Origin of the sequence: Pseudomonas sp. B2021, assembly GCF_018135665.1 — a bacterium.
Classification (GTDB): Bacteria; Pseudomonadota; Gammaproteobacteria; order Pseudomonadales; family Pseudomonadaceae; genus Aquipseudomonas; species Aquipseudomonas lactis.
In genome coordinates this window covers 147,283-204,953 of sequence record NZ_SMOF01000001.1, presented here as the reverse complement: position 1 = coordinate 204,953, position 57,671 = coordinate 147,283, and the positions used below count along the sequence as shown (strand labels likewise).

Genomic DNA, 57,671 nt, shown 5'->3' with positions numbered 1-57,671 from the left:
TGCTGGCCATGCGTTCGACCCACGTGTCCGGGAAATCCTCAAACAGAAAGTCGAACTGACGAATATTGTCCGCCACCAGGATCAGGCCTTTGTCGACCGAGCGGTTCTTGATCGCCAACAGCCGATCCACTGCTTCTTCGTTCCACGGGTCGCAGCCCAGGCCCCAGACCGCTTCGGTCGGATAGGCGATCACTGCGCCTGCGCGAATTTCCCGTGCGGCTTCCAGCACACGCCACCTGTTGACCATTGTTAACTCTCCGGACTAAAGCTCTGGGCAGTTTACCGATCTTCGTTACAAAACCTAGCGCCAAAAACGGGCCACTACCAAAGCGGACACCGCGCCAGCCAGCGCCCGCTTTCGCAAATCACCTGGCCCTCCAACTCCAGCTCCGTCAGGGTGGCCAGTACTTGTGACAACGGCCGACCGCTGGCAATCGCCAAGGCTTCGCTGCTATGCGGTGCCGCGTGCAGTAGCGCCACCAGCGGATGGGTTACGGGCACCGGTGCCGCATGGGACAACCGCTGCCAACCACGCAAGCCTTCAAGTATGTGCTCGATGGTTTCCACCAACACCGCGCCATCACGGATCAGTTGATGACAGCCTTTGGCGGCGGGGTGGTGAATGGAACCCGGAATCGCGTACACCTCGCGCCCTTGCTCCGCCGCCAGGCGTGCGGTGATCAGCGAGCCGCTGGCGATACTGGCCTCCACCACCAGTACGCCTAACGACAACCCGCTGATGATCCGGTTGCGCCGTGGGAAATTACCGGCCTGGGGCGCGGTATCCAGCGGAAACTCGGAAACCACGGCGCTGCCTTGGGCGATCATCGCCGCAGCAAGCTTGCGATGGCGCTGTGGATAAAAATTTTCCAGGCCAGTGCCAAGCACGCCGATGGTATGGCCGCCCACGTCCAATGCCGCCTGGTGCGCCGCGCCATCAATGCCCACCGCCAGCCCACTGGTGATGACAAAACCGGCGCTCGCCAGGCTGCGGGAAAAGGCCGCTGCCGTGTCCATGCCCGGGCGCGAGGCACGCCGGCTACCGACCATGGCCAACTGTGGTTTTTCCAGAATATCGGGGTCGCCCGCAACGAATAACAACGGCGGCGCATCGTCGATCTGCGCGAGCAACGCCGGGTAATCCGGGTGGTCCCACATCAGCAAATGCTGGGCCGGGCGCGCCAGCCAGGCCAACGCCTCACTGGCACCGTCACGGACTTTGGGGCTACGTCGGGCCTCTGCGCTGATGGCGGGCAAACCGAGGGAACGCCAGGCACTGGCGGGAGCACTCAGGGCCTTGGAAGCGCAACCAAAGGCATCGATCAACACGTGAAAACGCTTGGGCCCCAGTTCTGGCAGCCTGTGCAAGCGTAGCCGGGCTTCCAGCTCTGCCGGGGAAATATCGCTACTGTTTATCGGATTCATATGATCATCCTTGACCGGAACAAGCTGTGGATAACTCTGTTGGTAACTTATTTAGCAGGCTATTTATTGCGCTTGATCAGCCGTCTCGAAACGGTCTTGCACGGCCAACGACCGTGAAGCACTGAGCACCAGGGCATAGCTGAGCTTTTCATAGGTGCGAAACACCAGCAGGGTGCCGGCTCGCTCATCCGGGAGGGGAGTGGGCGTACCGGTGAGGGCGTCTCGCACGATGGCGCCAGCCTTGATCACTGTGAGCAGTTGGCCTTCCACCAAGCCATCGCGGCGGCCCTTGTTGAGGGTCACAGCGTCGAGCACGCCAATCTGCGTGACGCCCTTGGGGATGTCGATGATATGCCCTGTAATCAAGGGTGCAGGTTTGCAGGGTTCCAGGCTGGCCAAAGCAACGGGAGGCTCGGCGCGCAACAAACGGTCGCCTGGGCGAATTTCCTGGGTCACCCGTTGCACTGCCAGGGTGGTGAGGCTGTCGGCAAGCACAAAGCGCGCAGTGCCGATGTCGTCGGCATTGATGCCCAACAGCTCTTGGGTATGGGGGTCGGTGTAGGCCTTGCCCCGCCGAAATATCCCGTAGCTTGGCTGGGCCGGGTCCAGATGCCCGCGCGCATGCACACGCTCGTCGTTGGCACCCAGAACGCGCCCGCCTTGCGCCGCAATAATGTAAGGCGCGTTGTCCAGGTCGTGGGGGGAGTCAAAAATACGGTTGTGCAGTAAAAAATGCTGGATGGCCTGTTGCGCGGCCTGATCCAGACGCTCAGTGGGTTGCACAATCAATGCCGTGGCGAACGGAGCCCACAGCAGCAAGACGAGTAGCGATTTCCTCATGGGGTGAATCTCCTTTATTATATGCGTTCGCGTGAAATGCCATGGCCTTCGCGGCTTCCGAGCGTTTCACACCGGCCGTATGGGTCCATCCCACCGCCGATTTGTCTCTTCCTCACATGTGCAGCAATTACGCTTATGGCTATTTTGAACATCCTCGAATTTCCCGACTCGCGCCTGCGCACGATCGCCAAGCCGGTGGCCGTAGTGGACGACAAGGTTCGTCAGTTGGTCGATGACATGTTTGAAACAATGTATGAAGCCCCGGGCATCGGCCTCGCCGCGACCCAGGTCAACGTGCATCTGCGCGTCGTGGTCATGGACCTGTCGGAAGACCGCAGCGAACCTCGGGTGTACATCAACCCTGAGTTCGAACCGCTGACCGAAGAGATGGGCGAATACCAGGAAGGCTGCCTGTCGGTGCCGGAGTTCTACGAGAATGTGGAACGCCCGCTACGCGTGAAGATCAAGGCGCTGGACCGTGACGGCAAGCCTTTCGAGCTGATTGCCGAAGGCCTGCTGGCGGTGTGCATCCAGCATGAATGCGACCACCTCAACGGCAAGCTGTTCGTCGATTACCTGTCCACGCTCAAGCGTGACCGCATCAAGAAGAAGCTGGAAAAAAAGCATCGCCAGCAAGCCTGATGCCCTTCTTCCAAAGGCTTGCTGCGGCAAGCCTTTTTCTTTTGTGACTGTTTTTAACCGAGAACTCCCATGACCGAGCCATTGCGCATTGTTTTTGCCGGCACTCCTGAATTTGCCGCCGAACACCTCAAGGCGCTGCTTGCCAGCCCTTATGACCTCGTCGCGGTGTACACCCAGCCGGATCGCCCGGCCGGTCGCGGGCAAAAACTGATGCCGAGTGCGGTCAAGCAGTTGGCGCTGGAGCACAACATTCCTGTGCTGCAGCCGCCGACCCTGCGTAACGCCGAGGCCCAGGCCGAACTGGCCGCGCTGAAGCCGGACCTGTTGGTGGTGGTGGCCTACGGCTTGATCCTGCCCCAGGCTGTGCTGGATATCCCGCGCCTGGGTTGCATCAACAGCCATGCTTCACTGCTGCCACGCTGGCGCGGTGCGGCGCCGATTCAACGCGCCGTTGAAGCAGGCGACAGCGAGAGCGGCGTGACCGTGATGCGCATGGAAGCCGGCCTGGATACTGGGCCGATGCTGCTCAAGGTCACCACGCCGATCACCGCCCAAGACACCGGCGGCAGCCTGCACGACCGCCTCGCTGAGCTAGGCCCGCCCGCTGTGATCCAGGCCATCGCCGGCCTCGCTGCCGGCACCCTGCAAGGCGAAATCCAAGACGACAGCCTGGCCACCTACGCCCACAAGCTGAACAAGGACGAAGCGCGCATTGACTGGAGCCGCCCGGCCGTGGAGCTGGAGCGCCTGGTACGCGCCTTCAACCCGTGGCCGATCTGCCACAGCACCCTGAACGGCGAGGCTTTGAAAGTGTTGACCGCGACCCTGGCCGATGGCGCAGGCGCTCCCGGCGAGATCATCAACGCCAGCAAAGACGGCCTGTTGGTGGCTTGCGGTGAACAAGCGCTGTGCCTGACGCGTCTGCAATTGCCCGGCGGCAAGGCGCTGAACTTCAGCGATTTGTTCAATAGCCGTCGTGAGAAATTCGCCTTGGGCACCACGCTTGGGGTGGTCACTCAATGAACCCACGTCTGGCCGCCGCCAAGGCTCTTGCCGCCGTCCTCAACGGCAAGGCTTCGCTGAACAGTTCGCTGCCGACGCAGTTGGATAAAGTTGAAGACCGCGACCGGGGGTTTACCCAGGACCTGGCCTTTGGCACCGCCCGTTGGCAGCCACGGTTGTCTGCGCTGGCCGCCAAGCTGCTGCAAAAACCGTTCAAAGCGGCGGACGCGGATGTCGAGGCGCTGTTGCTAGTGGGTCTCTACCAATTGCTCTACACCCGCGTGCCCGCCCACGCGGCCATCGGTGAAACCGTCGGTTGCGCCGACAAGTTGAAAAAGCCCTGGGCCAAGGCCCTGCTCAATGCCGTGCTGCGCCGCGCCCAGCGCGAAAGCGAAGCCCTGCTGGCCGAGCTGGAACATGATCCGGTGGTGCGCACCGCCCACCCGCGTTGGCTGCAAAAATCCCTGAAGGCCTTTTGGCCTGAGCAATGGGAAGCCATCTGCGCAGCCAACAACGCGCACCCGCCGATGATCCTACGGGTCAACCGTGGTCACCACAGCCGTGACGCGTATTTGCAGTTACTGGCGGACGCTGGCATCAACGCCACGCCCTGTGTGTACAGCACGGACGGCATCGTGCTCGAAGCGGCTGCCGATGTGCGTAGCCTGCCGGGCTTTGCCGAAGGTTGGATCAGTGTGCAGGACGAAGCCGCGCAGTTGGCCGCCGACTTGCTCGACCTCGCCCCCGGCCAGCGCGTACTCGATGCCTGCTGCGCGCCCGGCGGTAAGACCTGCCATATCCTTGAAGTGGAAAAAGGCCTGGCCGGTGTAGTCGCGGTGGACCTTGAAGCCAAGCGCCTGGTGCGCGTGCGGGAAAACCTCGCACGCCTGGGCTTGAGCGCTGAACTGATCGCCGCGGATGGCCGCGACACCGCCACTTGGTGGGACGGCAAGCCCTTCCAGCGCATCCTGCTGGACGCCCCTTGCTCGGCCACCGGCGTGATCCGCCGTCATCCGGACATCAAGCTGACCCGCCAGCCCGACGACATCGCCGCCTTGGCGGTGCTGCAAGGCGAACTGCTCGACGCGCTGTGGCCCACCTTGGAAGTCGGCGGCATCCTGCTTTACGCCACCTGCTCCACCTTGCCCACCGAAAATACCGAGGTCATCCAAGCCTTCCTCGCCCGCACCAGCGGCGCGCGTGAGCTGGACCTCGCTACCACGGCCGGCATCAAGCAGCCCCACGGTCGCCAACTGCTTGCCCAAGAAGGCGGGCACGATGGCTTCTACTACGCCAAACTGATCAAGATCGCCGCCGCGCGCGGCTGAATGGTTTTAAGGGAGTGACCGGATGAAAATCATCATCCTTGGAGCAGGGCAGGTCGGTGGCACGCTGGCCGAACATTTGGCCGGTGAAGCCAACGACATCACCGTGGTCGACACCGATTCCGAGCGTTTGCGTGACCTGGGCGACCGTCTGGACATCCGTACGGTGCAAGGCCGCGCGTCGTTTCCGACGGTGCTGCGCCAGGCCGGTGCCGACGATGCCGACATGCTGGTGGCCGTGACCAACAGCGACGAGACCAACATGGTCGCCTGCCAAGTCGCCCACACCCTGTTCCACACCCCGACCAAGATCGCTCGGGTACGCGAAGCGGCGTACCTGACCCGCGCCGGTCTGTTCGATAACGACGCCATTCCGGTGGACGTACTGATCAGTCCGGAACAGGTGGTGACCCACTACATCAAACGCCTGATCGAAATTCCAGGTGCGCTTCAGGTGATCGACTTCGCCGAAGGCAAAGCACAACTGGTGGCCGTGAAGGCTTATTACGGCGGGCCGCTGGTGGGCCAGCAACTGCGCCAGCTGCGCGAGCACATGCCGAACGTGGAAACCCGCGTGGCCGCGATTTTCCGCCGTGACCGGCCGATCCTGCCCCAGGGCGATACGGTGATCGAGGCTGACGATGAAGTGTTTTTTATCGCCGCCAAGGCGAACATTCGCGCGGTCATGAGCGAAATGCGCAGGCTCGACGAAAGCTACAAACGTATCGTCATCGCCGGCGGTGGGCAGATCGGCGAGCGTTTGGCCGAAGCCATCGAAAGCCGCTACCAGGTGAAGATCATCGAGATGAGCCCGACGCGTTGCCGGCATTTGTCCGACACCCTCGACAGCACTGTTGTACTGCAAGGCAGCGCCTCGGACCGTGACCTGCTGATGGAAGAGAACATCGCCGACGCCGACATCTTCCTGGCCCTGACCAACGATGATGAAGCCAATATCATGTCGTCCTTGCTGGCCAAGCGGTTGGGAGCGAAGAAGGTGATGACCATCATCAACAACCCGGCCTATGTGGACCTGATCCAGGGCGGCGATATCGACATTGCCATCAGCCCGCAGTTGGCGACCATTGGCACCTTGCTTGCCCACGTACGCCGTGGCGACATTGTCAGTGTGCACTCGTTGCGCCGGGGTGCTGCGGAGGCCATAGAGGCGATTGCCCACGGTGACTCGAAGTCCAGCAAAGTGATTGGCAAGGCCATCCGCGATATCGGCCTGCCGCCGGGCACCACCATTGGCGCGATCATTCGCGATGAAGAAGTGATCATTGCCCACGACGACACGGTGATCGCCACCGGAGACCATGTGATTTTGTTCCTTGTGGATAAAAAACATATCCGCGATGTGGAGAAGCTGTTCCACGTGGGGTTGAGCTTTTTCTGATCAAGGAGTGAACCGATGCTGGAGTCCCTGGAAAAAATGCTCGCCAAGGGCGTGGACAATTCGCTGCTGCGCTTTGGCCTGGGCAAGGGTTATCTGGACCTGAAGGACAACGCCAAGGCGGCCGAGCATTTGCAGCGATGCGTCGAGTTCGATCCTAAGTATTCGGCGGCGTGGAAGTTGTTGGGCAAGGCGCATCAGGCGCAGGGTGACAGTGCCTCAGCACGACAGGCGTGGGAAAAAGGCATAGAGGCGGCCTTGGCACACGGCGACAAACAGGCCGAAAAAGAGATGGCAGTGTTCCTGAAAAAACTCGACCGCCAGGCTTGAAACAATCCCCTGTGGGAGCTGGCTTGCCTGCGATGGCAGCACCTCGGTCTATCAGTTAAACCGAGGTGATGCCATCGCAGGCAAGCCAGCTCCCACATTTGATCTCCATTGGCTAGGAGATCAGCGGTGAATCAATACCACCGCGCCTCACCCAGTGGGCGTTTCTTGAAGCGTTTCATGCTCCACATGTACTGGCTTGGGTAAGCGCCGACATAACGCTCTACTACCTTGCTCATCGCCGCACAGGACGTCGCGGTGTCGGTGCTGTACATGTCCTCCGGCGCCGCTTCCAGGATCACCTTGTAGCCCGAGCCGTCCGGCAGCCGCAGGGCATGCAGGAACACACCCACCGCCTTGTGGCCCGCCAGCATGTTCGGCACGAACTTGCTGGTAAGCGCCTGGGTGGCAAAAAACGGTACGAAGATCCCGGCAGACTCAGCCGGCTCCGGGTCGGCAGGAATGCCCACCTGGCCGCCTTTGCGCACTTCCTTGATCACACTGAGAATGCCTTCCTTGGTGGAGGCCGCCACGCGGTTGCCCAACTGCACGCGCTGTTTGCGCAGCAATTCGTCCACGGCCTTGAGCTTGGGCGGGCGATAGAAAATGATCGGTTTGCACTGGCTGCAATAGAAATGGTTCAACACTTCCCAGTTGCCTAAGTGGCTGGTGATGCCTACCACGCCTTTGCCAGAAGCCAGGGCCTCGTGCAGCACTTCCAGGCCTTCGACTTCGCGGACCAGGTCGATAGAGCGCTGCGCCGGCCAGATCCACGCGCAGGCGCTTTCGGTGAGGGACTTGCCGATGTCCATCAGGCTGCGGCCCACCAGGCGCTCGCGCTCTGCCGGGTCCATGTCCGGGAAGCATTTGGAGAGGTTGATCCGCACCGTATCGCGGGAACGGTTGGGGGTTTTCCACATGATCCAGCCGATCCCCGTGCCGACGGCTTGTACGGCGCGCCAGGGCAGCAGGGCAAACAACCGAAGAGCACCTACCAGCAAGGCGCCTTTAAACTTTTCCACAGGTCACTCCTGATCGTGTGTGGTGCGCAAAGCCGGCATTCTAACCGGCGTTGACCAAGTCCGCGTAACGGTCGCAGTCCTTGGTGTGGTCCATGACCATGCCCGAGGCCTGCATGAAGGCGTAGCAAATGGTCGGCCCGACGAAGGTGAAGCCGGCCTTTTTCAAGGCTTTGCTCATGGCTTCGGCTTCGGGCGTAATCGCCGGGACGTCGCTGCGATCCTTGAAGTGATTGACCTTGGGTTTGCCGCCGACAAACGACCACAGCAACCCCACCGGATCCTCCAGCGCCAGCCAGGCCGCGGCGTTGCGCCGAGTAGCGTTGAGCTTCAAGCGATTGCGCACGATGCCCGGGTCCTGCATCAGCACCTCGATTTCTTCATCGCTCAATTGCGCCAGGCGCTGCGCGTCAAAGCCGAACAACACCTTTCGATAATGCTCGCGTTTGCGTAAAACGGTGATCCAGGACAGGCCTGCCTGGAACCCTTCGAGCAAAAGCAACTCGAACAAACCCTGCGCATCGCGCAGCGGCGTTCCCCACTCTTGATCGTGATAAGCCATGTACAGCGGATCTTCAGAACACCAAAAGCAGCGTGGCATAAGGCTCCAGGGAGTGGTGGCGGGGCCGAATCGGGTATACTCCCGCTCTTTAAATCGCAGCCCAAGTAACAGGTGAATTTCGTGAGCCAGCCTACGCCAGCCGTGCGTACCTTCCAAGACTTGATCCTCGCCCTCCAGCAATACTGGGCCGAGCAAGGTTGTGTGGTACTTCAGCCCTACGATATGGAAGTAGGCGCCGGCACTTTCCACACCGCTACATTCCTGCGGGCCATCGGCCCGGAAACCTGGAACGCCGCTTATGTGCAGCCCAGTCGCCGCCCGACTGACGGCCGCTACGGCGAAAACCCGAACCGTCTGCAGCACTATTACCAGTTCCAGGTGGTATTGAAGCCCAACCCGGACAACTTCCAGGAGCTGTACCTGGGCTCGCTGAAACATGTGGGCCTGGACCCACTGGTGCACGACATCCGTTTCGTCGAAGACAACTGGGAATCGCCAACCCTGGGCGCCTGGGGCCTGGGCTGGGAAGTCTGGCTCAATGGCATGGAAGTGACGCAGTTCACTTACTTCCAGCAAGCCGGCGGCATCGAGTGCTACCCGGTCACCGGCGAAATCACCTATGGCCTGGAGCGCCTGGCCATGTACCTGCAAGGCGTGGACTCGGTCTACGACCTGGTGTGGGCTGACGGCCCGTTCGGCAAGGTGACCTACGGCGATGTGTTCCACCAGAACGAGGTGGAGCAGTCCACCTACAACTTCGAACACGCCAACGTCGACAAACTGTTCGAACTGTTCGACTTCTATGAAAGCGAAGCCAAACGCCTGATCGAGCTCGACCAGCCGCTGCCGTTGCCAAGCTATGAAATGGTGTTGAAGGCCTCCCATACCTTCAACCTGCTGGATGCCCGCCGTGCCATTTCGGTTACTGCGCGCCAGCAATACATCCTGCGTGTGCGCACCCTGGCGCGTTCCGTCGCCCAAGCCTACCTGCTGGCCCGCGCCAAGCTGGGCTTCCCGATGGCAACCCCGGACCTGCGTGATGAAGTGTTGGCTAAGCTGGAGGCTGCACAATGAGTGCTCAAGATTTCCTGGTTGAACTGGGCACCGAAGAGCTGCCACCCAAGGCCCTCAATACCCTGGCCGATGCATTCCTGGCCGGTATCGAAAAAGGCCTGCAGACCGCTGGCCTGAAGTTTGAAGCCAAAAAAGTCTACGCCGCGCCGCGCCGCCTGGCTGTGCTGCTGACCGCGCTGGAAACCCAGCAGCCGGACCGCAGCATCAACCTGGACGGCCCACCGCGCCAGGCAGCTTTCGATGCCGACGGCAACCCGACACAAGCCGCCCTTGGCTTTGCCAAAAAATGTGGCGTAGAGCTGAGCGAGATCGACCAGAGCGGCCCGAAACTGCGTTTCAGCCAGGTCATCACCGGCAAGCCGACCGCCAGCCTGTTGCCGACCATCGTTGAAGATTCCCTGAACGACCTGCCTATCCCCAAGCGCATGCGCTGGGGTGCGCGCAAGGAAGAGTTCGTGCGCCCAACCCAATGGCTGGTGATGCTGCTCGGTGACCAGGTCATCGATTGCACCATCCTCGCCCAGAAGGCTGGACGTGATTCCCGTGGTCACCGCTTCCATCATCCAGAAAGCGTGCGCATCACTTCGCCGGCCAATTACCTCAACGACCTGCGCGCCGCTTATGTGCTGGCCGACGCCAATGAGCGTCGCGAGCTGATCAGCAAGCGCACCGAAGAACTGGCCCGCCTGCAGGAAGGCACCGCCATCGTGCCGCCAAGCCTGCTCGACGAAGTGACCGCCCTGGTGGAATGGCCGGTGCCGCTGGTGTGCTCGTTCGAAGAGCGTTTCCTCGACGTGCCGCAAGAAGCCTTGATCACCACCATGCAGGACAACCAGAAGTACTTCTGCCTGCTGGACGTGGACGGTAAGTTGTTGCCGCGTTTTATCACCGTGGCCAACATCGAAAGCAAAGACCCACAGCAGATCATCGCCGGTAACGAAAAAGTCGTGCGCCCGCGCCTGACCGACGCCGAGTTCTTCTTCAAGCAAGACAAGAAGCAGAAGCTGGAAGACTTCAACCTGCGCCTTCAGAACGTAGTGTTCCAGGAAAAACTCGGCAGCGTCTATGACAAGGCCGTGCGTGTTTCCAAGCTGGCGGCCTACATTGCCCCACGTATTGGCGGCGACGCAGCCTGGGCCGCCCGTGCCGGCTTGCTGTCCAAGTGCGACCTGGCCACCGAAATGGTCGGCGAGTTCCCAGAGATGCAAGGCGTGGCGGGTTACTACTACGCCCTCAACGACGGCGAGCCGGATGATGTCGCCCTGGCCCTGAACGAGCAGTACATGCCGCGCGGTGCCGGTGCAGAACTGCCGAGCACCCTGACCGGTGCGGCCGTGGCCATTGCCGACAAGCTGGACACCCTCGTGGGTATCTTCGGTATCGGCATGCTGCCCACCGGCAGCAAAGACCCGTATGCCCTGCGCCGTGCTGCCTTGGGCGTGCTACGCATCCTGATCGACAAGAAGCTGGACCTCGACCTGACCCAGGCCGTGGTATTCGCCGTCGGCCAGTTCGGCACCAAGGTCAAGCAAGCCGGCCTGGCCGAGCAAGTGCTGGAGTTCGTGTTCGACCGCCTGCGTGCGCGTTATGAAGACGAAGGCGTGGACGTTTCCGTCTACCTGTCGGTACGTGCGCTGCAACCGGGCTCGGCGTTGGACTTCGACCAGCGTGTACAAGCCGTGCAAGCGTTCCGCAAGCTGCCGGAAGCCGATGCCCTGGCCGCCGTGAACAAGCGCGTGTCGAACCTGCTGAGCAAGGCCGACAACCTTGGCACTGCTGAAGTCGACCCGGGCCTGTTTGCCGATGCCAAGGAGTTCTCGCTGAACTCGGCCATTGCCAAGGCCGAGAACGCCGTGAAGCCGCTGATCGCTGAGCGTGACTACGCGCAAGCGTTGGCGCGCCTGGCGTCTTTGCGTGAGCCGGTGGATGCGTTCTTCGAAGCGGTGATGATCAATGCCGACGATGCTGGCGTGCGCAAAAACCGCTACGCCATGCTCGCGCGCCTGCGTGGCTTGTTCATCAATATCGCCGACATCTCCGTACTGGGCTGACCATGTTGAAACTGCTGATTCTCGATCGGGACGGGGTGATCAACTACGACTCCGACGCTTACATCAAGTCGGTGGAGGAGTGGATTCCGCTGCCCGGTTCGATCGAGGCCATCGCGCAGTTGAGCAAAGCCGGCTGGACGGTAGCCATCGCCACCAACCAGTCCGGCATCGCCCGCGGTTACTACGACATCGCGACCCTGGAGGCCATGCACGCGCGTTTGCGCGCGTTAGTGGCCGAACAGGGCGGTGAGGTGGGGCTGGTGGTTTACTGCCCCCACGGGCCGGATGAGGGCTGCGATTGCCGCAAGCCCAAGCCTGGCATGTTGAAAATTATTGCAGAACATTACAAGGTGCCCTTGGCTGGGATATGGTTCGTCGGGGACAGCCTCGGTGACCTGGAGGCGGCCAAAGCCGTCGACTCTCAGCCAGTTTTGGTTAAAACCGGGAAAGGCGAAAAGACCCAGGCTAAAAACCTGCCGGTAGGCACCTTGATTTTTGACGATCTGGCGGCCGTTGCCGCAGAACTTATCAACAACTAGCCGCCCTCGACTTCCTGACCAAGGACTGTTCGGGAGTGCGCTTTTAACAGGCGGGCCGTGTCCCGCAACGGTAAATGCCGCCATGTCGATCTTGCAGGCCATCAGAACCTTTTTCTTTTACCTGCTGCTGGGCACCAGTTCGTTTCTCTGGTGCACCCTGAGCTTTTTTATTGCACCGTTCCTGCCCTTCAAGGCGCGCTATCGCTTTATCAACGTCTACTGGTGCCGCTGCGCGTTGTGGCTGAGCAAGGTGTTCCTGAACATTCGTTTCGAGGTCAAGGGCGCTGAAAACGTCCCTGATCAACCGTGCGTGATTCTCTCCAACCACCAGAGCACCTGGGAGACGTTCTTCCTCTCGGCGTACTTCTCGCCGTTGAGCCAGGTGCTCAAGCGCGAGTTGCTGTATGTGCCGTTCTTCGGCTGGGCCATGGCCATGTTGCGACCGATCGCCATCGACCGTGACAACCCCAAGGCTGCGCTCAAGCATGTCGCCAAGAAGGGCGATGAGTTGCTCAAGGACGGCGTCTGGGTGCTGATCTTCCCTGAGGGCACGCGGGTGCCCTACGGCACGGTGGGCAAGTTCTCACGCGGTGGTACCGCCTTGGCGGTCAACGCCAACCTGCCTGTGCTGCCAATTGCGCATAACGCCGGCAAGTTCTGGCCCAAGACTGGCTGGGCCAAACGCCCGGGCACTATCACCGTGGTGATCGGCGAACCGATGTACGCAGAGGGCGAAGGGCCACGTGCCATCGCCGCCCTGAACGACCGCGCTGCGGCGTGGAATGAAGCGCAGCAAAGGGCCATGGGCTCCCTGCCTCCGGAACCGGTGGTGGTGGAGACGCCGGCAGTTTGAGCATCTGTGGATAACCTGTGTACGCTTTGTTGGCGAATTGGCTTTTTTGCATCATAACAAGCTGATTTACTTACATATTTCTGAAGCTCATAAAATTCGGAAAAACGTGCATAAGTTTTTTCTTCATAAAAAAACCGGTCCTTGTGACCGGTTTTTTTATGCACAGCAGAAAAGCCGCTTTTTCAGTCCTCCAATAACGGCAGCAGCAGGATAAACGTCGAGCCCTTGCCCAGCTCACTTTCACACACGATGCGCCCACCGTGCCGCTCCAACACTGCTTTAACCATGGTGAGCCCCAGTCCAAGACCCTCACTGCCTTGAGCCGAATCGAAACGTCGGTATTGGTTAAACAACTCCGGCAGATCCTCAGGCGCAATCCCCGGTCCCTGGTCGCTTATCCTGCATTCCAACCAACCTTGCGCACTGCCATGCTTCAACCTGACGGTGGTACCGGATGGGGAGTATTTGATCGCGTTCTCCAGCACATTGAACAACGCCCGGGTGAGCAGCGATTGGTCGGCGTAGACCATGGCCTCGTCCGCCTCATCCAAGTCGTGAACCAAATGGATGCCCTTCAACTGCGCAATCACCGCCACTTGATCAAAGGCGTCCATCACCAGCATGGCAAACAGGGTGGGCTGGAACTGGTAACCGTCCGCTTCAGCCTTGGCCAATTGCACAAAGGATTCGGTCAGGCTCAAGGCCCGCCGTACTTGCTGTTCGATTTGGGTAAACACCGCAGACTCCCCGTTGTGCACGTCCAGTAGGGCGAGGATCGCTGAATGCGGTGCACGCAGGTCATGGGATAGGAAACGCAGCATCGTCTCGCGGTGCTGCTGGGCTTCACGCTCCTTGCTCAGGTCCGTGAGGCTCAACAACCAGCCGAGGGCAAAATCACCTTCGGCAGGCAGCAAAGGAGCCAGTTCCATGCGTAAACTGCGTTGGTGGATATCGCGAAACTCGACCAGTTCCAGCGCCGACAGGGCAGGGCGTACACCATTGTGCAGCGGGGGATAACCCAGATCAGCAAGCTGTTCGACGAGGTTTTCACCGACCAGGTCATTGCCGAATACTTCACGGGCCACGCGGTTGGCCAACAGGATGCTGCCCTGGGGATCGGTGATCAGGGTCGCTACCGGCAGGCACTCCAAGCCGTCCGCCATAAAGCGCCGCGTATCGCGGGTACGGCTGACGGCTTGTTCAAGGGCAAAAATCCGCCCTTGCAACACATCGCCCTTGCTGGCCGGCGCGCGACGCCGTTCCGGAAGCACCTTGGGTTCGTTATCCAGGCGTGCCAGTTCCCAGCCAAAGTAGGCGAGGATTACGCTCAGGCGTCGCCAATTCCAGATCAGGTAACTCAGCAACAAACCGATCAGGCACGCTGCGGGGCTCCACCAGTGGCCCAGGCGCAATAAGGCCCATGAACCCAGCAAAGCCACGGCCATACCCGCCAAGGTCATCCACAGGGCGTAGCGGGGGCGCACCAGCAGAAGGCCCAACAGCAGGGCCACCAGGGACGTTGCCAGCAACGCCGCCAACCAGCCGGGCAGATCGACGATGCTGCGACCCTGCAATAAACCATTCAGTACTTCAGCCTGGATCTCAACCCCCGCAGTGGTGCCCACGGTGGAAGAGAGCGGCGTCACGAAACGATCGGCCATGCCATAGGCTGATGCACCGATTAGAATCAGGCGACCCCGCAACGACTCGGGAGGTACCTCGCCGCGTAATACGCTGACGTAGGACACACTGGGAAAATGGTCTGGTTCCGAAGTGAACGGCACACGAATCTCATGTTCCTGGTGCCAGTGCCCTCCAGTAGGCTCTTGCGGCAGGCCCGGCATCGTCTCGGCATGCTCGCTCATGGCGAATGCCAGCCACGCCAACTGAGGGAGTGTGCTTCCCGCAGGGCCCTCACGTAGATACACGCTACGCACCACACCGTCTTTATCCGCTTCGACGTTGATGTGCCCAACGCCCTTGGCGCACTTGAGCAGTGGCGACAACGGCGTTACCTGGGCCTTGGGGCTGACGCTGCTATCCCCGGCGATGGGCAGCAATACATTGCCGGCTTTGCATACGGCATCGGCCAGGCGCTGGTCGTCATTACTGTTGCCGCTCTCACTGAAGATCACATCAAACAAAATACCCGCCGGCTGGGCGGCGTTCAGGCGTTCAATCAGGTCGGCATGTACGCTACGCGGCCAAGGCCACGGGCCGAGTGCTTCCAGGCTCGGCGCATCGATGGTCACCAGAACGATGCGTGGGTCTACCGGTAAGGGCGTGAGGCGGCGCAGGCTGTCATAGAGCGGATTGTTAAGCGCCAGGCCAGCGCTCAGGGATAAGTAGGCGGTAAAGGGCAGGAGTACCAGACCGATCAGCAGCCATTCACGAACCAACCCATGGAACAAAAGCTGGGCCTGGGTAGGTTGGCGTTTCTCGGCTTTGCGCCATAGGTTCACAGGGCTACCGCCACGAGCGTGCCGAGGCATTGATGGTCATTAAGTAAAAGTGTCATAAGCCCAGGATCCCTCTCCATGGGGTTGCGATGAAGTGCATGCAGTGTTCTGAAACCAGTGAAGCTTATTTCGGTCTCATTGGAGGACTTCCCACGACCGCGCAATGAACGATACCGCACATTGGAGCAGGCATGAGGCGCCGGCGAGGCGATCGGCACAGAGCCTTTTCCACACCAACAGGAGCCGGTATCTTCTTCGAAGATCGTAATGAATTGAGTTTACGGCGCTTTCAGCGTATCGAGAGATCCAAGCACTGTAGAATCCGTCCATAATTATTCAGATTCAGAGGCCGGCATTTGTACAACATGTGCCCCCCATTCAAGCCCTCGTATTTTTGTAGGAAGGACCCCGCCTATGCGTGTCGCAATACTGGATGACGAACCCGCGGAGTTGCGACGGGTGGAACAGACACTGCGACAGATTCCCGGCCCGGCTGACCAGCCTTGGTCTCTGCATTTCTTTGAGCGCGGTGAAGACCTGCTGCGCCAGCTACGTCGGGAAACCTTTGACCTGCTGATCCTCGACTGGCAACTGCCGGACATCTCCGGGATAGCGTTATTGCGCTGGACTCGCGAGCACATGGAATCGCCCCCTGCCGTCATCATGCTCACCAGTCGCGATGCCGAGAGCGACATCGTGACGGCGTTGAATAGCGGGGCGGATGATTATGTCAGCAAGCCGTTTAGGCCCAACGAACTCAAAGCTCGAGTCAGCGCCGTCCTGCGGCGCCACGGTTTGCAGAAGTCGGCTAGCCAGGAAGTGCAGAGCTTTAACGACCTGACATTCGACGATGCCGAACTGACCGTCACACGCGCAGGCAAACCCATCAACCTGACAGAACGGGAATACCGCCTGGCAAGTTGTCTATTTGCCAACCTGGCCCGGCCGTTGTCTCGCGAGTACCTGTATGAGCGGTTCTGGAGCCACGAAGAAATGGTCTCGTCGCGGCCGTTGGACACGCATATCTACCGCCTGCGTAACAAGCTAGGGCTGACGGCGGATCGCGGCTGGCAGTTGTTGACGATCTACGGGTACGGGTATCGATTGGAGAGTGTGACACCCGCTGTGGAAAGTTAAATACGTCGATGTTCCACGTGGAGCATTTAAAAATGCGCGACTGCGAACCAACAAAAAAGGCCAACGCTAAGCGTTGGCCTTTTGTTTTTAGCAGATGTACCTGATCAGAAGTCCAGGTTAGACACCGCCAAAGCATTGCTCTCGATGAAGTCACGACGAGGCTCGACCGCATCACCCATCAGGGTGTTGAAGATCTGGTCTGCGCCAATGGCGTCTTCGATGGTCACGCGCAGCATGCGGCGCTGAGCAGGGTCCATGGTAGTTTCCCACAGCTGATCCGGGTTCATCTCGCCCAGACCTTTATAGCGCTGGATGGTATGACGCTTGGTGCTTTCCGCCATCAACCAGTCCAAGGCTTCTTTGAACTCCTTGACCTGCTTCTTGCGTTCGCCACGCTGGATGTAAGCACCGTCGTCCAGCAGGGTGCTCAGTTGCGCGCCGAGGGTGACTACGGTCTTGTAGTCGTTGCTGCCGAAGAAGTCGCGGTTGAAGGTGACGTAGTTCGACAGGCCATGGGAGATCAGTTCGACCTCTGGCAGCCATACGTTACGTTCGCGGTCTTCACGCAGGCTAGCTTTGTACACCAGGCCAGACTTCTCCACAGTACGCAGGCGCACTTCGTATTGGGCCAGCCAATCCTGCATGGCGGCGTGGTCGCCCAACTGCTCCAGGCTTACGGCCGGCAGGTAGATGAAGTGCTCGGTCAGCTCCTGAGGGTACAGGCGCGACAAACGCTTGAGCGTCTTCATGACCATGCGGAAGTCGTTGACCAGTCGCTCCAGCGACTCACCGGAGATACCCGGCGCTTCGTCATTCAAGTGTAGGCTGGCATCTTCCAGAGCCGACTGCGTCATGTACTCTTCCATGGCGTCGTCGTCTTTGATGTATTGCTCTTGCTTGCCCTTTTTCACTTTGTACAACGGCGGCTGAGCGATGTAGATGTAGCCACGCTCGATCAGCTCCGGCAACTGACGGAAGAAGAAGGTCAGCAGCAGGGTACGGATGTGCGAACCGTCGACGTCAGCATCGGTCATGATGATGATGTTGTGGTAGCGCAGCTTGTCGATGTTGTACTCGTCGCGGCCAATACCGCAGCCCAACGCTGTGATCAAGGTGCCGACTTCCTGGGAGGAAATCATCTTGTCGAAGCGGGCCTTCTCGACGTTGAGGATCTTACCTTTCAACGGCAGGATGGCCTGGGTGCGACGGTTACGACCCTGCTTGGCGGAACCGCCAGCAGAGTCACCTTCCACCAGGTACAGTTCGGAGAGGGCAGGGTCCTTCTCTTGGCAGTCAGCGAGTTTGCCTGGCAGGCCGGCGATATCCAGCGCGCCTTTACGGCGGGTCATCTCACGGGCCTTACGCGCGGCTTCACGGGCGCGGGCAGCATCGATCATCTTGCCGACGACCAGCTTGGCTTCGTTCGGGTTTTCCAACAGGAAGTCGGAGAAGTACTTACCCATTTCCTGTTCAACCGCAGTCTTCACTTCGGAAGACACCAGCTTGTCTTTGGTCTGGGAGCTGAACTTCGGATCCGGTACCTTGACCGAGATGATCGCCGTCAGGCCTTCACGGGCATCGTCACCGGTGGTGGCGACTTTATGTTTCTTCGCCAAACCTTCCGCTTCGATGTAGGTGTTCAGGTTACGCGTCAGCGCGGAACGGAAACCCACCAAGTGGGTACCGCCATCGCGTTGTGGAATATTGTTGGTGAAGCACAACAGGTTCTCGTTGAAGCTGTCGTTCCACTGCAGTGCGATTTCCACGCCGATGCCGTCTTCACGCTGGATGTTGAAGTGGAACACCTGGTTGACCGCAGTCTTGTTGGTGTTCAGATATTCAACGAACGCACGCAGGCCACCTTCGTACTTGAACAGCTCTTCCTTGCCGCTGCGCTCATCCTTGAGGACGATGCCGACACCGGAGTTAAGGAAAGACAGTTCACGAATCCGCTTGGCCAGGATGTCCCAGCTGAAGTGGATGTTCTTGAAAGTTTCTTCCGATGGCTTGAAGTGGATCTGGGTACCGGTGGTCTCACTGTCGCCGACGATTTTCATCGGTTCCTGTGGTACGCCGTGGACGTAGGTCTGCTCCCAAATCTTGCCGCTACGGCGGACAGTCAGGATCAGTTCTTCGGACAGGGCGTTCACTACCGACACACCTACACCGTGCAAACCACCGGATACTTTATAGGAGTTGTCATCGAACTTACCGCCGGCGTGGAGCACGGTCATGATGACCTCTGCCGCCGAAACGCCTTCTTCTTTGTGCACGTCTACCGGGATGCCACGACCGTTGTCACGCACGGTAATGGACTCATCCGGGTGGATAATAATGCTGATGTCGTCGCAGTGACCGGCCAGAGCTTCGTCGATGGAGTTATCGACCACCTCGAACACCATGTGGTGCAGACCGCTACCATCATCGGTGTCGCCAATGTACATACCGGGACGTTTGCGTACGGCATCCAAACCTTTCAGCACTTTAATGCTGGTCGAGTCGTACGTGTTTTCTTCGCTCATGCCTTCACTCCCGATGGTCGTGGGTCTGGGTGATACGGCCTTGTTCCACGTGGAACAAAGCGACTGGCGTTTCCGTCTGCCAGCCTTCCCTCAATAATTCGTGGTCTACACAGGTAATAAACACCTGGCAGCGTAAGTCTTCCAACAAGCGGCATAGCGAGCGGCGGTGCTGCTCGTCGAGCTCCGACGGCAAGTCATCCACCAAATAAATACACTGACCGCGTCGAGCCTGGCTAACCAAATGGCCCTGCGCGATACGCAACGCACAGACCACCAACTTCTGCTGGCCGCGGGACAAGATGTCCGCCGCATTGTGTGCACCTAATCTAAGGCGCAAATCAGCGCGTTGGGGTCCGGCCTGGGTGTGGCCGATTTGCTGATCCCGTTGCAAGGACGTTGCGAGCACTGCACTCAGCTCACGTTCTTTGTCCCAACCCCGGTAATAACTCAGCGTCAGCCCCTCGAGGTCCAACAACTCGCTCAAGGTCTGCTCAAAGACTGGTTTCAAGGCTTTGATATAGGCACGGCGGTATTCATCTATTTCGTCGCTGGCCAGGCACAGTTCACGGTCCCAGGCTGCTTGCGAAGCGGCGTCAAGTGTACCATGCCGCAGCCATGAGTTCCGCTGCCGCAGGGCCTTCTGCAGGCGCTGCCAAGTGGCCATGAAGCGTGGTTCCACGTGGAACACGCCCCAGTCGAGGAATTGCCGACGGATTTTCGGGGCACCCTCCAATAATCGAAAGCTGTCGGGGTTGATCAGCTGCAACGGCAGGATCTCAGCCAGCTGCGCTGCGCTGCGCGCATTTTGCCCGTCGATTCGGATCTGAAATTCCCCACCGCGATCACGCGATATCCCCAGGCTGCTATGACCGCCCTCAGCCAATTCCACTTGGCCAAATACGGTGCAGGCCAAATGTTCGTACTGAATCACGGGTAGCAGGCGCGCACTGCGGAAAGAACGCGCAAGCCCCAGCAGGTGGATGGCTTCCAGCACGCTGGTTTTGCCACTGCCGTTGGCGCCATGGAGGATGTTGATGCGGGGGGAAGGGGAGAAGGTCACCGGGTGCAGATTGCGCACCGCGGTGACCGAGACGCGACTAAGGGACATCTAGCTTCTGCTGAGCATGATTACAGGCGCATCGGCATGACAACGTAAGCCGAGTCGTCGTTGTCGGATTCTTGTACCAGGGCGCTGCTGTTGGAGTCCGAAAGAATCAGACGAACCTGTTCGGTGGTCATCACCCCCAGCACGTCCAACAGGTAGCTCACGTTAAAACCGATTTCCAGCGAAGCGCCGTTGTAGTCGACACCCACTTCTTCTTCTGCCTCTTCCTGTTCCGGGTTGTTGGCCTGGATTTTCAGTTGGCCGTTGGCCAGCTGCAGGCGAATACCGCGGTACTTTTCGTTGGACAGAATCGCCGTACGGCTGAAGGCTTCACGCAGAGCCTGACGATCACCGACCACCAACTTGTCGCCACCTTTAGGCAACACACGCTCGTAGTCCGGGAACTTGCCGTCTACCAACTTGGAGGTGAAGGTGAACTCACCGGTGGTGGCGCGAATGTGGTGCTGGCCCAACACGATGCTGACGTTACCGTCCGGCTCGGTGAGCAAGCGCGCCAGTTCAAGGATACCTTTGCGTGGAACGATCACCTGGTGACGATCCGGCTGACCGATATCGGCACGCATCGAGCACATCGCCAGGCGGTGACCGTCGGTGGCCACGGCGCGGATGATGCCTTCCGAGACTTCCAGCAGCATACCGTTGAGGTAGTAACGCACATCCTGCTGGGCCATGGCGAAGCTGGTGCGCTCGATCAGGCGACGCAGCTTGCTTTGCTCCAGGCTGCACGTCAGCGAGCCCGGGCCTTCTTCCACGGTAGGGAAATCATTGGCCGGCAAGGTCGACAGGGTGAAACGGCTGCGACCGGCCTTGACCACCAACTTCTGCTCATCCACCTTGATGTCGATCAGCGCATCGTTGGGCAGGCTTTTGCAGATATCCATCAGTTTGCGCGCCGGCACGGTGATCTCGCCCGGTTCGGCGGGCTCTTCGAGCTGGACGCGACCCACCAGTTCGACTTCCAGGTCGGTACCGGTCAAGGACAACTGTTGCCCCTCGACCACCAGTAATACGTTGGAAAGCACCGGCAAGGTCTGTCGGCGCTCGACGACGCCTGCGACCAGTTGCAGGGGTTTCAACAGGGCTTCGCGTTGAATGGTGAAATGCATGGTCTAGTCCCTTGCCTTAATAAGCTGCGCTGGTGTCATCACGTAGTCAGTGTACGCAGCAGGTTCTTGTAGTCCTCGCGAATATCCGCGTCGGATTCCTTAAGTTCATTGATCTTGCGGCATGCGTGCAAGACCGTGGTGTGGTCGCGTCCGCCAAACACATCACCGATTTCGGGCAGGCTGTGGTTGGTCAACTCCTTGGAGAGGGCCATGGCAACCTGGCGTGGACGTGCAACCGAGCGCGAACGGCGCTTGGACAGCAGGTCGGAAATCTTGATCTTGTAGTACTCGGCCACGGTGCGCTGGATGTTATCCACACTCACCAGCTTGTCCTGCAAGGCCAGCAAGTCTTTCAAGGACTCGCGAATCAGCTCGATGGTGATATCGCGGCCCATGAAGTGCGAGTGAGCGATGACCCGCTTGAGCGCGCCTTCCAGCTCACGCACGTTGGAACGGATGCGTTGGGCGATGAAGAACGCAGCATCGTGCGGCAGATCGACTTTAGCCTGATCGGCCTTCTTCATCAGGATCGCAACGCGGGTTTCCAGCTCCGGTGGCTCGACTGCAACGGTCAGGCCCCAGCCGAAACGCGACTTCAGACGTTCTTCCAGGCCTTCGATTTCCTTCGGGTAACGGTCACTGGTCAAGATGACCTGCTGGCCACCTTCGAGCAGCGCGTTGAAGGTGTGGAAGAACTCTTCCTGGGAACGTTCCTTGCGTGCGAAAAACTGAATGTCATCGATCAGCAAGGCATCAACGGAGCGGTAGAAACGCTTGAACTCGTTGATTGCGTTGAGCTGCAAGGCCTTGACCATGTCGGCCACAAAGCGCTCCGAATGCAGGTAAACCACCTTGGCATTCGGGTTCTTCTTTAATAAGTGATTACCGACGGCGTGCATCAAGTGCGTCTTACCCAAACCTACGCCGCCATAAAGGAAGAGCGGGTTGTAACCATGCTTGGGGTTATCGGCGACCTGCCAGGCGGCCGCTCGGGCCAGCTGGTTGGACTTGCCTTCGACGAAGTTTTCGAAGGTAAACGTGCGGTTCAGGTAACTGGTGTGCTTGAGCGCGCCTTCTACCTGCACAGTGCGTTGCTCGGAGCGCACAGGCGCCTGCTGGGAGCTGGCACCGGCCATCGGGTCGAAGCTGTCGCGGGACGGCTCCTCATTCTCCGGCGCATTTTTGCGCGACGAAGGTTTGGACGGCGCAGATGTCGGTGCAGGTGCAGCGGCGACAGGCGCCACTGCAGCTTGGGCTTGCGACGCGGCGGCGGCCAATGGCGCATTCGGCGCGGCGCGGGGAGCTGAGCTGCGCTTGCTGCCTATTAATAAGGAGAGAGCAGGCGCCAGACCGTTGCCATGTTCGTCGAGCAATTCGAGAACGCGGCCCAGGTACTTCTCGTTGACCCAGTCGAGGACAAAACGATTGGGCGCATAGACACGCAACTCGTCGCCTTCGGCTTCGACCTGTAGCGGACGGATCCAGGTGTTGAATTGCTGGGCAGGCAGCTCATCGCGCAAAAGCTCCACGCACTGCTGCCAAAGTTCCACTGACACGGATATCCCCTAAGTTGAAAGCCGGTGAGGCAAAAACAGCCGCCATTGTAGCGGCCAGCCGTCCACTTATCCACATGTAGGTTGCTCACAGGACACCCAAAATCAATGCCTTAACCGTAAAAAATGCGACCAGTGGTCTGTGCATAAGCTCTGTGGATAAACCCACCTAAGCTCATTGTACAAGTGGGGTCGAAAGTCTGTGGGTAACCGACCTGTGGATAACTAGCTGTTCCACACACAGCTTATCCGATAGCGCAGCACAGGCAGAGCACCGCTTCTCCCCCGTGTTGTCATTCTCTGTACAACCCGTAGAACAAGGGCTAAAGGCAGTTATCCACAGATAATGACGCCTCTAGCTTTTATAAGCTTTACAGAAAAGCTTTAAATAACTTCCTTCTTTATTTTTATATCTATGGCATGTCAGATGGAAGCCAAACGGGGAGAAGGGCGTCAGGACCCCGTGGACATCTAATTAAAGGAAAAGCTGGTTGGAAATTGACCTAGAGGCTTGCTTTCTCTAGAATCGCCGGTCTCTTAAAACGGGGGCCATTCCGGCCCGTTGTGGACGAACCAGGTAACAACGCCATGAAACGTACTTTCCAACCAAGCACCATCAAACGCGCCCGTACTCACGGCTTCCGTGCTCGCATGGCTACCAAGAACGGCCGTGCTGTCCTGTCGCGTCGCCGCGCCAAAGGTCGTGCGCGTCTGGCAGTTTGATAATCCGGTACTGGTGGTGAGTCAGGACTTCAGTCGGGAAAAGCGTCTGCTAACCCCCCGGCATTTCAAGGCAGTCTTTGACTCCCCCACCGGCAAGGTTCCGGGGAAAAATCTCCTGCTCCTTGCGCGTAACAACGATCTTGATCACCCCCGTCTCGGGTTGGTGATCGGCAAGAAGAGCGTAAAGCTCTCCGTTGAGCGCAATCGCCTCAAGCGTCTGATGCGCGAATCGTTTCGCCTCCACCAGGACACTCTGGTTGGTTGGGATATTGTTATCGTCGCGCGCAAAGGCTTGGGTGATGTAGAAAACCCCGAATTGATTCAGCATTTCGGCAAGCTCTGGAAACGTTTGGCGCGTACCCACAAGCCAGCACCAGCAGTCAGCACCGAAACTGTAGGGGTAGACAGCCTTGATGCGTAAACTGGCAATCGTTCCGATCCAGTTTTATCGCTATGCCATTAGTCCTCTGATGGCCAGCCACTGTCGTTTCTACCCCAGTTGTTCCTGCTACGCGTTAGAGGCCATAGAAAATCATGGTCTTCTGCGCGGTGGCTGGCTGACCTTTCGTCGTTTAGGTCGCTGTCATCCGTGGAATCCCGGTGGTTATGACCCGGTTCCACCTATCCCTACCTCCCGTTCTTCTTCGATGGCCGAGTAATCATGGATATTAAACGCACAATCCTGATCGTCGCCCTGGCAATCGTGTCCTATGTCATGGTCCTTAAATGGAACCAGGACTACGGTCAGGCTGCCCTGCCGACTCAGAATGTTGCTACCAATCAGGCTGCGCCGGCTATTCCGGACACCCCGCTGGGTAACAATGCGTCCGCGAGTGCCGATGTTCCCAGCGCGAATGGCGAGACAAGTGCCCCGTTAGAAACGCCAGTGGTCACCAACAAAGACCTCATCCACGTAAAAACGGATGTGCTCGACCTGGCTATCGACCCACAGGGTGGTGATATCGCACAGCTGAAGCTGCCGCTTTATCCACGTCGCCAAGACCATCCGGATGTGCCGTTCCAACTGTTCGATAACGGCGGTGAACGTACTTATCTGGCGCAAAGCGGCCTGACCGGCACCAATGGTCCGGATGCACGTGCTACCGGTCGTCCGGTTTATTCGACCGAACAGAAGACTTATCAACTGGCAGACGGCCAGAACCAGTTGAACGTCGACCTGAAATTCAGCCTCGACGGCGTCAACTACATCAAGCGTTTCAGCTTTACCCGCGGTTTGTACGACTTGAAGGTCACTTACCTGATCGACAACACCAGCGACAAAGCCTGGAGCGGCAACCTGTTTGCCCAGCTCAAGCGTGACGCCAGCTCCGATCCGTCTTCCAGCACCGCCACCGGTACCGCGACTTACCTGGGCGCTGCCCTGTGGACAAGTAACGAGCCGTACAAAAAAGTGTCGATGAAAGATATCGACAAGGGCACGCTGAAAGAAACCGTCCAAGGTGGCTGGGTAGCGTGGCTGCAGCACTATTTCGTGACCGCCTGGATCCCGAACAAGGGGGATGCGAACCTGGTTCAAACCCGCAAGGACAGCCAGGGCAACTACATCATTGGCTTCACTGGCCCGGCGTTGACCGTCGCTCCAGGTGCCAAGGCTGAAACCAGCGCTACCCTGTACGCCGGCCCTAAAAGCCAGGCCGTATTGAAAGAGTTGTCCCCAGGTCTGGAACTGACTGTGGATTACGGCTTCCTGTGGTTCATTGCCCAGCCGATCTTCTGGCTGTTGCAACATATCCACAGCATCGTCGGTAACTGGGGCTGGTCGATCATCTTCCTGACCATGCTGATCAAAGGGCTTTTCTTCCCTCTGTCGGCAGCCAGCTACAAATCGATGGCGCGTATGCGTGCCGTGGCCCCGAAACTGGCCGCGCTGAAAGAACAACATGGTGATGACCGGCAGAAAATGTCGCAGGCCATGATGGAGCTGTACAAGAAAGAGAAGATCAACCCGCTGGGTGGATGCTTGCCGATTCTGGTACAGATGCCGGTGTTCCTGTCGCTGTACTGGGTACTCCTGGAAAGCGTGGAAATGCGCCAAGCTCCGTTCATGCTGTGGATAACTGACCTGTCGATCAAAGACCCGTTCTTTATCCTGCCGATCATCATGGGCGCGACCATGTTCATCCAGCAGCGTCTGAACCCAACCCCGCCGGATCCGATGCAGGCCAAGGTAATGAAAATGATGCCAATCATCTTCACCTTCTTCTTCCTGTGGTTCCCTGCTGGCTTGGTACTGTACTGGGTGGTCAACAACGTGTTGTCGATCTCTCAACAGTGGTACATCACACGTAAAATCGAAGCGGCTACCCAAAAAGCCGAGGCGTAATTTACTCTGTGGATAACCACTCAAGACGCCCCCTAGTGGGGCGTTTTGCTTTCCGTCACTTTTGTTCTGGAACCTGCTGATGAGCGCTCCTCGTGAAACCATCGCTGCTGTCGCTACCGCTCAAGGTCGGGGCGGCGTCGGCATCGTTCGAATTTCCGGGCCATTGGCGGGCGTGGCAGCCAAGGCTATCAGCGGCCGGGAGCTGAAACCCCGTTATGCCCATTACGGCCAGTTCCTGGATGCCGACCACAGCGTATTGGACGAGGGGCTGGCCATCTATTTTCCAGGGCCAAACTCGTTCACCGGTGAAGATGTCCTTGAATTACAAGGGCACGGTGGGCCTGTGGTGTTGGATATGCTGCTGCAGCGCTGCTTGCAATTGGGTTGCCGCCTGGCCAGACCAGGGGAATTCAGCGAACGCGCATTCTTGAACGATAAGCTCGACCTGGCCCAGGCCGAAGCCATCGCCGATTTGATCGAAGCCAGTTCTGCACAGGCTGCACGTAACGCATTGCGTTCATTGCAGGGGGCTTTTTCCCTGCGTGTGCATAACTTGACCGAGCAACTGATCAGCCTGCGCATCTACGTCGAAGCCGCGATTGATTTTCCGGAAGAAGAAATCGACTTCCTGGCGGATGGCCACGTATTGGCGATGCTGGATAAAGTCCGCGATGAGTTATCCACAGTGCTGCGCGAAGCCGGGCAGGGCGCCTTGCTGCGCGATGGAATGACGGTGGTGATTGCCGGCCGACCAAATGCCGGCAAATCAAGCCTGCTCAATGCTCTGGCAGGGCGCGAGGCGGCCATCGTCACCGAGATCGCCGGCACTACCCGGGATATCTTGCGCGAGCATATCCACATCGACGGTATGCCGCTGCACGTGGTGGACACCGCTGGTTTACGCGATACCGACGACCAGGTGGAAAAGATCGGCGTGGAACGTGCGCTCAAGGCGATCAGCGAAGCCGATCGTGTGTTGCTGGTGGTGGATGCCACTGCGCCGGAAGCTGTGGATCCTTTTGCCTTGTGGCCCGAATTCCTTGAACAACGGCCAGACCCAGCCAAAGTCACCTTGATCCGTAACAAGGCCGACCTTACGGGGGAAGCCATCGCCCTGGAAACCAGTGAAGATGGCCACGTCACGATCAGCTTGAGCGCGAAATCGGCCGGTGAGGGTCTGGAGTTGCTGCGCGAGCACCTTAAAGCCTGCATGGGCTACGAACAGACGTCGGAAAGCAGCTTCAGTGCACGGCGTAGGCACCTGGAAGCGCTGCGTCATGCCAGCGCGGCCTTGGAGCACGGGCGCGCCCAGCTGACCTTGGCGGGGGCTGGGGAGCTGCTGGCTGAAGATCTGCGCCAGGCGCAGCAGCTGTTGGGTGAAATCACCGGGGCTTTCAGTTCAGATGATTTGCTCGGGCGGATTTTCTCCAGCTTCTGCATCGGCAAATAGTCGAGTTATCCACAACGACTACCAGTTATAGGACACCGTACCGAGCAAGGTACGGCTGTCGCCCCAATAGCAACGCCCTGCATCGTTGCAACCAGATACATATTCCTTGTCAAACAGGTTCTTGGCGTTCAGGTCCACCGACCAGTGTGGATTGATCTGATAACCCAGTGCCGCATCCACCAAGGTGACGCTTCCTGCATCCAGCTTGCCGTAGAGCGTCGGCGCCGTGTAGGCAAAGGTACTGTCGAAATAACGTACACCGCCGCCCAGGGAGAAACCCTTGAGTTGGCCATCCAGGAAGCGATATTTACCCCACACCGAAGCCTGGTTACGCGGCACGCCCGTCATTTGACGGCCTTCAACCAGCGACGTGGCCGAATCCTTGGTTATCCGGGCGTCGGTGTAGGTATAGGCCGCCGTCACGTTGAAGTTGGCGCTGATGTTGCTGTTGACCTCTACTTCCACGCCCTTTGCGCGACTTTCACCGACTTGGCGATAGCTGTTGGTGGTGGCATCCAGGTAGGTATCGTCCTGCTTGCGCAGGTCATACACCGACACGGTCATCGCCGTATCCCAGCCGATCGGTTCGTACTTAATGCCCAATTCGTATTGGCTGCTGGTGATCGGTTTCAACGGCGAGCCGGCGTTGGAGATCTGCTGCACGGGGACAAAGGCGGTGGAATAGCTGACATACGGCGTCAGGCCGTTGTCGAACTGGTACATCACCCCGCCCTGGTAAGTGAATTTACGATCCTGTGAGTTGATATTGCTCGATGGCTGGACCTTGTCGCGGTAGTCGCTGTCGACCCAGTCCTGGCGGCCGCCGAGCAGAAAGAGCCAATGGTCGTATTTGCTCTGGACCTGTGCATAAACGCCTTTCATCTGCTGTTCAAGCAAGGTGTTTTGCACTGCCAGTGGAGTGAGCGGGTCGCGCAGGTACACCGGGTTATACACATCGATGGTGCCGGCGAAACCCGCATCCCAGTCTTGATTGAACGAGGTTCGGTCATAGCTGGCGCCCAATAGCACCGTGTTTTCCAGGCCGCCCACCTGGAACTTGCCTTCGAGCTGGTTATCCAGGGAATAGACCATCGATTTGTTGTAGCGGTCGTAGGCGTTCATGTTCAGCCGGGTGCCGAAGCCGCCGTTATTGAGTGTGCCTGGCCAGGTTTCATGCCGGTTGATGCGTGACTGCATATAGCGAGAGTTCTGACGGAACTGCCAATCATCATTGAAGCTGTGGCTGAACTCATAGCCGGCGCTCCACGCTTGGCGTTCAAAGGTGTTCCAGTCCGGGTTGCCCAGCAGGGTGTGTTTGGACAGCTTGCCGTTGGGATTGGTAAGCAGCGTGCCGGCTGCAGGTAGGCCGAGTTCCAGGTTGGTATGGTCTTTCTGGTAGTTGGCCAGCAGCGTCAGGGTGTTGTAGTCGTCGAAGTTCAGGGTCAGGGATGGCGCGATATACAGACGATCGTCGGGGACGTGATCGGTCTGGGTGTCGGATTTACGCCCCAGCATCACCACTCGGCCCAGGATATTGTCACTGTCGTTGAGCGGGCCCGAGATATCCACACCCAGCTGGCGTCGATCATTCGAACCATAACTCACCTGCACCTCGCCTTGCGGGGTTGCAGTCGGATGTTTACTCACCAGGTTAACCAGGCCGCCGGGTGCGTTTTCACCATAGAGCAAGGAAGAAGGGCCACGGAAAATCTCGACCCGTTCCAGGCCGTAGGGTTCGCTGGTGGTGTCGTATCGATTGCCTTGCACCCGCAGGCCATCTCGCAGCAGGCCGTAGCCGTAATCCGTAGCGTTGAAACCGCGAATGAAAAACAGATCGCCTGCCAAGCCGTCGCCGGCCGCGAACGGTGGGGCGAAGATCCCCGGTACGTAGCCCAACACTTCTGTCAGGGTTTGGGACTTCTGGTCCTTGATACGCTGGCCAGTGACAACGGACACCGAACGCGGAGTCTCGGACAGCGGTGTGCTGGTCTTAGTGCCGATGCGGCTGTTCTGCGCCTTGTAGCCTACATCCCCGCCGATCTCTTGATTGAAACCGCCCTGTTGATAAGCGCTCACGGTGGTAGGGGCCAAGGTCAGTTGGCCAGCAGGTGCCGGCTGTAATACATAGCTGTCGGGAGCCTGTACGACCGCCTGCAGGTCCGAGTTCTGCAGCAGCAGCGCAAAGCCCTGGTCCACCGAGTAATCACCTTGCAGCCCTGGCGAATTCAAACGCGCGGTTTGCTGGGGGGAGAAGGACAGAATCACATTGGCCCTGGCGGCAAACTGGCTCAAGGCCTTGTCCAGCGGGCCAGCGGCAATTGCAAAGTGTTGCGTTGCGCTGGCGGCCATGACGGCGGTGGATAACAACACACCGGTCGTCGCGGTGATGAGCTGCAGACCGTAGGTCATGCCATGGCAGGAAAGTCGTTTGCGGAGCGGGGCGGGAAGGCGCATAGGTGAGTAAGCCCTGAAGGTAGCGTCGTGATTACCTGTAGGGCCGCGCCAGGTCAAAAAAAGATAACCCCTCTGTGGATTATTTTTTCGGTCAGCCGATTCGGGTGACCGACACCCAATAGCGCGTAAAGTATTTCACTTGAATCGGCAGGCTCGCTTGCAGGTTGGCCAGGACGGCATCGGTTGAGTCCAGACGGAAGGTACCGGAAACACGCAGGCCCGCAGACGCTTGGTCACAGTGCAACACACCCGGCCTATAGCGCGCCAACTCATCGATAACCTCTCCCAGCCGAGCATCGAGTACGATCAGTTGGCCATCTACCCAGGCTGCCTGTACACCGCCATACCCCTGGGTAAGGCGCACATCGTGCCGATCAAACTCTGCGCTCTCACCCGCGCCAATAATTCGGTGAAGTTCGGGTTGGTCGCCGGGAGATACCTCCACCCGTTCTTCCAAGACGCCTACCCGCGTGGCGTCCGGCAGTTGGCGCACAGTAAAACGGGTGCCCAGCGCCTGGACCCGGCCTTGGCGAGTCTCTACATAAAACGGTAAGTGCCCACCCCCTTTGCCGGTGTGGATAAGTACTTCACCCTCGCGCAGACGAATCAACCGTTGGCGCCCGTCAAATGCCACATCGATAGCGGTATGAGTATTGAGATTGATCTGCGTGCCATCCGCCAGCTCGATGCGTCGCCTCTGGCCCACCGACGTGCGGTAATCAGCCCATGCGTTACCCAGCGACGTATGTTGCTGGACGTTCCAGCCCAGATAGCCACTGCCGCCGAGCACCAGCATCCACTTGAGTACCTGGCGCCGCTGTTGCGTGGCGGATAACGCGCGGCGCGTGAGGTCAGGGGGCAGGCCACCGAGGCTGCGTTGCAGCTGCTCCATCTGGTTCCAGGCCGCCTGGTGGGACGGGTCACGATTAAGCCATTGCTGCCAGGCTTGATGTTGTGCCAGCGTCGGTGGTTGCGACTGGAATTGCACATACCAACTGGCAGCGGCCTCGAACGTCTTGCGGTCGGGGTTGGTCATTACCGGCTGGCCATGATCAGGGAGCACTCGGTAAGGGCACGGATCATGTGTTTCTTCACCGTGGTCAGTGATACCTGCAGTTGATCGGCGATCTGTTGATAAGTCAGCCCTTCAATCTGTGCCAGCATGAAAATTCGGCGGGCCCGCTCACCCAGCCCAGACAGCGCTTTATCCACAGCCACCAGCGTTTCGATGATGATTGCCTTGTCTTCCTCACTGATAGCCGTGGCTTCAGGACGCTCTGCCAGGGTTTGCCTGTAGGCCTGTTCGACGGCATGCCGGCGATAGCGGTCGATCACCAGGCCCCTGGCGATGGTCGCCAGATAGTCCCGTGGTTCAAGGATCTGCGCTGCGTGACGTCCACCGAGCATGCGCACGAACGTATCGTGGGCCACATCGGCTGCATCGCTGGCGTTATGCAATTTTCCCTTGAGCCACCCGCGCAGCCACGAATGATGTTGCTCATAGATGTGCTGGACCGCTGCGGTATGGGAAGAGGGAGGCATAGGCGCGACAAGGTGGGTTAATGATAATCGCTATTATTAACTGGCCCAGTGTTTTCCCACAATAGATCTCTTTTTGTCCTACTCAGGATTAATTCCTAGCTTGCCGTGGACGAAATCTGGCGTTTCTGTGGATTAAGCCCTGTGAATAACCGCTCCTGTGCCCAGTTGATAACAGGGTCTGAAACCTGAGTAAAAACCCGTCTGTGGATAACCACCGGTTTAATCCACAGGCTTAAAGCACTTATCCAAGGGCCTCATTGGCAGATGATCACAACGTTTTGAATCGCTGTACACATTGTAAATAAAGGGCTGTAGAGATCTATCCACAGAAATGGTGCTCAGTATAAATAAACATAAAAACAAAGATTTAATAAATTTCTCTCTTTTAATTTCTATTGTCTGTGACTCATCCACAGCTGGTTAAATTTTGTGCAAAGGGTTCTTTAGGAAGGGCTAAGTCCCTATACTTGCCCGCAAAGCTCTAAAACCCTTTCAACAAACAATTCCTGATTACCTACATAAGCAGGCACGAGGTGCGTGGTGGATTTCCCTTCCCGTTTTGAAGTGATCGTCATCGGCGGCGGTCATGCCGGTACCGAGGCAGCACTGGCGTCAGCACGCATGGGTGTAAAAACCCTGTTGCTGACGCATAACGTGGAAACCCTCGGTGCCATGAGTTGCAACCCCGCGATTGGCGGGATTGGCAAAAGCCATCTGGTCAAGGAAATCGATGCCCTTGGCGGCGTGATGGCCATGGCCACCGACAAAGGTGGTATTCAGTTTCGTGTGCTCAACAGCCGCAAAGGCCCGGCCGTGCGTGCAACGCGTGCCCAGGCCGACCGTATTCTGTACAAGGCTGCGGTACGTGAAACCCTGGAAAACCAGCCGAACCTGTGGATATTTCAGCAGGCAGCCGATGACCTGATCGTCGAACAGGACCAGGTACGCGGTGTTGTCACTCAAATGGGCCTGCGTTTCTTCGCAGAATCCGTAGTGCTGACCACCGGCACCTTCCTGGGTGGGCTTATCCACATCGGTATGCAGAACTATTCCGGTGGTCGCGCTGGCGATCCGCCGTCGATTGCTCTGGCAAAACGCCTGCGGGAATTGCCGCTGCGGGTCGGTCGCCTGAAAACCGGGACCCCGCCACGTATTGACGGGCGTTCTGTGGATTTTTCGGTGATGACCGAACAAGCCGGCGATACGCCGATTCCGGTCATGTCGTTCATGGGCTCCAAGGAACAGCATCCGAAACAGGTCAGTTGCTGGATCACCCACACCAACGCCCGTACCCACGAAATCATTGCTGCGAACCTTGATCGTTCGCCGATGTATTCCGGGGTGATCGAAGGCATTGGGCCGCGTTATTGCCCGTCGATCGAAGACAAGATCCACCGCTTTGCCGACAAAGAAAGCCACCAGGTCTTTATCGAGCCGGAAGGGTTGACCACCCACGAGCTGTATCCGAACGGAATTTCCACTTCGCTGCCGTTCGACGTGCAAATCCAGATCGTGCAGTCGATTCGCGGTATGGAAAATGCGCACATCGTGCGTCCGGGCTACGCCATCGAGTACGACTACTTCGACCCGCGCGACCTGAAATACAGCCTGGAAACCAAAGTGATCGGCGGCCTGTTCTTCGCCGGCCAAATCAACGGCACCACCGGTTATGAAGAAGCCGGCGCCCAAGGTTTGCTGGCCGGGACCAACGCAGCATTGCGTGCACAGGGCAAAGACAGCTGGTGCCCGCGTCGCGATGAGGCCTACATCGGCGTATTGGTCGACGACCTGATTACCCTGGGTACCCAGGAACCGTACCGGATGTTCACATCTCGGGCGGAATACCGTCTGATTCTGCGCGAAGACAACGCCGACCTGCGCTTGACCGAAAAAGGTCGCGAGCTGGGCCTGGTCGATGACGCCCGCTGGGCGGCCTTCTGCAAAAAACGCGAAAGCATTGCGCTCGAAGAACAGCGTCTGAAGAGTACCTGGGTTCGCCCGGGCACGGAGCAGGGCGACGCCATTGCGGAAAAATTCGGCACGCCGTTGACCCATGAGTACAACTTGCTCAACCTGCTTTCCCGTCCGGAAATCGACTACGCTGGTCTGGTCGAAGTGACTGGCCACGGCGCAGAAGACCCACAGGTTGCCGAACAGGTTGAAATCAAGACCAAATACGCAGGCTACATTGATCGCCAGCAGGACGAGATCGCCCGGCTGCGCGCCAGTGAAGACACCAAGCTGCCTGTGGATATCGACTACACCGGGATTTCCGGGTTGTCGAAAGAAATTCAAAGCAAGCTGGGGATAACTCGGCCGGAAACCCTCGGGCAGGCTTCACGTATCCCAGGCGTCACCCCGGCAGCCATCTCGCTGTTGATGATTCATTTGAAAAAACGCGGCGCGGGCCGTCAGTTGGAGCAAAGCGCTTGAGTTCGTTGGTCACCTCGCAACACGCCGAAGAGTTATCCACAGGAGCGCGCCAGTTGGGCGTGGCCCTGACCGAAGCCCAGCATGAGTTACTGCTGGGCTATCTGGCCCTGTTGATCAAATGGAACAAGGCTTACAACCTGACCGCGGTACGTGATCTGGACGAGATGGTGTCGCGGCATTTGCTCGACAGCCTCAGCGTGATGCCGTTTATCGAAAATGGCCGTTGGCTCGACGTCGGCAGTGGCGGCGGCATGCCTGGCATTCCGTTGGCGATCCTGTTTCCCGAGTCCCACGTGACCTGCCTGGACAGCAACGGCAAGAAAACCCGCTTCCTGACCCAGGTCAAACTCGAGCTCAAGCTGGATAACCTGCAAGTTATCCACAGTCGTGTCGAAGCCTTCACACCTGAACTGCCTTTCAACGGGATCGTGTCCCGAGCGTTCAGCAGCATGGAGAACTTCAGCAACTGGACGCGCCACCTGGGCGACCGTGATACCCGCTGGCTGGCAATGAAGGGCGTTCATCCAAGCGACGAGCTGTTAGCATTGCCGGCAGACTTCCACCTCGATAGCGAACACGCCTTGGCCGTACCTGGTTGCCAAGGCCAACGCCATCTGCTGATACTGCGCCGCACGGCATGATTGGGAACACAAGCAAGAATGGCTAAGGTATTCGCGATAGCGAACCAGAAAGGTGGTGTGGGTAAAACCACCACCTGTATCAACCTCGCAGCATCCCTGGTCGCAACCAAGCGTCGGGTGCTGTTGATCGATCTCGATCCACAGGGCAACGCCACCATGGGTAGCGGTGTGGATAAACACGGCCTGGAAAACTCGGTCTACGATTTGCTGATTGGCGAATGCGACCTGGCCCAGGCCATGCACTATTCCGAGCACGGCGGTTACCAACTGCTGCCGGCCAACCGCGATCTGACCGCGGCGGAAGTGGTGCTGCTGGAAATGCAGATGAAAGAAAGCCGTCTGCGCAGCGCCCTGGCGCCCATTCGCGACAACTACGATTACATTTTGATCGACTGCCCACCGTCGCTGTCGATGCTCACGCTTAACGCCTTGGTAGCCGCCGATGGGGTGATTATCCCCATGCAGTGCGAGTACTACGCGTTGGAAGGCCTGAGCGACCTTGTGGATAACATCAAGCGCATTGCCGAGTTGCTCAACCCGAAACTGCAGATCGAAGGCTTGTTGCGCACGATGTTCGACCCGCGCCTGAGCCTGATGAACGATGTGTCGGCGCAGCTCAAGGAACACTTCGGTGACCAGTTGTACGACACCGTGATTCCACGCAACATCCGCCTGGCCGAAGCGCCAAGCTATGGCATGCCCGCGCTGGCGTACGACAAATCCTCGCGCGGTGCCATTGCCTACCTGGCATTGGCTGGCGAGATGGTTCGCCGTCAACGCCGCAATTCACGCACCGCTGCAGCCCAGCCAACTTAAGGAACCCCCATGGCCGTCAAGAAACGAGGTCTCGGACGTGGACTGGATGCACTGTTGAGTGGTCCGACCGTCACATCGCTTGAAGAACAAGCGGTGCAGGCCGACGAGCGCGAGCTGCAGCACTTGCCGCTGGACCTGATCCAGCGCGGCAAATACCAGCCACGTCGGGACATGGACCCCCAGGCCCTGGAAGAACTGTCCAACTCGATCAAGGCCCAGGGCGTGATGCAGCCTATCGTGGTGCGCCCCATTGGCGGTGGCCGCTTTGAGATCATCGCCGGTGAGCGCCGCTGGCGCGCCAGCCAGCAGGCCGGCAAGGAAACCATCCCGGCCATGGTGCGCGATGTGCCGGATGAAACCGCGATCGCCATGGCGTTGATCGAGAATATCCAGCGTGAAGACCTCAACCCGATCGAAGAGGCGATTGCGTTGCAGCGTTTGCAGCAGGAATTCCAGCTCACCCAGCAGCAAGTGGCCGAGGCGGTGGGCAAGTCCCGCGTCACCGTGTCCAATTTGTTGCGTTTGATCGCGCTGCCGGAAGTGATCAAGACCATGTTGTCCCACGGCGACCTGGAAATGGGCCATGCCCGTGCGTTGCTCGGTTTGCCCGAAAATCAACAGGTTGAAGGGGCGCGACACGTTGTCGCACGAGGCCTGACCGTACGTCAGACCGAAGCGCTGGTGCGCCAGTGGCTCAGCGGCAAACCTGCACCGGTCGAAACCGCCAAACCTGATCCGGATATCGCGCGACTCGAGCAGCGCCTGGCCGAGCGCCTGGGCTCTGCGGTGCAAATTCGTCACGGCAAGAAGGGCAAAGGGCAATTGGTCATCGGATATAACTCCCTTGACGAGCTTCAAGGCGTCCTTGCCCACATCCGCTGAAACATTTGCTTATGTAGCGCGTGATCGGAAATCACTACCCGACAGTTGAATAGGGGCTGAACCGCCCCTATACTCTGCGCGCATTTTGTCGGCACAAATTATGCCAAGTTATTGATTTCCGGCAGCCGACCATTGAGGAGCAAGAGTGATGGAAACCCGCACGCCAAACACGTTGCCGTTCCATCGCTTGGCTGTTTTTCCGGTTCTACTGGCTCAATTTGTCATTTTGCTGATCGCCGCATTGGCGCTTTGGTATTGGCATGGAGTCGTAGCCGGGTATTCAGGACTCTGCGGAGGCCTGATAGCCTTGCTGCCCAATATGTATTTTGCTCACAGGGCCTTTCGGTTTTCCGGCGCCCGAGCAGCCCAGGCTATCGTCCGGTCTTTTTATGCCGGCGAGGCGGGGAAACTGATTTTGACGGCAGTGCTGTTTGCACTGACCTTTGCAGGTGTGAAGCCATTGGCGCCGCTGGCTGTATTCGGCGTCTTCGTGTTGACCCAACTGGTCAGCTGGTTCGCTCCCCTGCTAATGAAAACAAGACTTTCGAAACCTTAGGGCGTTTGAGGCAACCATGGCAGAAACAACCGCTTCGGGCTATATCCAGCACCACTTGCAGAACCTGACCTTCGGTCAGCTTCCTAATGGCGGCTGGGGCTTTGCCCACACCGCAGCAGAAGCCAAAGAAATGGGTTTCTGGGCTTTCCACCTGGACACTCTGGGTTGGTCGGTCGCATTGGGTCTGATCTTCGTCCTGATTTTCCGCATGGCGGCAAAGAAGGCGACTTCGGGTCAGCCAGGTGCTTTGCAGAACTTCGTTGAAGTATTGGTCGAATTCGTCGATGGCAGCGTGAAAGACAGCTTCCATGGCCGTAGCCCGGTGATTGCACCGCTGGCACTGACCATCTTCGTGTGGGTGTTCCTGATGAACGCCGTCGACCTGATCCCGGTGGACTGGATTCCTCAGTTGGCCATGGCGATCTCCGGCGACCCGCACATTCCATTCCGCGCAGTATCCACCACTGACCCGAACGCCACACTGGGCATGGCTCTGTCGGTATTCGCGCTGATCATTTTCTACAGCATCAAGGTCAAGGGCATCGGCGGCTTCATCGGCGAACTGACCCTGCACCCGTTCGGCAGCAAGAACATCTTCGTTCAAGCCCTGCTGATCCCGGTGAACTTCCTGCTGGAATTCGTCACCCTGATCGCCAAGCCGATTTCCCTGGCTCTGCGACTGTTCGGCAACATGTATGCCGGCGAGCTGGTGTTCATTCTGATCGCTGTGATGTTCGGCAGCGGTCTGCTCTGGCTTAGCGGCCTGGGCGTAGTTCTGCAGTGGGCGTGGGCTGTGTTCCACATCCTGATCATTACCCTGCAGGCCTTCATCTTCATGATGCTGACCATCGTCTACCTGTCGATGGCGCACGAAGAGAACCATTAAGACCAGTCTCGACTAGTCTGATGTCCTTCCCGGTCAAACGGGAAGGTGGCCCAACAGGGCTATGAAACGATTTGTTTTACCGCTTTAAAATCTAAAAAACCTAAACCATACGACGTAAAAGTCGGGAGGAAAGATGGAAACTGTAGTTGGTCTAACCGCTATCGCTGTTGCACTGTTGATCGGCCTGGGCGCCCTGGGTACTGCCATTGGTTTCGGCCTGCTGGGCGGCAAATTCCTGGAAGGCGCAGCGCGTCAGCCAGAAATGGTCCCAATGCTGCAAGTTAAAATGTTCATCGTCGCCGGCCTGCTCGACGCCGTGACCATGATCGGCGTTGGTATCGCACTGTTCTTCACCTTCGCGAACCCCTTCGTTGGTCAACTCGCTGGCTAATCACTCGACTTTTCGAGTGATTGGGGTGATGGACAACGAATGAGCGAGGTGTTGGCGTGAACATTAATGCAACCCTGATTGGCCAATCCGTTGCGTTCTTCATTTTTGTAGTGTTTTGCATGAAGTTCGTGTGGCCTCCGGTCATCGCGGCTTTGCACGAACGTCAGAAGAAGATCGCGGATGGTTTGGACGCTGCCAGCCGTGCAGCTCGCGACCTGGAGTTGGCCCACGAGAAAGTGGGTCAGCAACTGCGCGAAGCTAAAGCACAGGCAGCCGAGATCATTGAGCAAGCCAAGAAACGCGGTAACCAGATCGTCGAAGAGGCTGTTGAAAAAGCCCGCGTCGAAGCTGACCGTGTGAAGGCTTCGGCTCATGCCGAGATCGAACAGGAACTGAACGGTGTCAAAGACGCGCTGCGTGCCCAACTGGGTGCTCTGGCCGTTGGCGGTGCTGAGAAGATCCTCGGTGCCACAATCGATCAAAACGCGCACGCGGAGCTGGTTAACAAACTGGCTGCTGAAATTTAAGCGAGGGCGATCATGGCAGAACTGACCACGTTGGCCCGACCTTACGCTAAGGCAGCCTTCGAGCACGCCCAGGCCCACCAGCAGCTGGCCTCTTGGTCAGCCATGCTCGGCCTGGCTGCAGCAGTGTCGCAAGACGACACCATGCAGCGCGTGCTCAAGGCCCCGCGCCTGACGAGCGCAGACAAGGCCGCCACTTTTATTGAAGTGTGCGGCGACAAGTTTGATGTGAAGGTGCAGAACTTCATCCACGTCATTGCCGAAAACGACCGTCTCCCGCTGTTGCCGGAGATCGCCGCTCTGTTCGACCTGTACAAGGCCGAAGCAGAGAAATCGGTAGACGTTGAAGTGACCAGTGCTTTCGCATTGAACCAAGAACAGCAAGACAAACTCGCCAAGGTTCTCAGTGCACGACTCAATCGGGAAGTGCGCCTGCAAGCTTCGGAGGACGCATCGCTTATTGGTGGTGTTGTTATCCGTGCCGGCGACCTGGTTATCGATGGCTCGATTCGCGGCAAAATCGCGAAACTTGCCGAAGCATTGAAATCTTGAGTTTGAAGGGGCAGCAGAGCAATGCAGCAACTCAATCCTTCCGAAATAAGTGAAATTATCAAGGGCCGCATCGACAAGCTCGATGTGACCTCCCAAGCCCGTAACGAAGGCACTGTCGTCAGCGTATCTGACGGCATCGTGCGGATTCACGGTCTGGCCGACGTCATGTACGGCGAGATGATCGAGTTTCCGGGCGGCGTCTACGGTATGGCCCTCAACCTGGAGCAAGACTCCGTAGGTGCCGTTGTATTGGGCGCGTACACCAGTCTGGCTGAAGGCATGAGCGCCAAGTGCACAGGCCGCATCCTGGAAGTTCCGGTTGGTAAGGAACTGCTGGGTCGCGTAGTCGACGCACTGGGTAACCCTGTTGACGGTAAAGGTCCACTGGGCAACACCGAGACCGACGCGGTCGAGAAAGTTGCTCCAGGCGTGATCTGGCGTAAGTCGGTAGACCAGCCTGTACAGACTGGCTACAAGGCTGTCGATGCCATGATCCCAGTCGGCCGTGGCCAGCGTGAGCTGATCATCGGTGACCGTCAGATCGGTAAGACCGCTCTGGCGATCGACGCGATCATCAACCAGAAAGACAGCGGCATTTTCTGCGTCTACGTAGCCATCGGTCAGAAGCAATCGACCATCGCCAACGTGGTTCGCAAGCTGGAAGAAAACGGCGCCCTGGCCAACACGATCATCGTGGCTGCCAGTGCTTCGGAATCTCCTGCGCTGCAATTCCTGGCACCGTACTCCGGTTGCACCATGGGTGAATTCTTCCGCGACCGCGGTGAAGACGCGCTGATCGTTTATGACGATCTGTCCAAGCAAGCAGTGGCTTACCGCCAGATTTCCCTGCTGCTGCGCCGTCCACCAGGCCGTGAAGCCTACCCAGGCGACGTGTTCTATCTCCACTCCCGTCTGCTGGAGCGCGCATCCCGCGTTTCGGAAGAGTACGTAGAGAAGTTCACCAACGGCGCAGTGACCGGCAAAACCGGTTCCCTGACCGCACTGCCGATCATCGAAACCCAGGCTGGCGACGTTTCCGCGTTCGTTCCGACCAACGTGATTTCCATCACTGACGGTCAGATCTTCCTGGAATCGGCCATGTTCAACTCCGGGATCCGTCCTGCAGTGAACGCCGGTGTTTCGGTATCCCGTGTGGGTGGTGCCGCTCAGACCAAGATCATCAAGAAGCTCTCCGGTGGTATCCGTACCGCTCTGGCTCAGTACCGTGAACTGGCGGCATTCGCCCAGTTCGCTTCTGACCTGGACGAAGCGACCCGTAAGCAACTTGAGCATGGTCAGCGCGTTACCGAGCTGATGAAGCAGAAGCAATACGCCCCAATGTCGATCGCTGACATGGCGTTGTCGCTGTATGCCGCTGAGCGTGGGTTCCTGACCGACGTTGAAATCGCCAAGGTCGGCAGCTTTGAACAAGCGCTGATTGCTTACTTCAACCGCGATCACGCCGAATTGATGGCGAAGATCAACGTGAAGGGTGACTTCAATGACGATATCGACGCTGGCATGAAAGCCGGTATCGAGAAGTTCAAGGCCACCCAAACCTGGTAAGCCGCAGCGGGAGCCGCAAGGCTCCCGCTTGCTAACCTGATAGGTGTTACATGGCAGGCGCAAAAGAGATTCGCAGTAAGATTGCGAGCATCAAAAGCACGCAAAAAATTACCAGCGCCATGGAAAAAGTGGCGGTCAGCAAAATGCGCAAGGCACAAATGCGCATGGCTGCTAGCCGTCCTTATGCGGAGCGTATCCGCCAGGTAATTGGGCATCTGGCCAACGCCAACCCGGAATACCGCCACCCGTTCATGATCGAGCGCGCCGTCAAGCGTGTGGGTTATGTGGTAGTGAGCAGTGACCGTGGTTTGTGTGGTGGTCTGAATACCAACCTGTTCAAGGCCCTGGTCAAGGACATGGCGGTAAACCGCGAAAACGGCGTCGAGATTGATCTGTGTGTTGTTGGTAGCAAGGGTGCGGCCTTTTTCCGCAACTTCGGCGGTAACGTCGTTGCAGCTATCAGCCACCTGGGTGAAGAGCCGTCGATCAATGATTTGATCGGCAGTGTGAAGGTGATGCTGGATGCGTACCTGGAAGGCCGTATTGACCGCCTCTCCGTGGTATCCAACAAGTTCATCAACACCATGACCCAGCAGCCAACCGTGGAGCAATTGATTCCACTGGTGGCGACCCCGGATCAGGAACTCAAGCACCACTGGGACTACCTCTACGAACCAGACGCCAAAGAGCTGCTTGACGGCTTGATGGTGCGCTACGTGGAGTCGCAGGTGTACCAGGCGGTGGTCGAGAACAACGCAGCTGAACAAGCGGCGCGGATGATCGCGATGAAAAACGCTACCGATAACGCCGGTGATCTGATCAGCGATTTGCAGCTGATCTACAACAAGGCGCGTCAGGCTGCGATCACCCAAGAGATCTCGGAAATCGTCGGCGGCGCTGCCGCGGTTTAACGGTTCAAATATTCAGAGGATCCAGCTATGAGTAGCGGACGTATCGTTCAAATCATCGGCGCCGTTATCGACGTGGAATTTCCACGCGACAGCGTACCGAGCATCTACAACGCGCTGAAAGTACAAGGCGCGGAAACTACCCTGGAAGTTCAGCAGCAGCTGGGCGACGGCGTAGTTCGTACCATTGCGATGGGTTCCACCGAAGGCTTGAAGCGCGGTCTGGACGTTGTCGACACTGGCGCTGCCATCTCCGTACCGGTCGGTAAAGCGACCCTGGGCCGGATCATGGACGTACTGGGCAACCCGATTGACGAAGCTGGCCCGATTGCCACCGAAGAGCGCTGGGGCATTCACCGCGCAGCACCTTCGTTCGCAGAACAAGCAGGCGGCAATGACCTGCTGGAAACCGGCATCAAGGTTATCGACCTGGTTTGCCCGTTCGCCAAGGGCGGTAAAGTCGGTCTGTTCGGTGGTGCCGGTGTAGGCAAGACCGTAAACATGATGGAACTGATCCGTAACATCGCCATCGAGCACAGCGGTTATTCCGTGTTCGCAGGTGTGGGTGAGCGTACTCGTGAGGGTAACGACTTCTACCACGAGATGAAGGACTCCAACGTTCTGGACAAAGTGGCACTGGTTTACGGTCAGATGAACGAGCCGCCGGGAAACCGTCTGCGCGTAGCCCTGACTGGCCTGACCATGGCCGAGAAGTTCCGTGACGAAGGTAACGACGTTCTGCTGTTCGTCGACAACATCTATCGTTACACCCTGGCCGGTACTGAAGTATCTGCACTGCTGGGCCGTATGCCTTCGGCAGTAGGTTACCAGCCGACCCTGGCTGAAGAGATGGGCGTTCTGCAAGAACGTATCACTTCGACCAAGGAAGGTTCGATCACCTCGATCCAAGCGGTATACGTACCTGCGGATGACTTGACCGACCCGTCGCCAGCCACCACCTTCGCCCACTTGGACGCCACCGTCGTTCTGTCCCGTGACATCGCTTCCCTGGGTATCTACCCAGCGGTCGATCCACTCGACTCGACGTCGCGCCAGCTGGACCCGAACGTGATCGGCCAGGAGCACTACGACACCGCTCGCGGCGTTCAGTACGTGCTGCAGCGTTACAAAGAACTGAAGGACATCATTGCGATCCTGGGTATGGACGAGCTGTCGGAAGCCGACAAGCAGTTGGTAAACCGTGCTCGTAAGATCCAGCGTTTCTTGTCGCAGCCGTTCTTCGTGGCTGAAGTCTTCACCGGTGCCTCGGGTAAATACGTTTCCCTGAAAGACACCATTGCTGGCTTCAAAGGCATCCTCAACGGTGACTACGACCACCTGCCAGAACAAGCGTTCTACATGGTCGGCGGCATCGAAGAAGCGATCGAGAAAGCCAAGAAACTGTAATCCAGGCGCCCGGAAACGGGCGCTCATCAGGTTGAGGCAATCAGATGGCTATGACAGTCCATTGCGATATCGTCAGCGCGGAAGGGGAAATTTTCTCCGGTCTGGTCGAGTTTGTAACAGCGCACGGTGACCTGGGTGATCTTGGTATCGCCATGGGTCACGCCCCGCTGATCACAAGCTTGAAGCCAGGTCCGATCACTCTGACCAAGCAAGGCGGGGAACGTGAGGTGTTTTACATCTCCGGTGGTTTCCTCGAGGTTCAGCCGAACATGGTCAAGGTACTTGCCGACACCGTGCAACGTGCTGGCGACCTGGATGAAGCCTCCGCTCAGGAAGCCGTCAAGGCTGCCGAGAAGGCGCTGAACGAAAAAGGCGCAGACTTCGACTACAGCGCTGCTGCAGTCCGTCTGGCCGAGGCCGCAGCCCAGCTGCGTACTCTCCAGCAGATCCGCAAGAAGTAAGCGGCCACGCCGTTTTGCTTGATGCGTGATTGATTAAAAAGGGTAGCCTCGGCTACCCTTTTTCTTTTTTGCAAAACACTTCTTTGGTCTGAACCCGGACCGCCCAGGATTGGTAGCCATTCATGTCTCTTGAAATCGTTATTCTCGCCGCAGGCCAGGGCACCCGCATGCGTTCAGCCCTGCCCAAGGTACTGCACCCGGTCGCGGGCAACTCCATGCTGGGTCATGTTATCCACAGCGCCCGCCAGTTGGACCCACAACGTATTCATGTGGTGATTGGCCACGGTGCAGACCTGGTTCGCGAGCGTCTGGCCGCGGACGATCTGAATTTCGTATTGCAAGACAAGCAACTGGGCACCGGCCACGCGACCGCGCAGGCTGTGCCTTTCATCACCGCGGACACGGTATTGATCCTCTACGGCGATGTACCGCTGATTGAAGTGGAAACCTTGCAACGCCTGCTCAAGCACGTGGTGCCTGGCCAGATGGGCCTGCTGACCGTTGAGCTGGATGACCCTACGGGCTACGGCCGCATTGTGCGCAACGCCGACGGCAAGGTGGCTGCCATCGTTGAACACAAAGATGCCAGCGAAGCCCAGCGCGCGATTACTGAAGGCAACACCGGCATTCTCGCGGTGCCTGCCAACAAGCTCGCCGACTGGATGAGCCGCCTGTCCAACAACAATGCCCAGGGCGAGTATTACCTCACCGACGTCATCGAGATGGCCGTCAGCGATGGCCTGCTGGTCGCCACCGAGCAGCCCCACCATCCGATGGAAGTGCAGGGCGCCAACGACCGCAAACAGCTGGCAGAGCTGGAACGTCATTATCAACTGCGCGAAGGCCTGCGCCTGATGGCCCAGGGCGTGACCCTGCGAGACCCGGCGCGTTTCGATGTGCGTGGCGAAGTCACGGTGGGCCGCGACATCCTGATCGATATCAACGTGATCCTCGAAGGCCGCGTGATCATTGAAGACGGTGTAGTCATCGGCCCGAACTGCGTGATCAAGGACAGCACCTTGCGCAAAGGCGTGGTGGTCAAGGCCAATAGCCATATCGACGGTGCGGTGATGGGCGAGGGCAGCGATGCCGGGCCGTTTGCGCGCTTGCGCCCGGGTAGCGAGCTGGGGGCCAAGGCCCATGTGGGTAACTTTGTCGAACTGAAAAACGCTCAACTGGGCGAAGGCGCCAAAGTCGGCCACCTGACTTACCTGGGCGATGCCGTCATCGGCGCCCGCACCAACATCGGTGCCGGCACCATCACCTGCAACTACGACGGTGCCAACAAGTACCAGACCACCATTGGTGAAGACGTGTTCATCGGCTCCAATAACTCGCTGGTTGCTCCAGTGACCATTGGCGATGGTTCCAACACCGCCGCGGGCTCGACTATTAACCAGGATGTGGATAAGTCCCAACTGGCTGTTGCTCGTGCTCGCCAACGCAACATCGACGGCTGGAAACGCCCGGTCAAAATCAAAAAGAACTGAGTTATCCACAATTCGATAGATTGGGGCGCACTCCTGTGGGAGCTGGCTTGCCTGCGATAGCGGTCTGACATTCAGCATGGATGTCGCCTGACAAACCGCTATCGCAGGCAAGCCAGCTCCCACAATTGATTTGTGGTGACTTAAAAATATTGCATGCCCCGCTTGACGATCTTTCGCCAATAGGTTTTGATTGCCTTCGTTATCTTTCGAAACGAAACTTATCACTACCATGTCGAAACGAAATACCCCCCAACGACGCCACAACATCCTGACCTTGCTCAACGAACAGGGCGAAGTCAGCGTGGACGAATTGGCCAAACATTTCGAAACTTCGGAAGTGACCATCCGCAAGGACCTTGCCGCCCTCGAAAGTAACGGCCTGCTCCTGCGTCGCTATGGCGGCGCAATCACCATGCCACAAGAGCTGGTGGGCGACGCTGCCCAGCCGATCTCGGCCTACAAGCGCGCCATTGCCCGTGCGGCGGTGAAGCGTTTGCGTGAGCATGCGCGCATCATCATCGACAGCGGCAGCACCACTGCCGCGATGATTCCCGAACTGGGCCATCAACCGGGCCTGGTGGTGATGACCAACTCCCTGAACGTGGCCCGCGCCTTGAGCGAATTGGAACACGAGCCGGTGCTGTTGATGACCGGCGGCACTTGGGACCCGCATTCGGATTCGTTCCAGGGCCAGGTCGCCGAGCAGGTCCTGCGTTCCTATGACTTTGATCAGCTGTTCATCGGTGCCGATGGCATTGATCTGCAGCGCGGCACCACCACCTTCAACGAGCTGCTGGGTTTGAGCCGTGTGATGGCCGAGGTCGCCCGTGAAGTGGTGGTGATGGTCGAATCCGACAAGATCGGCCGCAAGATTCCCAACCTGGAACTGCCCTGGAGCAGCGTCCATACCCTTATTACCGATGATCGCCTGCCGCTTGAGGCCCGCGACCAGATCCAAGCCCGCGGCATTACGCTGATATGCGCGGCAATCATCTAGGAGAAGCACCATGTGTGGAATTGTTGGCGCAGTCGCCGAACGTAACGTTACTGCCATCTTGATCGAAGGCCTCAAGCGCCTCGAATACCGCGGCTACGACAGCGCCGGTGTGGCCGTCTTCACCAACGCCGGCAAGCTGGAGCGCATGCGCCGCCCGGGCAAGGTCAGCGAGTTGGACCAGGCCCTGGCCGGTGAGCCGCTGGTAGGTCGCTTAGGCATCGCCCACACCCGTTGGGCCACCCACGGTGCACCGTGCGAGCGTAACGCTCACCCGCACTTTTCCGGCGACCTGGCGGTGGTGCACAACGGCATCATCGAAAACCACGAAGTGCTGCGTGAACAACTCAAGGGGCTGGGCTACGTTTTCACCTCGGACACCGACACCGAAGTGATCGCCCACCTGCTCAACCACAAGCTCAAGGACCACAGCGACCTGACCACCGCCCTCAAGGCCACGGTCAAGGAGCTGCACGGCGCCTACGGCCTGGCCGTGATCAGCGCCAGCCAGCCTGACCGCGTCGTGGCAGCCCGCAGCGGTAGCCCATTGGTAATCGGCCTGGGCCTGGGTGAGAACTTCCTCGCCTCCGACCAACTGGCCCTGCGCCAGGTGACCGACCGCTTCATGTACCTGGAAGAAGGCGATATTGCCGACATCCGCCGTGAAAGCGTGCAGATCTGGGACGTGAACGGTCAGTCTGTCGAGCGCGAAGCCGTGCAGTACCGCGATGGCGCCGAAGCCGCTGATAAAGGCGAGTTCCGCCACTTCATGCTCAAGGAAATCCACGAGCAGCCGTCCGTGGTGCAGCGCACCCTGGAAGGTCGCCTGAGCCAGAACCAGGTGCTGGTCAACGCCTTCGGCCCGCAAGCCGCCGAACTGTTCGCCAAAGTGCGCAATGTGCAGATCGTCGCCTGTGGCACCAGCTACCACGCCGGTATGGTGGCGCGTTACTGGTTGGAAGAACTGGCCGGCATCCCGTGCCAGGTCGAAGTCGCCAGCGAGTTCCGCTACCGCAAAGTGGTGGTGCAACCCGACACCCTGTTCGTGACCATTTCCCAGTCTGGTGAAACCGCCGACACCCTGGCCGCCCTGCGCAATGCCAAGGAACTGGGTTTCCTCGGCAGCCTGGCGATCTGCAACGTCAGCATCAGCTCCCTGGTGCGTGAATCCGACCTGACCCTGCTGACCCAGGCCGGTCGTGAAATCGGCGTCGCCTCCACTAAAGCCTTCACCACCCAACTGGTGGGCCTGTTGCTGCTGACCCTGTCCCTGGGCCAAGTGCGCGGCACCCTCGCTGAAGGTGTCGAAGCCACCCTGGTGGAAGAACTGCGCCGCCTGCCGACCCGCCTGGGCGAAGCCTTGGCCATGGACAGCACCGTGGAAAAAGTCGCCGAGCTTTTCGCCGACAAGAACCACACCCTGTTCCTGGGCCGTGGTGCGCAGTACCCGGTGGCGATGGAAGGCTCGCTGAAACTCAAGGAAATCTCGTACATCCACGCCGAAGCCTACCCTGCCGGTGAGCTGAAGCACGGCCCGCTGGCCCTGGTGGATGACGACATGCCGGTGGTTACCGTGGCGCCGAACAACGAATTGCTGGAGAAGCTCAAGTCCAACCTGCAGGAAGTACGCGCCCGTGGCGGCCAACTGATCGTCTTCGCCGATGAGAAGGCCGGCATGACCAACGGTGAAGGCACCCACGTCATCAACATGCCGCACATCCACGACACCCTGTCGCCGATCCTCTACACCATCCCGCTGCAGTTGCTGTCGTACTACGTCGCCGTGCTCAAGGGCACCGACGTGGACCAGCCGCGTAACCTGGCGAAGTCGGTGACGGTGGAGTAAGCCTTACTGATGTACCCAAAAGGGGCTGTGTTTAACAGCCCCTTTTTTCGTTTTGGATTCGATTAATTCAAGGATGCGTACTGATGCAAAGCTCTTCTGCGACTGTCCAGGCACGTTTGCACAATCGTCGGTTCGTGGTCGCGAATAACGCCCAAGGGTTGTCCGGTACCGGCACCGTGTTTCATTACCAGGTCGAAGATGGCGTGATTTCCAGCACTTACCAGGGTGGCCGAATTCGCCTGGGAACGCAGGTCGGGCGGGTGACCGGTGCAGATACCATCGAGCTGCTTTATCAGTGCGTAACCCTGGACGGCGAACTGCTGGCGGGGTGGTCACGAGGCACGGTAGGTGTGGATCACGCCGGGCGCACAACGCTGAGTTTCGTTTGGGGCTGGCTATCGGGTGCGACAGGCGGCGGTGAGTCCAGCTATGTCGAGATCGCTGGCTAGAGGTCCTGAAAGCACCACAAAACCTACAGGTAAGCGCATATCCCCTGTGGGAGCGGGCTTGCCCGCGAAGGCGGCGTTTCAGTCGCTGCATCTGTTACTGCACCACCGCTTTCGCAGTCAAGCCAGCTCCCACATTTGGATCTCCATCGGATTTGTAAAAGGGGTGGGTCAAGTCCACCAATACCGCACAAGATGGAAAAAGATCGGCGCCGCAAAGCACACTGAATCCAGCCGATCCAACATCCCGCCGTGTCCTTCGATCATGTGCCCCCAGTCCTTCACACCGCGGTCACGCTTGATCGCTGACATCACGATCCCGCCGGCAAACCCCAGCAAGTTGATCAGTAGGGCGATCAAGAATGACTGCCAGGGATTGAACGGTGTGGTCCACCACAACGCCGCGCCGATCAAGGAGGACAGCAGGATCCCGCCCACAAACCCTTCCACGGTTTTCGACGGCGACAGGTTGGGCGCGATCTTGCGTTTGCCGAACAGCTTGCCGCACACGTACTGCAATACGTCCGACAGTTGCACCACGATCACTAAATAGGCGATCAGCAGCAGGTTGCGGCCTTCGTAGCCGGGGATGTCCAACGTCAGCAGCGCCGGTACGAAAGACACGCAGAACACCGCGATCATCAACCCCCATTGCACCTTCGATGCACGTTCCAGGAAGTGCGTACTGTCGCCGCCTAAGGATGCGAGGATCGGCAGCAGCAGGAACACGTACACCGGGATGAAGATCGAGAACAGCCCATACCAGTCGGCGTAGATCAGCAGGTATTGCAGCGGCAGGGCCAGGTAAAACGCGGCCACCAGGGCCGGGTAGTCGCTGCGCCGGGTGGGCGTGAGGGTGAGGAATTCGCGCAGGGCGTAGAACGACACGGCGTAGAACAACAGGATTACCGCGCCGGTGCCGAGCCAGAAGGCGACGCCGATCACTACCACCATGACCCACCAGGCGTTGATGCGGGCGTTGAGGTTATCGATCACGGCATTCGGGCTGCCACGGGTGCGCAGCTTGAGGATCAGGCCGATCAGCGAGGCGATGACCAGGATCGCGCCGATGCCGCCAAATAACATCAGGGTTTGGCTATCCATCTCAGGAATGCTCCGGGGCAAGGGCGAGCAGGGCGTCGCGGCTGCGGGCAAGGAAGGCGGCTTTGTCTTCGCCTTCTTCCAGCTGCAGGGGGGCACCGAAGCTGGTGGTGCATAGCAATGGCAGTGGCAATACGCGACCCTTGGGCATGACCCGGTTCAGGTTGGCTATCCACACGGGGACCAGCTCGGCCTGTGGGTAACTCTTTGCCAAGTGATACAAGCCGCTTTTGAAGGGCAGCAAGCCATCCTCCAGATTGCGCGTGCCTTCGGGGAAAATGATCAGCGAGTCGCCGCCCTCCAACGCCGCAAGCATGGGCTGCAGAGGGTTATCCACAGGGTCCTTGCGCTCACGGTCGATCAGCACGCCATTGAACACTCGATTGATGATGTAGCGGCGCAGCGCACTCTTGTTCCAGTAATCACTGCCGGCCACCGGGCGCGTGAATTTGCGCAGGTTCTGCGGCAGCGATGCCCATACCAGCACGAAGTCACCGTGGCTGCTGTGGTTGGCAAAATAGATGCGCTGCACCGGTACCGGCGCGCACCCCAGCCACAGGCTGCGGGCGCCGGTGACGGTGCGGGCCATGGAAGTAATCAGCGTGGCGACCACGGGTTCGAACATGGGAATTCCTTATCCGGCGAAAGGTAGCCAAGGGCTGGCGAGGATGACGCCCAAGGTCAGCAGCGCTTGCGCGCCCAGCAGCCAGGCTTGTTTACGCAACAGTTTGAGGGCGCCACGACGGCGTTCAGTCCAGGGGCGACCGACTCGTTTGGGCGATTGCAGGCCAAGGGTTTGCAGGGCCTGGTCGAGGTCTGGCGTGCGGGTGGTGTCGCGAGCGAGCAGGGCGAACAGGTCGGCGTCAAAGGCCACCCGCAGCGCCCAATATTTTTGCAACAGGCCCAGCACAATCATCCACAGGGCCAACAGCAAGCAAATGGTGGAAATACTGGCCAGCAACAACTGGGCGAGGCCGAACAGCACACCGAGCAGCGTCAGCCCTGTGGATAACAGATCCAATGATCGGCCACGGCGCAACAGGCTGGCGACGACCTGAAGTTCCATATCAGCAGGCATTTGGCAAACCCTCCAACGCTTGACGGTGTGCGGGGTGCAGGACCACATCGGCCCGCGCTGTACGAATAATAGCCAGCGCTTGCTCAACCGTGGCGGCGCGCCCCGTGTTCAGCAGCCAGGCGGCGACGGCGGTGGCGCTGCGTGAGTAACCGAGGGCACAACACACCAACAGCGGGCCGCTCGCTCGCAGGCGTTCAATGGCGTGGGCGGCGTTCAGGCATTCGTCGGGGGTTGGGGCGATCAGGTCCAGCACGGGCACGCAGACGTAAGCACGGCCTTGTGGATCCATCGGCAGTTCGGCGCATAAGTCGACGATGCTCGCGAATGAGCGCTGTTCACCGGTTGTAGGAATGCGCCCAAGCCAGACGTTATCCACAATCAGGTCCGGCTGTGGATGTTTGCGTGTCCACAGCCGCGAATTGATCCACGCACACGCCAAATAAGGCGCATACAACCATCGGGCGGCAGGTGTAAGGCGGCCATCCGCACGTTTTTGAAAGCCCGACACGCCGATCAAAAGGTAGTTGGCCGCGATCAAACCCAGGGAAACCGCTGGCCACAGCAGCCACAGCCAGCCGCCGCCCAGTACCAAGGCAAGCGCCAGCAGTAATAGCGCGCCCAGCCCATAGCGCACAGCCAGGCGACAACGTTGGGTATCTCGCGTCAACCGCGCACTTAACAATGGGCTTGGGTGTTCTACCGGCCATAACCACACGCACAGCCATCCCGCGAGGGCGCCTGTGGGTAAGTCGATAAAGTGATGTTGATAAGTGGTCAGCACCGAAACGCCGATCAGCGCGAACCAGCCATGCACCAGCCAACGCCACAATCCTTGAGTGTGCCGCTGGTACATCACCCACAAGATCACCAGCAGCGCGATATGCAGCGAAGGCGCCTGGTTGAAGGGCTTGTCAAAACCGGCCAGCACCGCAAACAACCAACCGAACACACCGTCCAGTTCCGGCCGCTCAAACGTGAAGCGCAGTGGCCAGATCAGAAAGCAACTCACGGCAATCACCTGCGCACTCAGCAGGCGCAGCGCATGCTGTTTGAGCTCATGGCGTGTAGTGGGCAGCAGCAGGGAGAAGCCGTAAAGCAGGTCGATGGACCAATAGGGCACGATGGTCCAGGCCCAGAACGGCATGTGGCTTTCCCAGCCGAACACCAGCGTACCGACGTCACTGCGCTGGCTGGTGACCCAGGTGGCAAAGCCGTAGGTGCTGAAAAACAGCGGTGCCAACAGCAGTAGCCAGAGCACCGCAGGTTTCAATAAACCGGGTTCGCGCATGTTCAGATCTTCTGTGCCAGGGACACGGTGAAAATGCCCCACTCATCCACGCGCTGGGTGACCTTGCGAAAGCCCGCCGCTTCGACGAGTTGGTCCATTTCCGCCTGGCTACGCCGGCGCATTACCCAAGCCTGGCCCTGACGGTGGCTGGTGAGCGCGCGGGCAATCAGCTCCAATTGTGGGTGCCACGGTTGGCCGGTGTAGACCAGGTAACCACCTGGCTCCACAGCTTCGGCCAGGCCCGCCAGCGAGCCGCCGACCATGGCGTTATCGGCAAACAATTCGTACAGGCCGGACACCACGGCCAGTGTCGGCTTGGGGTCCAGGGCAGCCAGGTCAGCGCGGTCGAACGCATCGCCTTTGACGAAGTGGGCGATGTCCCCCAGGCCCTTCTCGCGAATCAGCGCGCCACCGTCGCGCACGTTGATGTCGCTGTAGTCGCGCAGCAGGATCGATTCCGGCAGCGGCGATACGCCTTGCAAGGCTTCCAGGATGTAGCGGCCGTGGCCGGCGGCGATGTCGACAATGCGCACTTCGCGTTGGTCATCACGCAGCTTGGCCATGGCCAGGCGCAGTAACTCCTCGACGTTCAACTTGCGCTGGCGAATACCGCGCCAGCCAATGGAATTGAGGTAGTTGGTATCGATCATCCGCCCCAGCCCGCCCTTGCCGGTAGGCTTATTGCGATACACGTAGTCCAGGGTGCTGCCGGAATCGAAGCCGGTGTCGAAGCCCAGCTTCACCCCATCCGACAGGTTTTTACCCAGGCCCATGCTGGCGCGGGTCATGCGCCAGTACAGGTCGCGCAGGGAATTGCGTGGCAACGGCGCGGCGAGGGATTCGGATTCGGCGCACGTGGCGCCAAGTTTGTCGGCGTCCAGTAGAGAGGCGCGGTCCAGCGGGTGTGCGAAGTTCTGCAAAATAAAGCGTTTGGCGCTGCTCACGGCCACGGCTCGGTCGCGTTCACCGAGGGTGTCGTGGAAAAACCCAGGGAGGATATGCAGCTCTTTTTTCAGGCTGCCGAGGCGGTCGAAAAACTGCTGCTGGGGTTTACGGTGCACCACAAAGTCGGAGCCCGAAATAAGCAGTTGGGTCGGCACCTGGATCGCCTGGGCGTCGGCGACAACCCGGTCGGCCGCTTCGTACAGGCCCAACAGCACATTCACTGAAATGGCCTTGGTGATCAGCGGATCGTTGTCGTAGGACGCCACACGTTCCGGGTCATGGCTGAGGAACTTGGCCTTGACGTAGCTGTTGACGAAAAAGTTGCCCTTGAACTTGCGCATCAAGGCCAGGCCGGGGCGGGCGAAGGGCACGTACAGCTTGACCTTGAAGGCGGGCGAGGCGAGCACCAGAACGCGGATTTTTGGCGCGTAATCATGAACCCAGGTGGCCGCGATCACCGCGCCGACGCTTTGGGCGATGACGGCGATGTCTTCCTCTTCGATGCCGTAGGTGGCATTGATGTGGTCACAGAAAGTCTGCACGTCGCGGGCGCTGGTGGCAAAGCTGGGGCTGTCGCCGCGCTCGCCAGGGGATTGGCCGTGGCCACGGGCGTCCCAGGCGAAGAAGTCGAATTCAGGCAGGCCCAGCTCATCCACCAGGTGGGCAATGCGCCCTGAGTGCTCATGGCCGCGATGGAACAACAGGATCGCCTTGCGCGGCCCGGCGCCTGCCGTGGCCGGCCAGTGCCGGTAGAAAAGCTCGACGCCATCATGGGTACTGAAGGTGTGCTGTTGCTGTTCGCGCATCGCAAAATCCTTATGCAGAAGGGGAAGTTTGTTGTTCTTTGAGGCCCTGACGCACTCGGTTGACCAAGGTATAGGCGAGCAGGGCGGCCACCAGCCACATCACCACCTCCACCCAACCGGCGCCGAGCCAGCCCAGCGCCACGCCCGTGGCCAACACGCCGAGTACGAACGCCCGATCACTCTTGCCCATGGGCCCGTCATAACGGCGCGACGCGCCCACCATCGGCCCCAGCACCCCGGCGTACTCGCTGAATACCGCCAGCAGCGTCACCAGCAGCACCGGCGCCAGGCTCACCTCGGGGATCAATGCAAAGGGCAGGATCAGCGCGCTGTCGGCGATCACATCGCACAGTTCATTGAGATAAGCACCGAGGCGCGACTGTTGGCCAAATTCCCGGGCGAGCATGCCGTCAATGGCATTGAGGGCCATGCGTACAATCATCCACAGCGGGATCAGCGCAAACAGCCAGAGGTGTTGGGCAAAGCCCGCGATCAACAGCCCCACCAGCAGGGAAACAACCCCGGCCAGTACGGTGATCTGGTTGGCGGTGGTGCCGTTGTCATAGAGGCGCTGCACGAGAGGGCGCAGCAGGTTTTGAAAACGCGGTTTGAGTTGGTAGATGGAAATCATGGGGGGTGGCGCTTCCTTGTCCGTGAACCCGCGAAAAACTGTTCTGAAGTGTGCCGACTAATCGCAGCCGACACCAGTGATGGCTCGTGTTTATAGGGGGTTAGTCACACTCTCAGCACGATTAGGGGCCAATGTAGGAGCGAGCTTGCTCGCGAAAAACTCACAAGCGCCGCATATATTCAGGATGCCCGCGTTATCGTTGAGGTTTTTCGCGAGCAAGCTCGCTCCTACCGGGGTTTCGAACAAAAATTTCACGCTTCGTGTTATATCGTAACGAATTGTGTACAAGTGGGCGTTGAGCAGATGCAAGTGGATCTAGAGGCTGACGGGGCTTCGGTTGAAGGCCTCGCGCGTTTTCAGCAGGGGCTGTTCCACGCCCGTCGATTGCGCCAGGCCGGTATCGGCCTGACGACCCTGGCCCTCAGCGGTTGGATATTGGCGCTGTTCGTAGCGTTGTTTGCACCGCTGTCGATCTGGCCGGTGGTATTGATCAACTGCGCGTCGGCCTTGCTGCTGCTGGTGGCCGGGTTGCAGTCGGCCTGGTGGGTGGCCGATTGGCGTGCCCAGGCTCTGGAAGCGCCGAGCGGCGAGTTGATCGAACCTCTCAGCGAGCCCACTCCTTGGCACAAGGGCCTGATCAACCGGTTCGGCAACGGCCTGTTGGCGCAGATTGGCGCGCCGGTGCTGTGGTTGGGCGGCTGGTCGCTGTTGGCGCTGGTCAGCATCCTGCAGTTCTGGAACTTGGGCTTGCCCGCTGCCGCCATCGGGCAGTCGGCAAGTATTGGCGCAGCGCTCGCATTGGCCCTGGCGTTTGGCCTGTTGGTATTCGAACGCCGTTTGGCCCAGGAAACCGCTGCCCAATGGCCGGAAGCCTCACAGTTGGCGCAGTTGAGCCGGATGGCAATTATTTGCCTGGTGCTCAGCGCGATCTGCCTGCTGTTTGCCAATGCGGAGTCGGTCTGGCCGTTGCGCCTGGCCACTCTCATCGGGCTGTTGCCGGCGTTGGTGGCGCTGGAGTTCCTGCTCAGGGGCGTGCTCTCGCTGTTCAGCCCGCGCCAGCCGCGCCTCGAACCGCGCTTGATGGCGCAGAGTTTTATCGCCGGCCTACTGCGTTGGCCGCCTCAGCCCTTGCTGGCGTTGCAGCATGAACTGCACAACCGCTTTGGCATCGACCTGCGCCAGATCTGGGCCTTTACCTACATGCGCCGAGCGTTTTTCCCGGTGTTGCTGGTGGTGCTGGCGGTAGGTTGGGCGCTGACCGGTGTGCATGAAGTGCCCCTGCAAGGCCGTGGGATTTATGAGCGCTTTGGTAAACCGGTCGAGGTGTTCGGCCCCGGGTTGCATGCGGGCTTACCGTGGCCGTTGGGCCGCGTACTGAATGTTGAAAACGGCGTGGTGCATGAGCTGGCGACCAGCGTCAGTGACGCCGCCACACCGGAGCTGGCCGCAGCCGAAGGCCCGGCGCCGTTGATCGCCAACCGCCTGTGGGACGCCAGCCATGTGAATGACAAATCCCAGGTCATTGCCAGCAGCAGCGGCGGCAAGCAGGGCTTCCAGATCGTCAATATGGACGTGCGCTTTGTCTACCGCATCGGCCTCACCGATCAGGCTGCGCTTGCCGCCACCTACAACAGCGCGGATATCCCGACCCTGATCCGCAGCACCGCCAGCCGCATCCTGGTGCACGATTTCGCGTCGCGCACCCTGGATGAATTACTCGGGGAAGAGCGCACCAGCCTCGCCGACGAGATTGGCCGCAGTGTGCAAGCCGACCTGCAAACCCTCGACAGCGGTGTGGAAATCCTCGCCACGGTGGTCGAGGCGATCCACCCGCCGGCCGGTGCCGCTAACGCTTACCACGGTGTGCAAGCCGCGCAGATCGGCGCCCAGGCGCTGATCGCCCGTGAACGCGGTGTCGCCAGCGAACAGACCAACCAGGCGCTGCTGCAAGCCAGCACTGCTCGCGATCAGGCCCAGGCCAGTGCCCGCGAAGTGAATGCCGGCGCCCAAGCAGCGAACCTGCGCTTTGCCGCCGAACAAAAGGCCTACGCCGCTGCGGGCCAAGCCTTCGTGCTGGAACAGTACCTGGGCCAACTGAGCCAGGGCCTGGCCCAGGCCAAGCTGCTTATTCTGGATCATCGTTTGGGCGCCGACAGCGCGCCGACGATCGATCTGCGTTCTTTTACCTTGCCCGCCGACCCGTCGGCGCCGCGCAAAGCCGTTCAATAAGGAGTTCGTCTGTTGAGCGCTCATTCCCACGATCATGATCACGGTCATCACCACCATCACGGCCACCACCATCACCATCACGGCGATGAGCAGGCGGCCGGGCCTTTTCCCTGGCGTCGCATGGCGTGGGCGGCGTTGCTGGTGCTGTTTGCCGTGGCAGCGGCGAGCCTGGTGCAAGTGCGTTCCGGCGAGGCCACGGTGATTACCCGCTTCGGCAACCCCGCGCGTGTGTTGCTGGAACCGGGCCTGGGTTGGCGCTGGCCGGCACCGTTCGAAGCGGCGATCCCGGTGGACCTGCGTCTGCGCACCACCTCCAGCGGCCTGCAGGATGTGGGCACCCGCGATGGCTTGCGGATTATTGTGCAGGCCTATGTGGCGTGGCAGGTGCAGGGCGATGCCGACAACGTGCAGCGTTTTATGCGTGCGGTGCAGAACCAGCCTGATGAGGCGGCGCGGCAGATTCGTACCTTCGTCGGCTCGGCGTTGGAAACCACGGCGGCCAGTTTTGACCTGTCCAGCTTGATCAATACCGACGCCAGCCAAGTGCGCATTGCCGATTTTGAAGCGCAGTTGCGCCAGCAGATTGATCAACAATTGCTCACCACCTACGGCGTGCGCGTGGCGCAGGTCGGCATCGAGCGCTTGACGTTGCCATCGGTGACCCTCACCGCCACGGTTGACCGCATGCGCGCCGAGCGTGAAACCATCGCCACCGAACGCACTGCCGTGGGCAAGCGCGAAGCCGCGCAGATCCGCTCCGCTGCCGAACGTGATGCGCGCATCATGCAGGCCGATGCCACTGTGAAAGCCGCTGATATCGAAGCGCAGTCGCGTGTCGAAGCCGCGCAGATTTATGGTCGTGCCTACGCTGGCAATCCGCAGCTGTACAACCTGCTGCGCTCGCTGGATACCTTGGGCACGGTGGTCACGCCGGGGACCAAGATCATCCTGCGCACCGACGCCGCGCCGTTCCGCGCCTTGGTGGACGGGCCCAAGGACCTGCAGCCATGAGCGAGCCTGAAAGCCCGGACAGCCCGTGGATCCAGGCCGGGCGCCTGACGTTCCTGGCACTGTACGCGGTCACCGTATTGGCGGCGTTGGCCTGGGCCTTTTCCAATGTGCGCCAGATCGACCCGCAGAATCGCGCCGTGGTCTTGCACTTCGGCGCCCTTGATCGCATTCAGAACGCCGGATTGTTGCTGGCCTGGCCGCAACCCTTCGAACAAGTCGTCCTGTTGCCAGCGGCCGACCGGGTGATCGAACGCCGGGTAGAAAACCTGCTGCGTTCCGATGCGGCATTGCAGGCCGATCGGGTGGCCAGTT

Annotated in this window: 53 protein-coding genes and 1 pseudogene (2 of these 54 only partly in view); 35 read left to right on the top strand and 19 right to left on the bottom strand. The window is 59.1% G+C overall.

The genetic code is table 11. The features are described from left to right. The 3 genes from E1K68_RS00880 to E1K68_RS00870 all read right to left on the bottom strand — a co-directional run. Nucleotides 1–247 carry the start of an L-threonylcarbamoyladenylate synthase gene (locus E1K68_RS00880; RefSeq protein WP_003187278.1) on the bottom strand. It extends 311 nt beyond the left edge of the window, so the window shows 247 of its 558 coding nt (coding positions 1–247); it begins with the start codon at nt 245–247; its stop codon lies off the left edge, out of view. Nucleotides 248–321: 74 nt separating this feature from the next. Continuing rightward, a complete protein-coding gene (gene dprA, locus E1K68_RS00875) occupies nt 322–1,425 on the bottom strand; it encodes a DNA-processing protein DprA (RefSeq protein ID WP_003187277.1) in 1,104 nt (367 codons plus the stop codon). Nucleotides 1,426–1,488: 63 nt separating this feature from the next. Beyond that, nucleotides 1,489–2,265 carry a peptidoglycan-binding protein gene (locus E1K68_RS00870; RefSeq protein ID WP_120247402.1) on the bottom strand — a complete coding sequence of 259 codons (777 nt, stop codon included), beginning with the start codon at nt 2,263–2,265 and terminating at the stop codon, nt 1,489–1,491. 135 nt (nt 2,266–2,400) lie between these two features. Here E1K68_RS00870 and def point away from each other — a divergent pair, with 135 nt between their 5' ends. From def to E1K68_RS00845, 5 genes are all read left to right on the top strand, one after another. Continuing rightward, nucleotides 2,401–2,907 carry a peptide deformylase gene (gene def, locus E1K68_RS00865; RefSeq protein WP_003187273.1) on the top strand — a complete coding sequence of 169 codons (507 nt, stop codon included), beginning with the start codon at nt 2,401–2,403 and terminating at the stop codon, nt 2,905–2,907. Nucleotides 2,908–2,976: 69 nt separating this feature from the next. Beyond that, nucleotides 2,977–3,930, top strand: a complete 954-nt coding sequence (gene fmt / locus E1K68_RS00860; protein WP_212613670.1) for a methionyl-tRNA formyltransferase — start codon at nt 2,977–2,979, stop codon at nt 3,928–3,930. Beyond that, entirely contained in the window at nt 3,927–5,237 is a 1,311-nt protein-coding gene (rsmB, locus tag E1K68_RS00855) for a 16S rRNA (cytosine(967)-C(5))-methyltransferase RsmB (RefSeq protein ID WP_212613669.1), read from the top strand. The genes fmt and rsmB overlap by 4 nt, the downstream gene beginning before the upstream one ends. 22 nt (nt 5,238–5,259) lie before the next feature. Further along, entirely contained in the window at nt 5,260–6,633 is a 1,374-nt protein-coding gene (trkA, locus tag E1K68_RS00850) for a Trk system potassium transporter TrkA (RefSeq protein ID WP_003187270.1), read from the top strand. A gap of 15 nt (nt 6,634–6,648) precedes the next feature. Further along, nucleotides 6,649–6,960, top strand: a complete 312-nt coding sequence (locus tag E1K68_RS00845; RefSeq protein ID WP_169857020.1) for a tetratricopeptide repeat protein — start codon at nt 6,649–6,651, stop codon at nt 6,958–6,960. Nucleotides 6,961–7,091: 131 nt separating this feature from the next. Here the strand turns inward: E1K68_RS00845 and E1K68_RS00840 are convergent, their stop codons facing one another. Both E1K68_RS00840 and tag read right to left on the bottom strand, forming a co-directional pair. Further along, nucleotides 7,092–7,979: a lysophospholipid acyltransferase gene (locus tag E1K68_RS00840; RefSeq protein ID WP_003187267.1), complete on the bottom strand. Its 888-nt coding sequence runs from the start codon at nt 7,977–7,979 to the stop codon at nt 7,092–7,094. A 40-nt stretch (nt 7,980–8,019) separates the two neighbouring features. Further along, complete coding sequence (gene tag / locus E1K68_RS00835; protein WP_094773976.1) at nt 8,020–8,577, bottom strand: DNA-3-methyladenine glycosylase I; 558 nt, start codon at nt 8,575–8,577, stop codon at nt 8,020–8,022. Between the two features lie 81 nt (nt 8,578–8,658). Here tag and glyQ point away from each other — a divergent pair, with 81 nt between their 5' ends. The 4 genes and pseudogenes from glyQ (at nt 8,659) to E1K68_RS00815 (ending at nt 13,055) form a co-directional block, all read left to right on the top strand. Then, complete coding sequence (gene glyQ / locus E1K68_RS00830) at nt 8,659–9,612, top strand: glycine--tRNA ligase subunit alpha (RefSeq protein WP_003187265.1); 954 nt, start codon at nt 8,659–8,661, stop codon at nt 9,610–9,612. Beyond that, nucleotides 9,609–11,663, top strand: a complete 2,055-nt coding sequence (gene glyS / locus E1K68_RS00825) for a glycine--tRNA ligase subunit beta (protein WP_003187261.1) — start codon at nt 9,609–9,611, stop codon at nt 11,661–11,663. The genes glyQ and glyS overlap by 4 nt, the downstream gene beginning before the upstream one ends. Further along, nucleotides 11,636–12,202 (top strand): annotated as a pseudogene (gene gmhB, locus E1K68_RS00820) (D-glycero-beta-D-manno-heptose 1,7-bisphosphate 7-phosphatase); the annotation flags it as partial. The gene glyS and the pseudogene gmhB, both read left to right, overlap by 28 nt. 82 nt (nt 12,203–12,284) lie before the next feature. Beyond that, nucleotides 12,285–13,055 (top strand): lysophospholipid acyltransferase family protein, encoded by a 771-nt coding sequence (locus E1K68_RS00815; RefSeq protein WP_003187258.1) that lies wholly within the window; start codon nt 12,285–12,287, stop codon nt 13,053–13,055. Nucleotides 13,056–13,237: 182 nt separating this feature from the next. On the opposite strand, the gene E1K68_RS00810 is transcribed toward E1K68_RS00815, so the two are convergent. Next, nucleotides 13,238–15,517, bottom strand: a complete 2,280-nt coding sequence (locus E1K68_RS00810) for a CHASE2 domain-containing protein (RefSeq protein WP_034134126.1) — start codon at nt 15,515–15,517, stop codon at nt 13,238–13,240. A gap of 411 nt (nt 15,518–15,928) precedes the next feature. On the opposite strand from E1K68_RS00810, the gene E1K68_RS00805 reads away from it, so the two are divergent. After that, a complete protein-coding gene (locus E1K68_RS00805; protein WP_003187255.1) occupies nt 15,929–16,651 on the top strand; it encodes a response regulator transcription factor in 723 nt (240 codons plus the stop codon). Between the two features lie 104 nt (nt 16,652–16,755). Here the strand turns inward: E1K68_RS00805 and gyrB are convergent, their stop codons facing one another. Genes gyrB through dnaA form a run of 4 tightly spaced genes read right to left on the bottom strand, consistent with a single transcriptional unit; the run spans nt 16,756 to nt 22,961 of the window. After that, nucleotides 16,756–19,173, bottom strand: coding sequence for a DNA topoisomerase (ATP-hydrolyzing) subunit B (gene gyrB, locus E1K68_RS00800; RefSeq protein WP_003187253.1), 2,418 nt, complete (start codon nt 19,171–19,173; stop codon nt 16,756–16,758). A gap of 4 nt (nt 19,174–19,177) precedes the next feature. Then, nucleotides 19,178–20,281 carry a DNA replication/repair protein RecF gene (gene recF, locus E1K68_RS00795; RefSeq protein WP_212613668.1) on the bottom strand — a complete coding sequence of 368 codons (1,104 nt, stop codon included), beginning with the start codon at nt 20,279–20,281 and terminating at the stop codon, nt 19,178–19,180. 20 nt (nt 20,282–20,301) lie between these two features. Next, nucleotides 20,302–21,405: a DNA polymerase III subunit beta gene (gene dnaN / locus E1K68_RS00790; RefSeq protein WP_003187250.1), complete on the bottom strand. Its 1,104-nt coding sequence runs from the start codon at nt 21,403–21,405 to the stop codon at nt 20,302–20,304. Nucleotides 21,406–21,443: 38 nt separating this feature from the next. Further along, the gene (dnaA, locus tag E1K68_RS00785; RefSeq protein ID WP_003187249.1) at nt 21,444–22,961 is read right to left on the bottom strand and encodes a chromosomal replication initiator protein DnaA; all 1,518 of its coding nucleotides are present in this window, start codon (nt 22,959–22,961) and stop codon (nt 21,444–21,446) included. A gap of 585 nt (nt 22,962–23,546) precedes the next feature. Between dnaA and rpmH the strand changes: the two genes are divergently transcribed. From rpmH to mnmE, 5 genes are all read left to right on the top strand, one after another. Then, nucleotides 23,547–23,681 (top strand): 50S ribosomal protein L34, encoded by a 135-nt coding sequence (gene rpmH / locus E1K68_RS00780; protein WP_003213577.1) that lies wholly within the window; start codon nt 23,547–23,549, stop codon nt 23,679–23,681. 16 nt (nt 23,682–23,697) lie between these two features. Next, nucleotides 23,698–24,102 (top strand): ribonuclease P protein component, encoded by a 405-nt coding sequence (gene rnpA, locus E1K68_RS00775; RefSeq protein ID WP_003177079.1) that lies wholly within the window; start codon nt 23,698–23,700, stop codon nt 24,100–24,102. Next, entirely contained in the window at nt 24,095–24,340 is a 246-nt protein-coding gene (yidD, locus tag E1K68_RS00770; protein ID WP_019816912.1) for a membrane protein insertion efficiency factor YidD, read from the top strand. The genes rnpA and yidD overlap by 8 nt, the downstream gene beginning before the upstream one ends. 2 nt (nt 24,341–24,342) lie before the next feature. Further along, complete coding sequence (yidC, locus tag E1K68_RS00765; RefSeq protein WP_003195904.1) at nt 24,343–26,025, top strand: membrane protein insertase YidC; 1,683 nt, start codon at nt 24,343–24,345, stop codon at nt 26,023–26,025. Between the two features lie 79 nt (nt 26,026–26,104). Next, nucleotides 26,105–27,475, top strand: a complete 1,371-nt coding sequence (gene mnmE, locus E1K68_RS00760) for a tRNA uridine-5-carboxymethylaminomethyl(34) synthesis GTPase MnmE (RefSeq protein ID WP_014720595.1) — start codon at nt 26,105–26,107, stop codon at nt 27,473–27,475. Between the two features lie 18 nt (nt 27,476–27,493). Here the strand turns inward: mnmE and E1K68_RS00755 are convergent, their stop codons facing one another. From E1K68_RS00755 to E1K68_RS00745, 3 genes are all read right to left on the bottom strand, one after another. Further along, nucleotides 27,494–29,884 (bottom strand): TonB-dependent siderophore receptor, encoded by a 2,391-nt coding sequence (locus E1K68_RS00755; protein ID WP_212613667.1) that lies wholly within the window; start codon nt 29,882–29,884, stop codon nt 27,494–27,496. 136 nt (nt 29,885–30,020) lie between these two features. Continuing rightward, nucleotides 30,021–30,965 carry a FecR domain-containing protein gene (locus tag E1K68_RS00750; RefSeq protein WP_212613666.1) on the bottom strand — a complete coding sequence of 315 codons (945 nt, stop codon included), beginning with the start codon at nt 30,963–30,965 and terminating at the stop codon, nt 30,021–30,023. After that, on the bottom strand, nt 30,965–31,471 hold the full coding sequence (locus tag E1K68_RS00745) for a sigma-70 family RNA polymerase sigma factor (RefSeq protein ID WP_003195897.1): 507 nt from the start codon (nt 31,469–31,471) through the stop codon (nt 30,965–30,967). Before E1K68_RS00745 ends, E1K68_RS00750 begins: the two co-directional genes overlap by 1 nt. Before the next feature lie 540 nt (nt 31,472–32,011). On the opposite strand from E1K68_RS00745, the gene mnmG reads away from it, so the two are divergent. The 17 genes from mnmG (at nt 32,012) to E1K68_RS00660 (ending at nt 48,273) form a co-directional block, all read left to right on the top strand. After that, complete coding sequence (gene mnmG / locus E1K68_RS00740; RefSeq protein WP_003195895.1) at nt 32,012–33,904, top strand: tRNA uridine-5-carboxymethylaminomethyl(34) synthesis enzyme MnmG; 1,893 nt, start codon at nt 32,012–32,014, stop codon at nt 33,902–33,904. Beyond that, nucleotides 33,901–34,545 carry a 16S rRNA (guanine(527)-N(7))-methyltransferase RsmG gene (gene rsmG, locus E1K68_RS00735; RefSeq protein ID WP_212613665.1) on the top strand — a complete coding sequence of 215 codons (645 nt, stop codon included), beginning with the start codon at nt 33,901–33,903 and terminating at the stop codon, nt 34,543–34,545. Before mnmG ends, rsmG begins: the two co-directional genes overlap by 4 nt. Before the next feature lie 18 nt (nt 34,546–34,563). After that, entirely contained in the window at nt 34,564–35,361 is a 798-nt protein-coding gene (locus E1K68_RS00730) for a ParA family protein (protein WP_003195891.1), read from the top strand. A 9-nt stretch (nt 35,362–35,370) separates the two neighbouring features. Beyond that, a complete protein-coding gene (locus E1K68_RS00725; RefSeq protein WP_003195890.1) occupies nt 35,371–36,243 on the top strand; it encodes a ParB/RepB/Spo0J family partition protein in 873 nt (290 codons plus the stop codon). Nucleotides 36,244–36,391: 148 nt separating this feature from the next. Further along, nucleotides 36,392–36,799, top strand: coding sequence for a F0F1 ATP synthase subunit I (locus tag E1K68_RS00720; protein WP_010565865.1), 408 nt, complete (start codon nt 36,392–36,394; stop codon nt 36,797–36,799). A gap of 16 nt (nt 36,800–36,815) precedes the next feature. Next, a complete protein-coding gene (gene atpB / locus E1K68_RS00715; RefSeq protein WP_003195886.1) occupies nt 36,816–37,685 on the top strand; it encodes a F0F1 ATP synthase subunit A in 870 nt (289 codons plus the stop codon). 133 nt (nt 37,686–37,818) lie between these two features. Then, the gene (gene atpE / locus E1K68_RS00710) at nt 37,819–38,076 is read left to right on the top strand and encodes a F0F1 ATP synthase subunit C (protein WP_002555987.1); all 258 of its coding nucleotides are present in this window, start codon (nt 37,819–37,821) and stop codon (nt 38,074–38,076) included. Between the two features lie 56 nt (nt 38,077–38,132). Then, nucleotides 38,133–38,603: a F0F1 ATP synthase subunit B gene (locus tag E1K68_RS00705; RefSeq protein ID WP_003195835.1), complete on the top strand. Its 471-nt coding sequence runs from the start codon at nt 38,133–38,135 to the stop codon at nt 38,601–38,603. Nucleotides 38,604–38,615: 12 nt separating this feature from the next. Beyond that, on the top strand, nt 38,616–39,152 hold the full coding sequence (locus tag E1K68_RS00700; protein WP_003195833.1) for a F0F1 ATP synthase subunit delta: 537 nt from the start codon (nt 38,616–38,618) through the stop codon (nt 39,150–39,152). 21 nt (nt 39,153–39,173) lie between these two features. Beyond that, nucleotides 39,174–40,718 (top strand): F0F1 ATP synthase subunit alpha, encoded by a 1,545-nt coding sequence (gene atpA, locus E1K68_RS00695; protein WP_003195831.1) that lies wholly within the window; start codon nt 39,174–39,176, stop codon nt 40,716–40,718. A gap of 50 nt (nt 40,719–40,768) precedes the next feature. Then, a complete protein-coding gene (atpG, locus tag E1K68_RS00690) occupies nt 40,769–41,629 on the top strand; it encodes a F0F1 ATP synthase subunit gamma (protein ID WP_003195829.1) in 861 nt (286 codons plus the stop codon). 27 nt (nt 41,630–41,656) lie between these two features. Then, on the top strand, nt 41,657–43,033 hold the full coding sequence (gene atpD, locus E1K68_RS00685; protein WP_003195827.1) for a F0F1 ATP synthase subunit beta: 1,377 nt from the start codon (nt 41,657–41,659) through the stop codon (nt 43,031–43,033). Between the two features lie 44 nt (nt 43,034–43,077). Next, a complete protein-coding gene (locus tag E1K68_RS00680; RefSeq protein ID WP_003195825.1) occupies nt 43,078–43,494 on the top strand; it encodes a F0F1 ATP synthase subunit epsilon in 417 nt (138 codons plus the stop codon). Between the two features lie 122 nt (nt 43,495–43,616). Beyond that, nucleotides 43,617–44,984 carry a bifunctional UDP-N-acetylglucosamine diphosphorylase/glucosamine-1-phosphate N-acetyltransferase GlmU gene (glmU, locus tag E1K68_RS00675; RefSeq protein ID WP_003195823.1) on the top strand — a complete coding sequence of 456 codons (1,368 nt, stop codon included), beginning with the start codon at nt 43,617–43,619 and terminating at the stop codon, nt 44,982–44,984. Between the two features lie 229 nt (nt 44,985–45,213). Continuing rightward, nucleotides 45,214–45,981, top strand: a complete 768-nt coding sequence (locus tag E1K68_RS00670) for a DeoR family transcriptional regulator (protein WP_003195822.1) — start codon at nt 45,214–45,216, stop codon at nt 45,979–45,981. Nucleotides 45,982–45,991: 10 nt separating this feature from the next. Then, a complete protein-coding gene (glmS, locus tag E1K68_RS00665; RefSeq protein ID WP_032894388.1) occupies nt 45,992–47,824 on the top strand; it encodes a glutamine--fructose-6-phosphate transaminase (isomerizing) in 1,833 nt (610 codons plus the stop codon). Between the two features lie 83 nt (nt 47,825–47,907). Next, nucleotides 47,908–48,273, top strand: a complete 366-nt coding sequence (locus E1K68_RS00660; RefSeq protein WP_192002111.1) for a hypothetical protein — start codon at nt 47,908–47,910, stop codon at nt 48,271–48,273. A 168-nt stretch (nt 48,274–48,441) separates the two neighbouring features. Here E1K68_RS00660 and E1K68_RS00655 read toward each other — a convergent pair whose 3' ends face one another. Genes E1K68_RS00655 through E1K68_RS00630 form a run of 6 tightly spaced genes read right to left on the bottom strand, consistent with a single transcriptional unit; the run spans nt 48,442 to nt 54,119 of the window. Continuing rightward, complete coding sequence (locus tag E1K68_RS00655) at nt 48,442–49,374, bottom strand: phosphatidate cytidylyltransferase (RefSeq protein ID WP_192002110.1); 933 nt, start codon at nt 49,372–49,374, stop codon at nt 48,442–48,444. A 1-nt stretch (nt 49,375) separates the two neighbouring features. Next, nucleotides 49,376–49,996 (bottom strand): lysophospholipid acyltransferase family protein, encoded by a 621-nt coding sequence (locus E1K68_RS00650; RefSeq protein ID WP_003195812.1) that lies wholly within the window; start codon nt 49,994–49,996, stop codon nt 49,376–49,378. A gap of 9 nt (nt 49,997–50,005) precedes the next feature. Continuing rightward, entirely contained in the window at nt 50,006–50,449 is a 444-nt protein-coding gene (locus E1K68_RS00645) for a hypothetical protein (RefSeq protein ID WP_212613664.1), read from the bottom strand. Further along, nucleotides 50,439–51,737, bottom strand: a complete 1,299-nt coding sequence (locus E1K68_RS00640; RefSeq protein WP_169912853.1) for a phosphatase PAP2/dual specificity phosphatase family protein — start codon at nt 51,735–51,737, stop codon at nt 50,439–50,441. The genes E1K68_RS00645 and E1K68_RS00640 overlap by 11 nt, the downstream gene beginning before the upstream one ends. 2 nt (nt 51,738–51,739) lie before the next feature. Continuing rightward, on the bottom strand, nt 51,740–53,488 hold the full coding sequence (locus E1K68_RS00635; protein ID WP_212613663.1) for a bifunctional alpha/beta hydrolase/class I SAM-dependent methyltransferase: 1,749 nt from the start codon (nt 53,486–53,488) through the stop codon (nt 51,740–51,742). Nucleotides 53,489–53,498: 10 nt separating this feature from the next. Continuing rightward, on the bottom strand, nt 53,499–54,119 hold the full coding sequence (locus E1K68_RS00630) for a CDP-alcohol phosphatidyltransferase family protein (RefSeq protein WP_003195803.1): 621 nt from the start codon (nt 54,117–54,119) through the stop codon (nt 53,499–53,501). 303 nt (nt 54,120–54,422) lie between these two features. Here E1K68_RS00630 and E1K68_RS00625 point away from each other — a divergent pair, with 303 nt between their 5' ends. The 3 genes in view from E1K68_RS00625 to E1K68_RS00615 are tightly spaced (at most 9 nt apart) and all read left to right on the top strand, a layout consistent with a single transcriptional unit that may run on beyond the window. Continuing rightward, entirely contained in the window at nt 54,423–56,348 is a 1,926-nt protein-coding gene (locus E1K68_RS00625; RefSeq protein ID WP_094773983.1) for a protease modulator HflK, read from the top strand. A gap of 9 nt (nt 56,349–56,357) precedes the next feature. Then, nucleotides 56,358–57,359, top strand: a complete 1,002-nt coding sequence (locus E1K68_RS00620) for a protease modulator HflC (protein ID WP_164692220.1) — start codon at nt 56,358–56,360, stop codon at nt 57,357–57,359. Further along, on the top strand, nt 57,356–57,671 hold the 5' portion of the coding sequence (locus E1K68_RS00615) for a protease modulator HflK (protein ID WP_003195796.1). 719 nt of this gene lie beyond the right edge of the window; 316 of the gene's 1,035 nt are visible here — the first part of the coding sequence; the start codon lies at nt 57,356–57,358; its stop codon lies off the right edge, out of view. Before E1K68_RS00620 ends, E1K68_RS00615 begins: the two co-directional genes overlap by 4 nt.

Bases quoted from the DNA above. Each gene is read 5' to 3' on its own strand.
- E1K68_RS00845 (WP_169857020.1), top strand. From the start codon at position 6,649: ATGCTGGAGTCCCTGGAAAAAATGCTCGCCAAGGGCGTGGACAATTCG.
- E1K68_RS00650 (WP_003195812.1), bottom strand. From the start codon at position 49,996: ATGTTCGAACCCGTGGTCGCCACGCTGATTACTTCCATGGCCCGCACC.
- E1K68_RS00625 (WP_094773983.1), top strand. From the start codon at position 54,423: ATGCAAGTGGATCTAGAGGCTGACGGGGCTTCGGTTGAAGGCCTCGCG.
- atpG (WP_003195829.1), top strand. From the start codon at position 40,769: ATGGCAGGCGCAAAAGAGATTCGCAGTAAGATTGCGAGCATCAAAAGC.
- E1K68_RS00670 (WP_003195822.1), top strand. From the start codon at position 45,214: ATGTCGAAACGAAATACCCCCCAACGACGCCACAACATCCTGACCTTG.
- glyS (WP_003187261.1), top strand. From the start codon at position 9,609: ATGAGTGCTCAAGATTTCCTGGTTGAACTGGGCACCGAAGAGCTGCCA.
- fmt (WP_212613670.1), top strand. From the start codon at position 2,977: ATGACCGAGCCATTGCGCATTGTTTTTGCCGGCACTCCTGAATTTGCC.
- rpmH (WP_003213577.1), top strand. From the start codon at position 23,547: ATGAAACGTACTTTCCAACCAAGCACCATCAAACGCGCCCGTACTCAC.
- glmU (WP_003195823.1), top strand. From the start codon at position 43,617: ATGTCTCTTGAAATCGTTATTCTCGCCGCAGGCCAGGGCACCCGCATG.
- E1K68_RS00750 (WP_212613666.1), bottom strand. From the start codon at position 30,965: ATGACCAACCCCGACCGCAAGACGTTCGAGGCCGCTGCCAGTTGGTAT.
- E1K68_RS00660 (WP_192002111.1), top strand. From the start codon at position 47,908: ATGCAAAGCTCTTCTGCGACTGTCCAGGCACGTTTGCACAATCGTCGG.
- E1K68_RS00630 (WP_003195803.1), bottom strand. From the start codon at position 54,119: ATGATTTCCATCTACCAACTCAAACCGCGTTTTCAAAACCTGCTGCGC.
- E1K68_RS00640 (WP_169912853.1), bottom strand. From the start codon at position 51,737: ATGCGCGAACCCGGTTTATTGAAACCTGCGGTGCTCTGGCTACTGCTG.
- E1K68_RS00755 (WP_212613667.1), bottom strand. From the start codon at position 29,884: ATGACCTACGGTCTGCAGCTCATCACCGCGACGACCGGTGTGTTGTTA.
- atpE (WP_002555987.1), top strand. From the start codon at position 37,819: ATGGAAACTGTAGTTGGTCTAACCGCTATCGCTGTTGCACTGTTGATC.
- dnaN (WP_003187250.1), bottom strand. From the start codon at position 21,405: ATGCATTTCACCATTCAACGCGAAGCCCTGTTGAAACCCCTGCAACTG.
- tag (WP_094773976.1), bottom strand. From the start codon at position 8,577: ATGCCACGCTGCTTTTGGTGTTCTGAAGATCCGCTGTACATGGCTTAT.
- mnmE (WP_014720595.1), top strand. From the start codon at position 26,105: ATGAGCGCTCCTCGTGAAACCATCGCTGCTGTCGCTACCGCTCAAGGT.
- E1K68_RS00725 (WP_003195890.1), top strand. From the start codon at position 35,371: ATGGCCGTCAAGAAACGAGGTCTCGGACGTGGACTGGATGCACTGTTG.
- E1K68_RS00635 (WP_212613663.1), bottom strand. From the start codon at position 53,488: ATGCGCGAACAGCAACAGCACACCTTCAGTACCCATGATGGCGTCGAG.
- yidD (WP_019816912.1), top strand. From the start codon at position 24,095: ATGCGTAAACTGGCAATCGTTCCGATCCAGTTTTATCGCTATGCCATT.
- E1K68_RS00730 (WP_003195891.1), top strand. From the start codon at position 34,564: ATGGCTAAGGTATTCGCGATAGCGAACCAGAAAGGTGGTGTGGGTAAA.
- def (WP_003187273.1), top strand. From the start codon at position 2,401: ATGGCTATTTTGAACATCCTCGAATTTCCCGACTCGCGCCTGCGCACG.
- E1K68_RS00700 (WP_003195833.1), top strand. From the start codon at position 38,616: ATGGCAGAACTGACCACGTTGGCCCGACCTTACGCTAAGGCAGCCTTC.
- dprA (WP_003187277.1), bottom strand. From the start codon at position 1,425: ATGAATCCGATAAACAGTAGCGATATTTCCCCGGCAGAGCTGGAAGCC.
- E1K68_RS00805 (WP_003187255.1), top strand. From the start codon at position 15,929: ATGCGTGTCGCAATACTGGATGACGAACCCGCGGAGTTGCGACGGGTG.
- E1K68_RS00655 (WP_192002110.1), bottom strand. From the start codon at position 49,374: ATGGATAGCCAAACCCTGATGTTATTTGGCGGCATCGGCGCGATCCTG.
- atpB (WP_003195886.1), top strand. From the start codon at position 36,816: ATGGCAGAAACAACCGCTTCGGGCTATATCCAGCACCACTTGCAGAAC.
- yidC (WP_003195904.1), top strand. From the start codon at position 24,343: ATGGATATTAAACGCACAATCCTGATCGTCGCCCTGGCAATCGTGTCC.
- recF (WP_212613668.1), bottom strand. From the start codon at position 20,281: ATGTCCCTTAGTCGCGTCTCGGTCACCGCGGTGCGCAATCTGCACCCG.
- rsmB (WP_212613669.1), top strand. From the start codon at position 3,927: ATGAACCCACGTCTGGCCGCCGCCAAGGCTCTTGCCGCCGTCCTCAAC.
- E1K68_RS00745 (WP_003195897.1), bottom strand. From the start codon at position 31,471: ATGCCTCCCTCTTCCCATACCGCAGCGGTCCAGCACATCTATGAGCAA.
- atpD (WP_003195827.1), top strand. From the start codon at position 41,657: ATGAGTAGCGGACGTATCGTTCAAATCATCGGCGCCGTTATCGACGTG.
- atpA (WP_003195831.1), top strand. From the start codon at position 39,174: ATGCAGCAACTCAATCCTTCCGAAATAAGTGAAATTATCAAGGGCCGC.
- E1K68_RS00815 (WP_003187258.1), top strand. From the start codon at position 12,285: ATGTCGATCTTGCAGGCCATCAGAACCTTTTTCTTTTACCTGCTGCTG.
- gyrB (WP_003187253.1), bottom strand. From the start codon at position 19,173: ATGAGCGAAGAAAACACGTACGACTCGACCAGCATTAAAGTGCTGAAA.
- trkA (WP_003187270.1), top strand. From the start codon at position 5,260: ATGAAAATCATCATCCTTGGAGCAGGGCAGGTCGGTGGCACGCTGGCC.
- E1K68_RS00870 (WP_120247402.1), bottom strand. From the start codon at position 2,265: ATGAGGAAATCGCTACTCGTCTTGCTGCTGTGGGCTCCGTTCGCCACG.
- glmS (WP_032894388.1), top strand. From the start codon at position 45,992: ATGTGTGGAATTGTTGGCGCAGTCGCCGAACGTAACGTTACTGCCATC.
- E1K68_RS00645 (WP_212613664.1), bottom strand. From the start codon at position 50,449: ATGCCTGCTGATATGGAACTTCAGGTCGTCGCCAGCCTGTTGCGCCGT.
- E1K68_RS00720 (WP_010565865.1), top strand. From the start codon at position 36,392: ATGGAAACCCGCACGCCAAACACGTTGCCGTTCCATCGCTTGGCTGTT.
- E1K68_RS00680 (WP_003195825.1), top strand. From the start codon at position 43,078: ATGGCTATGACAGTCCATTGCGATATCGTCAGCGCGGAAGGGGAAATT.